Source organism: Comamonas sp. FUJ_7 (genome assembly GCF_057369555.1).
Genome location: NZ_JBXXZI010000006.1, coordinates 110,643 through 163,245 on the forward strand (window position 1 = coordinate 110,643; position 52,603 = coordinate 163,245).

Annotated in this window: 67 protein-coding genes and 1 tRNA gene (2 of these 68 only partly in view); 18 read left to right on the plus strand and 50 right to left on the minus strand. The window is 60.2% G+C overall.

What is annotated here, in order from left to right:
- From AC2I9W_RS10680 to AC2I9W_RS10710, 7 genes are all read right to left on the minus strand, one after another.
- Positions 1-116: the 5' end (the start) of a hypothetical protein gene (locus AC2I9W_RS10680; RefSeq protein WP_486409943.1), read on the minus strand. Its footprint begins 280 nt before the window's first position; the window shows 116 of its 396 coding nt (coding positions 1-116); it begins with the start codon at positions 114-116; its stop codon lies off the left edge, out of view.
- Entirely contained in the window at positions 113-694 is a 582-nt protein-coding gene (locus AC2I9W_RS10685) for a replication endonuclease (RefSeq protein ID WP_486409944.1), read from the minus strand. The genes AC2I9W_RS10680 and AC2I9W_RS10685 overlap by 4 nt, the downstream gene beginning before the upstream one ends.
- Positions 691-1,017 carry a hypothetical protein gene (locus AC2I9W_RS10690; RefSeq protein WP_486409945.1) on the minus strand — a complete coding sequence of 109 codons (327 nt, stop codon included), beginning with the start codon at positions 1,015-1,017 and terminating at the stop codon, positions 691-693. The genes AC2I9W_RS10685 and AC2I9W_RS10690 overlap by 4 nt, the downstream gene beginning before the upstream one ends.
- Positions 1,014-1,415, minus strand: a complete 402-nt coding sequence (locus AC2I9W_RS10695; RefSeq protein WP_486409946.1) for a DUF7673 family protein — start codon at positions 1,413-1,415, stop codon at positions 1,014-1,016. Before AC2I9W_RS10695 ends, AC2I9W_RS10690 begins: the two co-directional genes overlap by 4 nt.
- A gap of 101 nt (positions 1,416-1,516) precedes the next feature.
- A complete protein-coding gene (locus AC2I9W_RS10700; protein ID WP_486409947.1) occupies positions 1,517-1,927 on the minus strand; it encodes an Ogr/Delta-like zinc finger protein in 411 nt (136 codons plus the stop codon).
- Between the two features lie 10 nt (positions 1,928-1,937).
- A complete protein-coding gene (locus tag AC2I9W_RS10705; RefSeq protein WP_486409948.1) occupies positions 1,938-2,249 on the minus strand; it encodes a DNA-binding protein in 312 nt (103 codons plus the stop codon).
- A gap of 98 nt (positions 2,250-2,347) precedes the next feature.
- A complete protein-coding gene (locus tag AC2I9W_RS10710) occupies positions 2,348-2,605 on the minus strand; it encodes a hypothetical protein (protein WP_486409949.1) in 258 nt (85 codons plus the stop codon).
- Between the two features lie 36 nt (positions 2,606-2,641).
- Here AC2I9W_RS10710 and AC2I9W_RS10715 point away from each other — a divergent pair, with 36 nt between their 5' ends.
- The 3 genes from AC2I9W_RS10715 (at position 2,642) to AC2I9W_RS10725 (ending at position 3,386) form a co-directional block, all read left to right on the plus strand.
- Entirely contained in the window at positions 2,642-2,836 is a 195-nt protein-coding gene (locus AC2I9W_RS10715) for a hypothetical protein (RefSeq protein WP_486409950.1), read from the plus strand.
- A gap of 31 nt (positions 2,837-2,867) precedes the next feature.
- Positions 2,868-3,062: a hypothetical protein gene (locus tag AC2I9W_RS10720; protein ID WP_486409951.1), complete on the plus strand. Its 195-nt coding sequence runs from the start codon at positions 2,868-2,870 to the stop codon at positions 3,060-3,062.
- A gap of 90 nt (positions 3,063-3,152) precedes the next feature.
- Complete coding sequence (locus AC2I9W_RS10725) at positions 3,153-3,386, plus strand: hypothetical protein (RefSeq protein WP_486409952.1); 234 nt, start codon at positions 3,153-3,155, stop codon at positions 3,384-3,386.
- Here AC2I9W_RS10725 and AC2I9W_RS10730 read toward each other — a convergent pair.
- Positions 3,370-3,564 (minus strand): hypothetical protein, encoded by a 195-nt coding sequence (locus AC2I9W_RS10730; protein ID WP_486409953.1) that lies wholly within the window; start codon positions 3,562-3,564, stop codon positions 3,370-3,372. The genes AC2I9W_RS10725 and AC2I9W_RS10730 overlap by 17 nt on opposite strands.
- A gap of 73 nt (positions 3,565-3,637) precedes the next feature.
- Here AC2I9W_RS10730 and AC2I9W_RS10735 point away from each other — a divergent pair, with 73 nt between their 5' ends.
- Genes AC2I9W_RS10735 through AC2I9W_RS10760 form a run of 6 tightly spaced genes read left to right on the plus strand, consistent with a single transcriptional unit; the run spans position 3,638 to position 6,968 of the window.
- Positions 3,638-4,363, plus strand: coding sequence for an XRE family transcriptional regulator (locus tag AC2I9W_RS10735; RefSeq protein ID WP_486409954.1), 726 nt, complete (start codon positions 3,638-3,640; stop codon positions 4,361-4,363).
- On the plus strand, positions 4,360-4,632 hold the full coding sequence (locus AC2I9W_RS10740) for a hypothetical protein (RefSeq protein WP_486409955.1): 273 nt from the start codon (positions 4,360-4,362) through the stop codon (positions 4,630-4,632). The genes AC2I9W_RS10735 and AC2I9W_RS10740 overlap by 4 nt, the downstream gene beginning before the upstream one ends.
- A gap of 14 nt (positions 4,633-4,646) precedes the next feature.
- Complete coding sequence (locus AC2I9W_RS10745; RefSeq protein WP_486409956.1) at positions 4,647-4,910, plus strand: hypothetical protein; 264 nt, start codon at positions 4,647-4,649, stop codon at positions 4,908-4,910.
- Between the two features lie 51 nt (positions 4,911-4,961).
- Positions 4,962-5,267, plus strand: a complete 306-nt coding sequence (locus tag AC2I9W_RS10750; protein ID WP_486409957.1) for a YdcA family protein — start codon at positions 4,962-4,964, stop codon at positions 5,265-5,267.
- Positions 5,268-5,287: 20 nt separating this feature from the next.
- Positions 5,288-6,253: a HipA domain-containing protein gene (locus AC2I9W_RS10755; protein ID WP_486409958.1), complete on the plus strand. Its 966-nt coding sequence runs from the start codon at positions 5,288-5,290 to the stop codon at positions 6,251-6,253.
- Positions 6,240-6,968: an HIRAN domain-containing protein gene (locus AC2I9W_RS10760; RefSeq protein WP_486409959.1), complete on the plus strand. Its 729-nt coding sequence runs from the start codon at positions 6,240-6,242 to the stop codon at positions 6,966-6,968. Before AC2I9W_RS10755 ends, AC2I9W_RS10760 begins: the two co-directional genes overlap by 14 nt.
- Positions 6,969-7,175: 207 nt before the next feature.
- On the opposite strand, the gene AC2I9W_RS10765 is transcribed toward AC2I9W_RS10760, so the two are convergent.
- From AC2I9W_RS10765 to AC2I9W_RS10895, 27 genes are all read right to left on the minus strand, one after another.
- Positions 7,176-8,465 carry a Y-family DNA polymerase gene (locus AC2I9W_RS10765; protein ID WP_486409960.1) on the minus strand — a complete coding sequence of 430 codons (1,290 nt, stop codon included), beginning with the start codon at positions 8,463-8,465 and terminating at the stop codon, positions 7,176-7,178.
- 4 nt (positions 8,466-8,469) lie between these two features.
- On the minus strand, positions 8,470-8,910 hold the full coding sequence (locus AC2I9W_RS10770; RefSeq protein WP_158390559.1) for a translesion error-prone DNA polymerase V autoproteolytic subunit: 441 nt from the start codon (positions 8,908-8,910) through the stop codon (positions 8,470-8,472).
- Positions 8,911-8,960: 50 nt separating this feature from the next.
- Positions 8,961-9,233 (minus strand): hypothetical protein, encoded by a 273-nt coding sequence (locus AC2I9W_RS10775; RefSeq protein WP_486409961.1) that lies wholly within the window; start codon positions 9,231-9,233, stop codon positions 8,961-8,963.
- 101 nt (positions 9,234-9,334) lie between these two features.
- A complete protein-coding gene (locus AC2I9W_RS10780) occupies positions 9,335-10,429 on the minus strand; it encodes a contractile injection system protein, VgrG/Pvc8 family (protein ID WP_486409962.1) in 1,095 nt (364 codons plus the stop codon).
- 5 nt (positions 10,430-10,434) lie between these two features.
- On the minus strand, positions 10,435-10,893 hold the full coding sequence (locus tag AC2I9W_RS10785; RefSeq protein WP_486409963.1) for a phage tail protein: 459 nt from the start codon (positions 10,891-10,893) through the stop codon (positions 10,435-10,437).
- Positions 10,894-10,907: 14 nt separating this feature from the next.
- Positions 10,908-13,550, minus strand: a complete 2,643-nt coding sequence (locus tag AC2I9W_RS10790) for a phage tail tape measure protein (protein ID WP_486409964.1) — start codon at positions 13,548-13,550, stop codon at positions 10,908-10,910.
- A gap of 2 nt (positions 13,551-13,552) precedes the next feature.
- Complete coding sequence (locus AC2I9W_RS10795; RefSeq protein WP_486409965.1) at positions 13,553-13,681, minus strand: GpE family phage tail protein; 129 nt, start codon at positions 13,679-13,681, stop codon at positions 13,553-13,555.
- Positions 13,682-13,689: 8 nt separating this feature from the next.
- The gene (locus AC2I9W_RS10800) at positions 13,690-13,998 is read right to left on the minus strand and encodes a phage tail assembly protein (RefSeq protein WP_486409966.1); all 309 of its coding nucleotides are present in this window, start codon (positions 13,996-13,998) and stop codon (positions 13,690-13,692) included.
- A 77-nt stretch (positions 13,999-14,075) separates the two neighbouring features.
- Positions 14,076-14,585, minus strand: a complete 510-nt coding sequence (locus AC2I9W_RS10805; RefSeq protein ID WP_486409967.1) for a phage major tail tube protein — start codon at positions 14,583-14,585, stop codon at positions 14,076-14,078.
- A 41-nt stretch (positions 14,586-14,626) separates the two neighbouring features.
- Entirely contained in the window at positions 14,627-15,820 is a 1,194-nt protein-coding gene (locus AC2I9W_RS10810; protein WP_486409968.1) for a phage tail sheath protein, read from the minus strand.
- A gap of 100 nt (positions 15,821-15,920) precedes the next feature.
- Entirely contained in the window at positions 15,921-16,484 is a 564-nt protein-coding gene (locus AC2I9W_RS10815; protein WP_486409969.1) for a DUF4376 domain-containing protein, read from the minus strand.
- A gap of 7 nt (positions 16,485-16,491) precedes the next feature.
- On the minus strand, positions 16,492-17,766 hold the full coding sequence (locus tag AC2I9W_RS10820) for a phage tail protein (RefSeq protein ID WP_486409970.1): 1,275 nt from the start codon (positions 17,764-17,766) through the stop codon (positions 16,492-16,494).
- Positions 17,763-18,410 carry a phage tail protein I gene (locus AC2I9W_RS10825; RefSeq protein WP_486409971.1) on the minus strand — a complete coding sequence of 216 codons (648 nt, stop codon included), beginning with the start codon at positions 18,408-18,410 and terminating at the stop codon, positions 17,763-17,765. Before AC2I9W_RS10825 ends, AC2I9W_RS10820 begins: the two co-directional genes overlap by 4 nt.
- Positions 18,403-19,263 carry a baseplate assembly protein gene (locus tag AC2I9W_RS10830; RefSeq protein WP_486409972.1) on the minus strand — a complete coding sequence of 287 codons (861 nt, stop codon included), beginning with the start codon at positions 19,261-19,263 and terminating at the stop codon, positions 18,403-18,405. Before AC2I9W_RS10830 ends, AC2I9W_RS10825 begins: the two co-directional genes overlap by 8 nt.
- Positions 19,260-19,598, minus strand: a complete 339-nt coding sequence (locus AC2I9W_RS10835; RefSeq protein WP_486409973.1) for a GPW/gp25 family protein — start codon at positions 19,596-19,598, stop codon at positions 19,260-19,262. The genes AC2I9W_RS10830 and AC2I9W_RS10835 overlap by 4 nt, the downstream gene beginning before the upstream one ends.
- Positions 19,598-20,290 (minus strand): phage baseplate assembly protein V, encoded by a 693-nt coding sequence (locus AC2I9W_RS10840; protein ID WP_486409974.1) that lies wholly within the window; start codon positions 20,288-20,290, stop codon positions 19,598-19,600. Before AC2I9W_RS10840 ends, AC2I9W_RS10835 begins: the two co-directional genes overlap by 1 nt.
- Before the next feature lie 188 nt (positions 20,291-20,478).
- Positions 20,479-20,841, minus strand: a complete 363-nt coding sequence (locus AC2I9W_RS10845; protein ID WP_484616736.1) for a hypothetical protein — start codon at positions 20,839-20,841, stop codon at positions 20,479-20,481.
- 905 nt (positions 20,842-21,746) lie between these two features.
- The gene (locus AC2I9W_RS10850; RefSeq protein ID WP_486409975.1) at positions 21,747-22,199 is read right to left on the minus strand and encodes a phage virion morphogenesis protein; all 453 of its coding nucleotides are present in this window, start codon (positions 22,197-22,199) and stop codon (positions 21,747-21,749) included.
- Positions 22,200-22,202: 3 nt separating this feature from the next.
- On the minus strand, positions 22,203-22,703 hold the full coding sequence (locus AC2I9W_RS10855; protein ID WP_486409976.1) for a phage tail protein: 501 nt from the start codon (positions 22,701-22,703) through the stop codon (positions 22,203-22,205).
- On the minus strand, positions 22,687-23,247 hold the full coding sequence (locus AC2I9W_RS10860) for a hypothetical protein (RefSeq protein ID WP_486409977.1): 561 nt from the start codon (positions 23,245-23,247) through the stop codon (positions 22,687-22,689). Before AC2I9W_RS10860 ends, AC2I9W_RS10855 begins: the two co-directional genes overlap by 17 nt.
- The gene (locus tag AC2I9W_RS10865) at positions 23,244-23,792 is read right to left on the minus strand and encodes a lysozyme (protein WP_486409978.1); all 549 of its coding nucleotides are present in this window, start codon (positions 23,790-23,792) and stop codon (positions 23,244-23,246) included. The genes AC2I9W_RS10860 and AC2I9W_RS10865 overlap by 4 nt, the downstream gene beginning before the upstream one ends.
- A complete protein-coding gene (locus AC2I9W_RS10870; protein ID WP_486409979.1) occupies positions 23,789-23,995 on the minus strand; it encodes a hypothetical protein in 207 nt (68 codons plus the stop codon). Before AC2I9W_RS10870 ends, AC2I9W_RS10865 begins: the two co-directional genes overlap by 4 nt.
- A 2-nt stretch (positions 23,996-23,997) precedes the next feature.
- Positions 23,998-24,207 carry a tail protein X gene (locus AC2I9W_RS10875; protein ID WP_486409980.1) on the minus strand — a complete coding sequence of 70 codons (210 nt, stop codon included), beginning with the start codon at positions 24,205-24,207 and terminating at the stop codon, positions 23,998-24,000.
- A gap of 4 nt (positions 24,208-24,211) precedes the next feature.
- The gene (locus tag AC2I9W_RS10880; protein ID WP_486409981.1) at positions 24,212-24,700 is read right to left on the minus strand and encodes a head completion/stabilization protein; all 489 of its coding nucleotides are present in this window, start codon (positions 24,698-24,700) and stop codon (positions 24,212-24,214) included.
- A 125-nt stretch (positions 24,701-24,825) separates the two neighbouring features.
- The gene (gpM, locus tag AC2I9W_RS10885; RefSeq protein WP_486409982.1) at positions 24,826-25,554 is read right to left on the minus strand and encodes a phage terminase small subunit; all 729 of its coding nucleotides are present in this window, start codon (positions 25,552-25,554) and stop codon (positions 24,826-24,828) included.
- 85 nt (positions 25,555-25,639) lie between these two features.
- Entirely contained in the window at positions 25,640-26,647 is a 1,008-nt protein-coding gene (locus AC2I9W_RS10890) for a phage major capsid protein, P2 family (protein ID WP_486409983.1), read from the minus strand.
- A gap of 39 nt (positions 26,648-26,686) precedes the next feature.
- Complete coding sequence (locus AC2I9W_RS10895; protein WP_486409984.1) at positions 26,687-27,535, minus strand: GPO family capsid scaffolding protein; 849 nt, start codon at positions 27,533-27,535, stop codon at positions 26,687-26,689.
- Positions 27,536-27,687: 152 nt separating this feature from the next.
- Here AC2I9W_RS10895 and AC2I9W_RS10900 point away from each other — a divergent pair, with 152 nt between their 5' ends.
- Both AC2I9W_RS10900 and AC2I9W_RS10905 read left to right on the plus strand, forming a co-directional pair.
- Positions 27,688-29,571: a terminase large subunit domain-containing protein gene (locus AC2I9W_RS10900; RefSeq protein ID WP_486409985.1), complete on the plus strand. Its 1,884-nt coding sequence runs from the start codon at positions 27,688-27,690 to the stop codon at positions 29,569-29,571.
- Positions 29,572-30,609, plus strand: a complete 1,038-nt coding sequence (locus tag AC2I9W_RS10905) for a phage portal protein (RefSeq protein ID WP_486409986.1) — start codon at positions 29,572-29,574, stop codon at positions 30,607-30,609. It abuts the gene before it with no gap.
- A 467-nt stretch (positions 30,610-31,076) separates the two neighbouring features.
- Here the strand turns inward: AC2I9W_RS10905 and AC2I9W_RS10910 are convergent.
- Positions 31,077-31,161 (minus strand) — tRNA-Leu (locus AC2I9W_RS10910).
- 40 nt (positions 31,162-31,201) lie between these two features.
- On the opposite strand from AC2I9W_RS10910, the gene cysM reads away from it, so the two are divergent.
- From cysM to AC2I9W_RS10925, 3 genes are all read left to right on the plus strand, one after another.
- Positions 31,202-32,107, plus strand: a complete 906-nt coding sequence (cysM, locus tag AC2I9W_RS10915; RefSeq protein WP_486409987.1) for a cysteine synthase CysM — start codon at positions 31,202-31,204, stop codon at positions 32,105-32,107.
- A 131-nt stretch (positions 32,108-32,238) separates the two neighbouring features.
- Positions 32,239-32,862, plus strand: coding sequence for an NUDIX domain-containing protein (locus tag AC2I9W_RS10920; protein ID WP_486409988.1), 624 nt, complete (start codon positions 32,239-32,241; stop codon positions 32,860-32,862).
- A gap of 64 nt (positions 32,863-32,926) precedes the next feature.
- Positions 32,927-33,154, plus strand: coding sequence for a sulfurtransferase TusA family protein (locus tag AC2I9W_RS10925; protein ID WP_158392771.1), 228 nt, complete (start codon positions 32,927-32,929; stop codon positions 33,152-33,154).
- A gap of 90 nt (positions 33,155-33,244) precedes the next feature.
- Here AC2I9W_RS10925 and galU read toward each other — a convergent pair whose 3' ends face one another.
- From galU to hemC, 10 genes are all read right to left on the minus strand, one after another.
- Complete coding sequence (galU, locus tag AC2I9W_RS10930) at positions 33,245-34,132, minus strand: UTP--glucose-1-phosphate uridylyltransferase GalU (RefSeq protein ID WP_486409989.1); 888 nt, start codon at positions 34,130-34,132, stop codon at positions 33,245-33,247.
- 80 nt (positions 34,133-34,212) lie between these two features.
- Positions 34,213-37,140, minus strand: coding sequence for a valine--tRNA ligase (locus AC2I9W_RS10935; protein WP_486409990.1), 2,928 nt, complete (start codon positions 37,138-37,140; stop codon positions 34,213-34,215).
- A 289-nt stretch (positions 37,141-37,429) separates the two neighbouring features.
- Positions 37,430-38,080: a VOC family protein gene (locus tag AC2I9W_RS10940; protein ID WP_486409991.1), complete on the minus strand. Its 651-nt coding sequence runs from the start codon at positions 38,078-38,080 to the stop codon at positions 37,430-37,432.
- A 189-nt stretch (positions 38,081-38,269) separates the two neighbouring features.
- A complete protein-coding gene (locus AC2I9W_RS10945) occupies positions 38,270-38,845 on the minus strand; it encodes a YceI family protein (protein WP_486409992.1) in 576 nt (191 codons plus the stop codon).
- An 82-nt stretch (positions 38,846-38,927) separates the two neighbouring features.
- Positions 38,928-39,491, minus strand: a complete 564-nt coding sequence (locus tag AC2I9W_RS10950) for a YceI family protein (protein WP_486409993.1) — start codon at positions 39,489-39,491, stop codon at positions 38,928-38,930.
- Between the two features lie 137 nt (positions 39,492-39,628).
- A complete protein-coding gene (locus AC2I9W_RS10955) occupies positions 39,629-40,177 on the minus strand; it encodes a cytochrome b (protein WP_486409994.1) in 549 nt (182 codons plus the stop codon).
- A 204-nt stretch (positions 40,178-40,381) separates the two neighbouring features.
- On the minus strand, positions 40,382-41,692 hold the full coding sequence (locus AC2I9W_RS10960) for a heme biosynthesis HemY N-terminal domain-containing protein (RefSeq protein ID WP_486409995.1): 1,311 nt from the start codon (positions 41,690-41,692) through the stop codon (positions 40,382-40,384).
- A 19-nt stretch (positions 41,693-41,711) separates the two neighbouring features.
- Positions 41,712-42,827: a uroporphyrinogen-III C-methyltransferase gene (locus AC2I9W_RS10965; protein WP_486409996.1), complete on the minus strand. Its 1,116-nt coding sequence runs from the start codon at positions 42,825-42,827 to the stop codon at positions 41,712-41,714.
- A complete protein-coding gene (locus AC2I9W_RS10970; protein ID WP_486409997.1) occupies positions 42,824-43,669 on the minus strand; it encodes a uroporphyrinogen-III synthase in 846 nt (281 codons plus the stop codon). Before AC2I9W_RS10970 ends, AC2I9W_RS10965 begins: the two co-directional genes overlap by 4 nt.
- Positions 43,670-43,681: 12 nt before the next feature.
- The gene (gene hemC / locus AC2I9W_RS10975; protein ID WP_486409998.1) at positions 43,682-44,626 is read right to left on the minus strand and encodes a hydroxymethylbilane synthase; all 945 of its coding nucleotides are present in this window, start codon (positions 44,624-44,626) and stop codon (positions 43,682-43,684) included.
- 79 nt (positions 44,627-44,705) lie between these two features.
- Between hemC and ppc the strand changes: the two genes are divergently transcribed.
- Positions 44,706-47,555, plus strand: a complete 2,850-nt coding sequence (gene ppc, locus AC2I9W_RS10980; protein ID WP_486409999.1) for a phosphoenolpyruvate carboxylase — start codon at positions 44,706-44,708, stop codon at positions 47,553-47,555.
- Positions 47,556-47,795: 240 nt separating this feature from the next.
- On the opposite strand, the gene flhC is transcribed toward ppc, so the two are convergent.
- Positions 47,796-48,347: a flagellar transcriptional regulator FlhC gene (gene flhC, locus AC2I9W_RS10985; RefSeq protein ID WP_486410000.1), complete on the minus strand. Its 552-nt coding sequence runs from the start codon at positions 48,345-48,347 to the stop codon at positions 47,796-47,798.
- Positions 48,348-48,385: 38 nt separating this feature from the next.
- Positions 48,386-48,712 carry a flagellar transcriptional regulator FlhD gene (flhD, locus tag AC2I9W_RS10990; RefSeq protein ID WP_158392745.1) on the minus strand — a complete coding sequence of 109 codons (327 nt, stop codon included), beginning with the start codon at positions 48,710-48,712 and terminating at the stop codon, positions 48,386-48,388.
- 82 nt (positions 48,713-48,794) lie between these two features.
- On the opposite strand from flhD, the gene AC2I9W_RS10995 reads away from it, so the two are divergent.
- The gene (locus AC2I9W_RS10995) at positions 48,795-48,968 is read left to right on the plus strand and encodes a hypothetical protein (RefSeq protein ID WP_486410001.1); all 174 of its coding nucleotides are present in this window, start codon (positions 48,795-48,797) and stop codon (positions 48,966-48,968) included.
- Between the two features lie 142 nt (positions 48,969-49,110).
- Positions 49,111-50,358 (plus strand): GGDEF domain-containing protein, encoded by a 1,248-nt coding sequence (locus AC2I9W_RS11000; RefSeq protein ID WP_486410002.1) that lies wholly within the window; start codon positions 49,111-49,113, stop codon positions 50,356-50,358.
- On the opposite strand, the gene AC2I9W_RS11005 is transcribed toward AC2I9W_RS11000, so the two are convergent.
- Positions 50,288-51,187: a sulfurtransferase gene (locus AC2I9W_RS11005; RefSeq protein ID WP_486410003.1), complete on the minus strand. Its 900-nt coding sequence runs from the start codon at positions 51,185-51,187 to the stop codon at positions 50,288-50,290. The genes AC2I9W_RS11000 and AC2I9W_RS11005 overlap by 71 nt on opposite strands.
- Before the next feature lie 97 nt (positions 51,188-51,284).
- Here AC2I9W_RS11005 and AC2I9W_RS11010 point away from each other — a divergent pair, with 97 nt between their 5' ends.
- Positions 51,285-51,866 carry a YqiA/YcfP family alpha/beta fold hydrolase gene (locus AC2I9W_RS11010; protein WP_486410004.1) on the plus strand — a complete coding sequence of 194 codons (582 nt, stop codon included), beginning with the start codon at positions 51,285-51,287 and terminating at the stop codon, positions 51,864-51,866.
- On the opposite strand, the gene AC2I9W_RS11015 is transcribed toward AC2I9W_RS11010, so the two are convergent.
- On the minus strand, positions 51,855-52,603 hold the 3' portion of the coding sequence (locus AC2I9W_RS11015) for a DMT family transporter (protein WP_486410005.1). The gene runs 166 nt beyond the window's last position; only the last 749 of its 915 coding nucleotides appear in the window; the start codon falls outside the window, past its right edge; the stop codon is at positions 51,855-51,857. The two genes, AC2I9W_RS11010 and AC2I9W_RS11015, sit on opposite strands and share 12 nt — an antisense overlap.

Sequence of the window (52,603 nt, forward strand, 5' to 3'; positions counted from 1 at the left end):
CTGGGGCTTGCCGTTTCAGTGTTGTCGCTGGTGCTGTGGCTGGTCACGTTGCTGTGCAGTTGGCATATCGCCGTGCTGGAAGAGCGAGCGTCTTCAAAGCGTGAATAGCGGCTCATGCGGCACCGCCTTCCGCGCGCACGGATGCTGCTGCACCGATGACTTGAAAGCGACGGATACCCCAGGTAGAGGCCCACACCATGTCATGCTGCTCACTTTTGGCCAGCGCTTTGACGCAGTAGTAAGCTGCTCCAGCAGACAGTTCACGAGTGCTGGCCACCCCTTTATATGCAGGCCCCCAACTTGAATCAGGGTCTCTGAAGTACCTGTGAATGGCGGCTTCCAGCACTGAAACTTGCTCAGGCTTTTCAAACCAAGCCATCACATGCCAATGAGGTGTTCCATCACGCAGTGGCTCCACCATACGTAGCCCGTACAGAGCAACGTTATTGCGCTTGAGCTGCACACGCACTCTCTTCCAGCGCTCACACAGCCATTGATTACCGTCAAGCGGCGTCAACCCTTTTTCATACTCAGAGTTCGCAATTGACGCGCCGCCATATTGAACTCGTGTTGGGTGGAACCGGCTGGGAAGGGTGAGCGTCAAAAAAACGCCAGAGTGCTCTTTTGTCGCTGCATTAGCCATGCAGGCTTGAACAATGGCGCCATAGCGCTGGATTGAACGGCTCAAATTCATACAGCACCGCCTTCCTTGCGGGCAGAAATTGCCGCAGCGTTCTCCGCAGCTTGGTATGCGGCCCACTCTTCGGCGCTCATATCGCCCGCCACCTCGGCCATATATGCCCCGGCGCGCAGCAGCTTCTCCAGTTGCTGGATCAGCCCTGACGGCAGCTCTACGCTGGTAAAGCCATGAGCGGTTTGCACATCCATGCACACACGGCGCTCTTTGCCTTGGGGATCGGTGCAGGCCCAGACGGCCAGACAGCTTTGAGGCCCAAGCTCTATGCCGCCCACTCTGGCCAGACGGCGGGCGGCTGGTCTTGTTTGTGCAACGCTCATGCCGCACCGCCTTGCTGCACAAAAGTCAGCTCTTCAATGGCGTGCACGGGGAACAAGAACGCCTTCTTGCACTTGCCCTTCATGCGCCACTTGTGGGCCAGGTGTTCAAAGCGCTCGCCAAAGTCACGCTGGCCGTACAAAGCATTCAGCCAGGCATGCACCTCCATTTGCGGGCGGCTGTCAAAGCGCATCAAAGCCAGAGCGTCATCCAGCATCTGGGCATCCAGCAGGCGCAGATCGGTCAGATCGAACGGAAAGCGCGTGCCGTTGTAAAGGCCCAGCAGCAGACCAGCGGCCACCTTGGCACCGCTGTGGCTGTGCCCCCAGGCCAGAAAGAAGAAGCGCGAAAGAATGGCCAGCTCTCGCTGACTTACCGTGTTTTGGGCTGTTGCAGACATGGTGTTCCTCCAGTTTTTGGGCGTAAAAAGGGCCGCAGCGCCTGCAAACAGGCTCTGTCGGTGCTATCGAAATGGGTGGTTGGGCGCTAGGCGCCAGTGGGTCAGCCCGGTGCTGGGCTACCCATGAAAAGGTCACCCGTCACAGGCTGCGTGTAGCGCGGCTGGTGCGGGGCGGTGTCGGCGTGATCCAGCACGGCGCGCACCACATCGCGTCGCACATGGCTGGACACGGGGATGTTGATCGACGGGTCCGGCGTGGCCCCCACGTTCAGCATCCGGTCAATCTGGCTGTTCACCACAAACGAGCAGGCGCACTCCGGGTTCGAGCAGATATAGGTCGTCTCGCGCATGGTGCGGGTCAGCATGCCGCTGGTGCGAATCGTGCAAAGGTGGTCGCAATGCGGGCAGGGCCAGCGCGTCCCCTCTCTGTGCACCTCCTTGCCCTTGCGGCGCTTGAAGGTCAGCACTTGGTAGCCGCCTTCGGGTGGGGTGACTCTCTCGTCTGCGTACATCGGCAGCCCCTTACTCGCCGCAGCTGGCACGGTTGGCCGGGCCGCACTCGCCGCCGCCAGAGCGGGCGCAGTGGCAATACGCCCCCACACGGCTCAGCACGCCAATGGCGTCCAGATATTCACGGCTGACAAGCACATAGCCCGCTGCGCCCACAATGGCGTCCAGCTTGGCCACCGGCACACCCTGCTGGCCGCTGAGCACCCGGCTGACATTGCTGGCATCCCAGCCTGCAGCCTCGGCCACAGCGCTGCGAGGCTGGCTCAGGTTCTGGCGCAGCACCCGCTCAATGGTCCCGGCTGAAATAGGGGGGCGCATGTTCATGATGGTTTCCTTCCGTGGATGCTCAGCGCGCAACGCCACGCAAAACAAGTTGCGTGTGATTGCGTGAGGTATTGCGCAAGATGCAGTGCATGAACTTCTCAGCCCCGTGCATTGACTGCCGCCGAAGCACCGCCGCCCTTGTGGGCCGCGATGATGGCCTGCTCGGACTCAAGGTCTGCCAGACCCCGCGAGATCAGCTCGCGGATCACACCGGCAATGCTGCTGCTGCCGCCACGGGCGGCCACGATCTCGCGCACCTTGCGGTGGTTCTCTGCGCCTTGTTTGCCAAAACGGAAATAGACCAGGTCGTCCGGCTTGGGAGCGGCCTGCTGTGTTACTGCATCTGGCTTGGTCATAATGCGTCGTTAAGAGTTGTGAACGGAGTACAAAGAATGAGCATTGACAAAGAGCTGTTTCAGCTGGCTGCCGAAATGGTTTTGAAAGACGGCATCCCTGACTTTTCGTCGTCTGTTTATGTGAAGCGCTGCAAAAAAAGCATCACTCAGACCTATCAACTGCTGCAGGAGACTGCGGCAGAAATTGAGGCTGGGCGGATTCACGACGAGCAGCCTCGCACTGGTTCGTAGTTCGTTTTTCGACACCACGAAACAAAACACCTTGCAGGCCCAGCACATCAGTGATGCGCAGGTGGGTTGTGGCGCCCGGCGCAACAGCCTCAACGATCTGTGCTGTTTGGCTGACGATGGCGGCAAGCACTTCTTCAAGCGCTTGCGTGCTGTCGATCTGTTCGCTCTTGAACCGGATGTGGATTGCTACATCACCCGCACCGACTTCATCGTGATAGAGCACTGACAGGGGCTTTTTAGAGGTCTGCTTAGTCGTTGTCATGGCGGTGGTTTGTTAAGTTAAGAATTAATTGACTATGTTTAAGAAGGGAAGGCAATGAGTTACTCGGCGGATCAACTGCTTTTGGCGGCAAAGGTTTTTGAAATGGCGAATGAACGTTGGCGCAAGGCTTGCCACGTTGACGCACAAAAAGCGCAAAAAGCAGGCCTTCTTCCAGAAGAAGTTCCGGCGTGGATGGACACCTGGGAGGAAGCAAATCCAAAGCATGAGTTTGTTGAAAGCGTTCTTGTCGATTTGCGCGAGGTGGCAGACCTCATTGACCGTCATTGAGCCTAGAGCCTCTCCTTAAGCGCTCACGCCGCTCCAGCTCATCGGCCACCGCCTGCGCCATGCGCTGCCTTTGGTCGGCTTTCGGTGCGCCACAGTGACAGCAGTGCGCAGCCGTGGATGGTTGGGCGGCATCTGCTTCAGGGTGACCCGCTGCGGGGCTGGGGTTGGTAGTGTTCATGGCGGTGGTTTGTTAAGAAGTGATGCGATCTTATCCGAAATTTCGGATTGGTCAATAAAAAATGGGATTTGTTATGAATAAATCCGGTAATTCGGATTTCAAGCAATCTGTTGCCAACCGTTTGAAAGAGGCCTGTGAAGAGCTTGGCTTGACGGGCGTGGGCATCTCCAAAGATGGCGGCTTTGCCACAAGCACAGTCAACAACTGGCTGAACGGTGTCTCTGCACCCAGCGCCGAATTTCTGGCATATGCCCAGAATTTGGGAATTGACGTTGGCTTCATCCTGACTGGCACTGGAGCGCAATTCAGTCAGGCACTTGCCTCATCGAAGCGGAGTTTTTCCGGCTCCGCACCCGCCCCCGCCACCAATGAAGACACGATCTATGTCCCACTGCTGAGTGCCACCGGCAGCATGGGGCCGGGCAATGAGCTGCTGAGCGAAGACGTCATCCTCAACGACGTACCGTTTTCACGCCGCTGGCTGGCCACCCACCTGCCGCGATGCAGGCCTGCGGCCATCAAGCTGATTCACGCCTATGGCGACAGCATGCACGGCACGCTGGAAAGCGGTGACTTCTGCCTGGTCGATACCGATGTGATTGAAGTGCTGGTGGACGGCGTGTATGTGCTCGAAGCGCACAGCCGCCTCTTTATCAAGCGCGTGCGCCAGCGGCTCGATGGCCGCTATGAGGTCAGCAGCGATAACGAGGCCATCAAGACCTCCGACATCCTCGACGGCTCCGAGCAAATCTGCATCAAGGGCCGCGTGGTGTATGGGTGGAATGGGAGAAGGTTTTGACAATCAATATGCAAGATCAAGCAAGCAATGACGTTGATGTACTTGCCCAGGCCACCACGGCAGTGACTGTGGTAGTTGGGCTGTTGCTCAAGCATCTGGTGGCATCTGGCAATCTGGATGCAAAGGCTATGTTGTCCACGATTGACATGTATCGCCAGGATGTGGAGCAGGGCAGCATGTCCGAGAGTGAGAAAAGTGCGACCCGTTCGGTGCTGAAGCTCATTGATGGTTGTCTTGTCGATGAAAAAGCAGATGGGGCAAGCGAATGAGCAATGTGTATGACATGGCCACGCGCCTCAAAAGCGAGTTGCAGGGATCAGGTGAACCACCCGACAATGGCGATATGGAACCACGTATTGCAAAGCTGGAAGCCCTCACTGAAAAAACGGATGCGCGTCTGTATTCCATCGAGAAGGAATTGGCCGTTATTCGTGCAGAGATGAAGGCCAACATCGCCGAGGCCAAGAACAGCATCATCATGTGGGTGGTCAGCGCTATTTTGCTGGCGCAACTTCTGCCCGCGCTTCTCAAAAAACTGGGACTGTGATACGGCCCGCTAATGCTATTCAAAACAATAGCTGCTTGCGCTTTCCTGCTCTTGGTTTTATCCAGTTTTGAGGCTTATTCCGCCAACTACCCCTGCTCCGGCAAAAAGGGCGGGGTGTCGCATTGCGCGGGTGAGAAGTTTGTCTGCAATGACGGCTCGATCAGCGGCTCCAAGCGCAGCTGCAGCGCAGCGACGGGCGGCGGTGCCAGCCGTGCGCTGGGCCTGACGTCACAGCCCAAACCGGCCAGGTCTGCTGGCGGCGACTGCAGCTGCCGCAGCGGCAATATCTGCACCGGGCCGCGTGGTGGGCGGTATTGCTATTCGGATTCGGGGCGCAAGAGTTATGTGCGGCGGTGAAGCGCTGTATGCGAGAAGGCATGTCATATCTAGTTCAGAGTGAAATCATTGATGTCAGCTCATGGGAGATTGACCAGAATTTCGGCGTTTTCCCAGCGGGAGCTCGGGCCAAAGATGCTGTGATTGCGCCTCAGGATTGCGATAGGGATTTGTTGATTCCTGGGCGTCGGTATTTGCTGAAGCGTTCCCAGAAAAGGTATCCAGACCAGTTCTTGGGCGAAATTGTTGCTTATCGCATCGGCAAGATACTCGGCTTTGACACTCCTCCAACCTTCATAGGGATTGATCGCCGAAACGGTGTTGTGGGGGCACTTGTACAGTGGTTCTACGAGGACACCTCAGAGCACTTTGTGCCTGCCGGAGACTTTCTACAGGTCATCAATCCTGCATTTGATCGCAGGCTTGGAGAGGCTCATAACGTAGTGGACAACGCTCTATTGATGCGGGCGTTGTCTTTGTTGAAGCAGGATCAATTCCGGGGCGTAGATTGGCGCAATTGGTGGATGGATGCATTGGCCTTTGATGCGTTGATCGGAAACACAGACCGCCATCAGGAAAATTGGGGATTCATTTATAGTCCCAGCCTCGAAAAGCTGCGTTTTGCTCCACTGTTCGACAACGGTACGAGCCTAGGCCAAGACCGCTTCCCTCATCTAGTTGATACCTGGTCTGAGGATCAACTGAACCAATATATTGATCGCGGCCGATCGCACATGACTTGGTCGCTGCATAGTGGCCGTGAGTGCCTGTTTGTAGTACTTCGAAAGTACCTTGAGCATTTTCGAGAGCATCTGGGCATCAAGGAATTGCAGTCGCGACTGGAGGTTTCGCCTGATCAAATCAGATGTTGCCTTGATGATCTCTTGCCGTTGATGACTCCACCGCCACCGTTTCGTCACCTTGCAACTGATCGTGTAGAGTGGATTGAGCGCAATTTGCTGCGCCGTTTGGAAATTTTGAAAGAGTTGCTCAATGAGTTCAATTAGCCATCTTTGCGAGCCGACAAAGCTTTTGCTGACATGGCAAGGGCTAGAGTCGGCTGTTGAGCCAAAAGCCCGTCATCGATATGTCGTTGGTGAGTTGATACCATCGACAGACCACACCACTGCAAAGTTGCGCTATCTGCGTGAATCCGAAGACTTTTACAATGCTTCGCTTTATGGATTTCAGGGGCATCCTGCTTTTCCGCTGACATCGAAAGAGACGGAGATCAGTGATGTGTTGCCGACGTTTTTGCGTCGACTGCCTCCACGCAAGCGTGAAGATTTCCCTGCTTTTCTGCAGCGCCATATGCTGCCGAGTCCATTTGAGCTTTCCGACTTTGCCTTGCTGGGCTACACAGGCGCTCGCTTGCCAAGTGACGGCTTTACGCTTTCCCCTGTATTTGATTGCGCTGACTTGCCGTGCGAGCTTGTAACTGATTTGGCCGGTACTCGTCACCATGCGACACAAGCGGCAGTAAATGCAGTCAATATTGGCGATGCAGCTACTCTGATTTTGGAGCCAGACAATGAGCATGACTCTCAAGCTATCAGAGTTGAAATTAGAGGGCAGAAGTTTGGCTATATCAATCGCGTTATCAAAAGCAATATTCATGCATGGATGAGTTGCGCAGATGTCACCGCAACGGTGTGCAAAAAAAATGGAACGCCAGAGAGGCCTTTGATTTATGTCAGGGTTTCTGCGACCCCACGAGGTTGAACTAAAAAAGGACGCACGATCGTCCTTTTTTTATGCCTTTTTTTGCTCTTCAGCATCTCGCTTTCTTGAGCATCTGCGACTTGGTGATCTAAGTGCCGCTTCCACTGAGACAGTTCTTCTTTGAGCACTTAGTCTTGCACATCAATCTTATCCTTCCAGTCTGTGGCCCGATGGGTGATTGCGTCGGATAGCCCTAAGATGCCGCCCTTAACTCACGGTCGGCATGTTGTTCACGCTGGCAATGTAGTTGGGAGTCTTCCGCTGCTGCCGCATGCCCCAGCCCGCTGACTGCAGGGCGCTGGCCACACCCACAGTGCCCTTGCCCCAGCGGGCATTGATCTGGTCCATGGTCTCCATCAGTGCGCTGCGGTCGCGCACGGGCGGCGGGGCATCCTGAAGCAGCGATGCTTGCTCTACCGTGCAGGATGACAAGTCCATCAAGATCACACCGGCCTTGGCCAGCCGGTAGCCGGGTTCAAAGAACTCACGCACGCCGCGCATGGCGGCGTCCACCAGCACGGCGGTGTCTGCGCTGGGCGGGTGCAGTTGCAGGGTGGCGCTGCCGCTAAAGGGTTCGTCGCGCTCGCGGAATGGGCTGGTGCGGGCAAACACATGCAGCATGCCTGCACGGTGCTGCTGGGCGCGCAGCTTTTCAGCGGCGCGCTGGGCAAAGTGGCTGACAGCCTCCAGCAGCGGCTGCAGCTCGGTCACCGGCTGGCCGAATGAGCGAGTGCAGGCGATCTGCTGTTTGGGCGGTGCCTGCAGCTCCAGTGCTATGCAGGGGGTGCCTTGCAGCTCGCGCACGGTGCGCTCCAGCACCACGCCGAAGTGGCTGCGAACGGTGGCAATGGGCATGTTGCGCAGCTGCCATGCGGTGCCGATACCCAGTGCGGCCAGGTGCTTGCTGGTCTGCTTGCCCACACCCCAGACCTCGCCCACAGGGGTGCTTTGCAGAATGGTTTGCAGCTGCGCGGCCGACAGCTCGGCAAAGTTGCAGACGCGCATCAGCTCGGGCGCGTAGCTGCCGGGCTTGCGCTCAGCGTCTTTGGCCACATGGTTGGCCAGCTTGGCCAAGGTCTTGGTGGGAGCGATGCCGATGCATGTGGGTATGCCAATGCCGCGCAGGATGCGATCACGAATCACCCAGGCGCGGCGGGTAACTTCGGGTACGCCTTTCAGGTCGATGAAGCATTCATCGATGCTGTATTCCTCCAGCTGCGGGCCCAGGGCCGAGGCAAGGCTCATCATGCGCTCGCTCATGTCGCCATACAGAGGGAAGTTGGCACTGAGGGCGACCAGCCCGGCTTCGTCGTGCAAATGCCTGATCTTGAAATATGGCTCGCCCATCTTGATGCCCAGCGCCTTGGCTTCTTCGCTGCGGGCCACGGCGCAGCCATCATTATTTGATAGCACGACCACGGGCACGCGCTTGAGGCTGGGCCTGAAAACGCGCTCGCAGCTTACATAGAAGTTGTTGCCGTCGAGCAGGGCATACATGGCGTCACCATTTACGAAAGCGTCGCACGCTGGAGGTGACCACGCCCCACAGCTCGATGGTCTGACCTTCGCGCGGGCGAATGTCGGGGTAGGTGGGGTTTTCCGGGCGCAGCATGAAGACGCCGTTGCGCTGATAGAGGCGCTTGCAGGTGAATTCTCCGTCCACCTCGGCAATGACGATGTCGTCATGCACGGCGCGCAGCACCTTGTCCACGACCAGCCAGTCGCCGTCATAGAGGCCTGCGCCAATCATGCTGTCGCCACGCAGCGGCATGACAAAGGTGGTGGCCGGGTGCTGGATCAGGCTCTTGGCCAAGTCAAAACGGGTGGTGCCAAAGTCTTCAGCCGGGCTGGGAAAGCCTGCCCGCACGCAGCCCACAACCATGGGCAGCTCCAGCGGGGTGCTGGCCACGGGCACAGGAATGCATGTGTTGATACTGTTCATGCATACAGTATATCCGCCGGCTATTTTCCGAGTTTGTGATGCTGCCCCCGTTACCGACTCTGGTTTTTGTACTCTTCAGCATCCTCGATGTACTTGCCGCGCAGGGCATCCATCATGAATTGATAGGCGCCCCAGATACCCAGCAAGACCCCCGCGCCATAGATCACCATTGCGGCAAAGGAAATGGTTGATGCATCGACCGGCGTGGACTCAAGGTTCAGCAAGATGTTGACCACACGCGAGATCATGACCGCGATGATGCAGATACCAACACCGTGCGCCACGATGACGGGCCCGCGCCATTTTCCAAATCTCTTGGCCATGCGGCCAGTGTCAAAAAGCCAAAGCATGATTTTCCCCTCCTCTTGCAACTGCATTCTGCCCAGAAGCTGGCAGGTGTACAGGGTTTGAAGAGATTTGGCTGTTAGTCCTTTGCCTCAACCGGACCACCACGTTCCATCTGAGCCTTGGTCGTCCAGCCACTGCCTTCATTGAGGGTGTGGCTGACTTCTTTGACCAGCCAGTCTTCGCCGTCAATATCGTCCTTCCAGCCCGAGACCTTGATGGGGGACTGCGCTGTGATCTCGGGGCTGCCCACGGCCAGCGATAGCTCAAAGGTGGCGGTGCCGCGTGCCAGGCGCTGCATTTCGGAGCGGGCCGCATCGAGCGCGTCTTTCTCGCTGGCATAGGTTTCCTTGAGGCTTTTGACGTTGCCCGTCTTTTTACCCGCCACGGCTGTTTTGCGTTTGCCGTTGACGCGGTCTGACCAGTAGGCCTTGACGCCATCAAACGCATCGCGGGCGCTGCTGGACCAGCGGTGCTGGTCGCCGTCCTGGCGGGTGATGTGCACGGTGGGCAGCTTCTCGCCCTTGCTGTTTTTGCTGCCGTTGATGGGCATGAAGAGCAGGTGCTTTTTCTTGACTGTGGCCACGGCGTCGTACTTGCGGGCCAGGCGGGTCAGAAAGTGCATATCGCTTTCATTGGTCTGGGTGAGGTGGGGGATGGCGACCTTGGCCAGCGTGCTATCGACCTTGTGGGTGAGCTGGCTGTTTTTGGCCAGGTCGGCAATGACGGTACCCAGCGTGGTGTTCTTCCAGCTTTTTTCCTTGCGGGTGCGTATCTCTCCGCCCATGTCGGCGGCTCGGGCGCGGATGGTGATGCGGTCGGGGGTGCCGCTGTGCTCGACCTCATCGACCACAAAGCTGCCTTTGTCCACCAGTTGCTGGCCCCGCCAGCCGATGTGCAGCTCGATCTCGGCTTCTTTGCGGGGAATTTCCAGCAGGCCGTCGTGGTCGTCCAGCTCCAGGTCCAGCTGGTCGGCGGTGTTTTCACGGCCTTCGGTCAGGCTCAGGCTTATCAGGCGCGGGGCCAGCTTGGGGGTGATGTCTTTGCCCGCCACCTTGAGCTCATAGGTGGGGGTGAGGTGCTCGCGGCGGGGCCGGGGCTTTTCTGGCTCTTGCGCCGGGGCTGTGTTGGTGGTGTTGCCGGTGGTGTTGCCGGTGGTGGTGGTTTCAGCCATGGTGCTTATTCTTCGCCGGGGGCCACGTACTGGTACTGGCCTTGTTCGTTGACGTTGACTTCTGCACCGCCGGCGTTGTCGTCCACACGGGCCAGTTGCAGGTCAAAGCTGACTTTGCTGGGGTGGCCGTAGCGGTCGTGCAGGGTGCCGGTTTCGCTCAGGTTCTCCAGCACAAACTGGCCAAAGACTTCCCCTTCGCCGCTGACCATGGCAAAGGCCTGACCGCTGTCACCCATGGCGCGCAGCTCGTCCAGGCTGCGGTAGTCGCCCAGCTGGCCGGGGGCAATCCAGCCGCTGATGGCAAAGCTTTCATCACCCACGCCCACAAACTGGCGGGCGGGGCGGGCACCCACACGGCTATTGCTGGGGTGGCGCCAGCTGTTGCTGCGTTTGAGCTCCTGAAAGGCCAGCGTGTCCAGCGAGAAAACAAATTGGCCAAAGGCCATGAGCATGGAGCCGTGCATGGTGTGGCTGTCCTTTAACTAATGTCGTGCATGGCGCTGCGGCCCTTGCTGGCCTTCTGGCGCTCGCGTTTGTCCAGCTCGGCGGCCACGGCGCGGGCAATGGCGTTGGCATCCATGCCGGGCGCTGCGTGGATAGTGATGCTGTAGCTGCTGGGCGTTGCCGGGGCGCTGGCGGCTACACGGGGTGCCATGGCCGGGCCGCTGTTAATGGCTGAGCCTGCATCCATGGCACCCACCGGGGCTGCCGCCGCCCCGGCCATGGCCAGCGCTGCGGCACGCACACCGGCCTGGCCAGCGGCAATGCCGTTGGCTGCGCCCTCGCTGATCCAGCCGCCAAATTGGGTGAAGACCTTGGAGGGGCTGGCAATGCCCAGCTTTTCTTTAAACCACTGCGCGGCAGACGTGGCGGCACCGACCACGGAATCCTTGAGCGCTGCCAGCTTGCCGGTGATGCCGCCAATCAAGCCGTCCATGATGAAGCCGCCAAAGCTGCGGAATTGCTCAGGCACCTGAATGCCCAGCATGGACAGAGCGGAGGTGAACGCCGTCCACAGCAGCCCGAAGGGCGAGAAGTTCAGCAGGATCTGCACCCACTGGCTGACACCCATATTCATGAGGCTGGAGACGGTGGCCACAATGCTGGACCAGATGCTGCTGGCCACGCCCTCGATGCCTTCCCACAGGCTGGCCAGCCAGTTGGTAAAGCCAGACCAGAGCCCTTGCATCCAGGCTGAGAAGTCCGCCCATAGCAGCTTGCCGCCCGCTGCGATGTTCTCCCAGTTGCTGTAAAGCGCCCAGCCTGAAGTGATCAGCAAGCCAATAGGGCCCATAAAGCGCAGCAGCAGCAAGGCGCCGCGTGCCAGCAGAGGTAGCAGGCGGCCCGCACCCGTGGCCATGCTGCCAAAGGCACCACCCCCAGCAGCTACACCTGCCAGCTTGGCCAGCATCAGGCGTACCAGCATTCCCTTGGCCACTAGCAAGCCAAGCGGGATGAGCAGGGCTCCAATGATGGCCGTGAGGGCAGAGAACACCACAATCAAGCGCACCAGCCACTGGGAAGCGATGGGGTTGGCCTTGAACCAGTCGCCCACGCTGCGAATTCCGGAGGTGATGGTTTGTGCCCAGGCACGAATCTCACCCTGGTTGGCATCAAACAGGCTGATGCGCACATCCTCCCAGGTGCTGGACATTTCATCGAGGTCGCCGCTGAGGTTGTCGGCCATGATGCCGGCCGTCTTGCCCGCCGCGCCTGCGCTGTCGCGCACCTTGTTGAGGTATTCCAGAATGCCGCCTGAGCCTGCCTGCGTCAGCAGCTCGGTCATGGCGGCTGCAGGCTCTTCGCCAAAGATGGTTTTGAGCACTTCCAGCTTCTGAGCGCTTCCCATCTTCTCGGTTTGCTTGGCCAGCTTGGCCAGCACTTCCATGACGTTGAGGACGTTGCCCTTGGCGTCTCGGGTTTTGACGCCCAGCTTAGCCAGCATCTTGGAGGCACCGCCCGTGGGGGCGGACAGGCGCAGCAGCATGGCGCGCATGGCCGTGCCGCCTTTTTCACCCTGAATGCCGACATTACCCAGCAGACCAGCCATGGCAGCGGTGGTTTCCAAGTCCACGCCTGCAGCGCGGGCCACAGGGCCGACGTAACTCATGGTGTTGCCCAGCATCTCCAAGTTGACGTTGGAGGTGGTGAAAACCTTGGTGAGGGTGTCGGCTACGCTCCCCATCTTGCTGGGGTCAATGCCGTAGGCGCTCAAGATATTGGAGCTGATGTCAGCCGTGCGGCCCAAGTCGAGATCACCAGCCTTGGCCATGCTCAGCAAGCCGGGCATGGCACCTTGAATCGCTTTGGGGTCAAAGCCCGCCATGGCCAAAAATGCCTGCCCTTCGGCCGCTTGTGTGGCACTGAACATGGTGTTTGCGCCCAGCTCCAGAGCCTGAGCGCGCAGCATGGCGTAGTCGGCGCTGGACTTTTCCAGCCGAGAGAGGGCCTGTACCTTGGACATTTGTGCATCAAAGTCCACACCCGCATTCATCAGGCCCGCTGTGCCGCGCAGGGCACGCTGACCGGCATACATGCCCACAGCCCCCGCGCCAGCCATGCCCGCACCTACGGCCGCACCTTTGGCAGCCTGCTGCTGCAGCTTGGCCAGTCTGCGCTGTTCATCCCCTTGCCGCTTGAGGGCAGCCGTCTGGGTGTTGATGTGAGCGGTGGTGCTTGCAATGCTTGCTCGCAACTGTTTGTCGCTTGATGCGAGGTCTCGTGTCTTGATGCCCGCTGCATTGAGCTTGTCACGCAGTTGTTGCACCTTCGTCTGCTGCTCTTGGAACTTGATTCCTAACTGCGCCGCCTCATTGCGGGCTGCCTTCATGGCAGCAGTCATTTGCTTCGTTGGTGGGCCAGCCTGTGTATGGCTCGCGGCCAGCTGCCTCACTTGATCGCGTGCTGTCTTTAACTTGGCTTCCGTTTCACTCAAGCTGGTACGCATGGTACGAAACGAGTTCACATCTTTTTGGGTGGCCTGTAATTGCTTGAGCTGGTCCCGCGCAGCCTTGAGGGTCTGCGCAGTTTCCTGGCTGCCCTGGCTGATGCGCTTGAGCGGTGCCAGCGCCTTGTCCGCCAAATCCAGCACAACGCGCAAGCGCAGGTTTTTCTCAGCCATGGTTACTTCTCGGTTTGGTGCAGTTGGTTGTGTATGCCGACGGCACGTTCACGCCAGTCCATCAGCTCTTCGGGGGGCATGGCGTCCATGTCGGCGAGTGGCCAGTGAAAGAAAAAGGCCACCTGCGCCATGGCGTCTTCTATGCGGCCTGGAAGTCGGCCTTCTCCGACTTTGGGACAAGAAAGCCCACCACGGCTGTGCCCAGCTGCACCAGGTCGGCGGGGTCGAGCTTTTCCACGTCTTGTTTGACCAGCATGGGCTGGGTGATACGAGGCAGGATGGTGTGCAGGGCGTTGGCATCCATGCGCAGCAAGTCGGTCAGGGCCAGGCCGCGCAGGGCACCCGAGCTGGGCTTGCGCACGGTGACGGCCTTGATCTCTTGGTTGCCTGCACTTTGCAGAGGAAAGTCCAGGGTGACGGTGGTTTCGGTTTTGTCAGCGGTGCTCATGTTTGGGAGGTGTGAAGGGTGAAAGGGACAGGGCAGCGCATTGCGCTGCGTGAAAGCGTGGAAGGGCATGCCTGGGCTTAGATGCCCAGGATGTCGCGCACCACCTGTGTCAGGTCGGTGCCGCCGACCTTTTCCACCAGGCCGGTGGTGTCGATTTCGATGAGGACTTCGCCGTCCCATTCCAGGCGGTAGTAGCTCAGTGCGGCCTTGCCTTTGAATTCGGTGTCGTCACCGGCCTTGGCTGAGCCCATGTCGATTTCTTCCCAACGGCCCCGCATGAAGACTTCGACCTTGCTGTATTCGCCGCTGTCGTCACGCTGCACGGCACCGGCAAAGCGCTGGGGCACCGCCCCAATGCCTTTGGCGCCCCATTGCTTGAGGATGTCTTTCATCCAGCCGCCGCAGGTGATCTCCAGCTCCAGCGCTTCGGTGCCCAGATCGACCTTGACGGGGGTGCGCATACCGCCTGCGCGGAATTCCTCCAGCTTGCGGGTGAGCTTGGGCAGGACGACTTCGGTGACTTCGCCAGCGTAGCTAGCGCCGTCGGCAAAGTAGGAAAAGTTTTTGAGTTTGTTGGGCATGCCCATGGCGTTGGCTCCTGATAGTCAATGAGTGGCGTGAGCAGGGCTTAGGAGCCGGTCTGCACGCGTGCCGCGAAGTCGGTGAAGTAGCGGTCGGTGATGCGCTGCTGGAAGGTGAGGTCTTCCAGCGGCGGCACGGGGGTGTAGTCGTAGTCAATGACCAGGCGGCCTTCCTTGAGGCCTTCTTTGAGGTTGGCCTCGGGGTTGAACCACGCGCTGCCGTCCAGGATGTAGCCGCCGTTTTTGAGCTCACGGAACTTGGCGTTCACGCCTTCCAGAATGTCTTTGACCAGGCTGGGGTGCAGGGGCTTGTCGTTGGCCCACATGTGGGCCTCAGCAATGCTGTCGGCGAGCACATGGGCGGTGCGCACGGAAGACTCAAAGGCAAACAGGGGTTCGTCGCTGCAGGTGCGGCTGCCCCAGAAGCGGTAGCCTTCGCTGTTGATGAGGCAGGTGACGTCGGCACCGTTGAGCAGGCCGGCGTCGGTGGCCGGGTTTTGCAGATCCCAGTAGATGTCTTTGGTCAGGCCGGTGACGCCGCCCACGGACACGTTGGAGAGGGTCTTGTGCCAGCCTTGCTCCAGATCAATCTTGGCGCGCAGGCCCAGCGCCACACCGGTGGCGTAGGCGGTAGCAGTCGCATTGACCGTGGTGTCCCAGCGCTGAAAGTCGCCATGGATGAGCATCAGCTCGCGCTTGCCAAATTCGCCGCGGTACAGGATGGCGTCGGCTACGGTGTCTTTGTGCGTGCTGCAGTAGGCCATGGCGCGCAATTGCTCTGCAATGGTGGCCAGAGCCGTGGCCACGGGCTGGGTGTCCAGGCCCGGCACGCCCAGAATGCGGGGCTTGACGCCCAGGCGGGTCTTGGCGGCCAGCAGGGCTTTCATGCCGGTATAGCTGCCATCTTCCAGCGTGTTGCCGATGAGGTTGCTGGTGAGGCTGGCGGCCTTGTCTTCTTCGGTTTCGCCCTCGCCATCAGCGACACGAACGACGACGGTGATGGGGCGGCACTGGTCGGCAATGCCTTGCAGGGTGGCCGCCAGCGTGCCCTTGGTGCCCGCCTTGCCAATGGCGCTTTGCACATTGGTGATGAGCACGGGGGTGTTGAGCGGGAAGGTGGCCGCATCTGCATCAGTGGCAGTGGCCACAAAGCCGACGATGGCCGTGGAGACGGTGCGAATGGGGCGGGTGCCCTCGGTGATTTCGAGGACGCGCACACCGTGGTGGTATTCGGTAGACATGGGCGCTGAATGGGGTGGAGTTGGCGACCCCTCAAGGGTGCCAACTGCCCCACATATACGCCAGCGCGGGCGCGTGTAGCGGCGGGGGCTACAGCAAAAGCTAGGCGGGCTGTGGCTCGCGCAGGTCGGTGGTGGGCCAGCCTTGGGTGGTGTCGTAGGCAGCCAGCGCAGCCTGCAGACCTTCTGGATCAGCTTCGTGCTGCGCGGCAATGGCATCGATTGCTTCATGGTGCATGCGCTCCGCCGTAAAGCACTGCTGCACATGCAGCGCAATGGCGGCGGCCACGGCCTTCAAGTCCGCTACTGAGATGCTGACCCAGCCGCTGGCGGCTTTGAAGTCAACCGACGACACGCCCGCCAGCTCGGCGTTCGCAATCACAGACGTGATGCGGTTTTGGTCATCAATGCCGGTTGCTACATGTACGCCGCTGGGCAGCATCAAACCGCCGGTTTCTATTTGCCAGCGTTTTTGTGTGATGGCGTCTTTGACTTGCTCAGGCGTCACCGCAGCACTGGCTGGTGGTGCAAAAACGCCATCTGAGTATGTCCATCCTTGTCGAACATCCTCGGGGCATTTAACCCAGATCAGGCTCGGGTGGTAACGCCCTTCGGGGTCAATGGCGGTAAGCTCATTGACCGTGTTGCTTTCAATTCTTGCCCACATACTCACCTCACCATTTGATAATAATCACGCCACCAGCACCAGCACCAACAACATTTACTGTGCCGAATGTCGCGCCGCCCCCAGCGCCGTAGCACCAGCCGTTTGAATTTGACATCCCTCCAGGGCCAAAAATAGTGCCGCCACCTTGTCCACCATGGCGCGTTTCTTCCATTGACAGATAACTCATCTGGCCGCTTGCCCCCTTGTGAGTCACGGCCCCCTCTATGCTGGATACTCCAGTGCCGCCAGGTACGCCAGAACCAGGAGTAGTAATACCCCCCATCCCTCCAGTCGCGCTGGCGTAGCTTCCAAAACTTGTGGTTCCACCCTGTACCCCTGAAGCAGTCGCGCTACCGCCAGAAAAGACGCCGCCATTACCGACTGTGCATGTCACACTTGTCACGCCACTTAAATCAACAACAATCTCAAAAGCGCCACCACCTCCACCGCCATACGCGATCCCTCCGGTTGATACAGCATTTCTACAGCCGCTACCGCCGCCGCCAACACCGACCACATGCGCTTTTCTAGCGCCGCTTTTCAAAACATCTGGGACTTGCCATGTATATACGCCTGGTGTGTCGAATACCACCATGCCTGTAGCAGCCGAAAACTCAAGCAGCCGCTCAGGCGTCACGGCAGCATCGTCGCACTCTGCATCAAGCATGTCAGCGCTGGATGCAATCCGCAGTGTGCCGCGCAACACTTCCGTTGCTTGAGCTGCACTTGCACGAAGTAATTGCAGCACGCGCAAGGGGCTCGTCCAGCGACCAAGAATGGAGCCTTGTTTAGCCTGTTCTTCCGTTGCTTCCTGTTTTTGCACCCAGTCACGTGAAGCAATCACAATGGCCGGATCAATCTTGAGCGTTACCGTAGCCGTGTACGCAACTTCCACCACCACGCGAATGATCAATTCGCTGCCAGCGCCTTCAGACAGCAGTGGCTTAGTGGCAGATGGATAGTTGCCCACGGCAATACAGCTGTTGCCGTCAGCGCCGCCCATCAGCGCTGTTTCGCGCACAACATAGCCACCCCGGTCTGCGGGGATGACTGCCTCCACAACGATCCAGTTGGGGTTGTCAGGATCTGGTGCAATGCTGGAGATGGCCAAGCGGTCCACTTCATGGATCACGCCGGTTTGTGCGGGGTTGGGCACAGGCTCTACGCCGTTGCCATCGCCCAGCACCAGGTGGGTCCAGGGCACAGTGGTTTGCTGCAGCTGCGCATTGGCATGCAGCGCAGCGCCGATATGGGTAAGGGTGGTGAAGTATTTCTGACTCATGGTGCTACTGCTTCCATTGGGTAAACCGTAGTTGTCTGGGCGCTGTGCACGCCAAAGGCCAGGTGCATAGCAATGGGGGCTGGTGTGATGTTTTCCACCCGTGCTGGATAGACCGTGGTGATGGCGCCGCTGACCATGTGCATGGCGAAGTACATGCCGCCACGGCTTTGCATGGAGGTGCGCAAGGTGCGCAGCACGCTGCGCTGGGCCTTGTTCTCTTCAATCAGGGCATGGGCGCGCTGGATGGCTCCTTGGGTCAGGGGCCGGTCCACCACGGCAATGTCCACATCAAAGTGCGACCAGTGCTCGGCGTCCGCGGGCTTTTCAACCACACGCACACTCTCAAGGCCGGAGCGCAGCAGGGCCTCACGCACAGCCCAGACCGTGCCTTTTTTCTTGTGCATCCGGATGGATGCGCCCACCATGGCGCGTTGCTGGCCTTCAGTCCACGCAGGGTTCCACTCGTCCACGCTCCAGGCCCATGCCAGCCAGGACAGCAGGTGCAGCGGGCAGGTGCGGTGGTTCCACAACTTGCGGATTTCTTCCGGGCTGTGCGGCATGGCGCTTGCCTTTGCCAAGGTGCGCTCCAGCGGCGTGGCGTTGGGGGGCAGCAGTGTGGCGGCGTGTGTGGATGGGCTAGACATAGCTGCCCTCTGCCAATGTGACGTTGATGGCCGTGCAATGGGCTACCTGGTGCGGCTGCACCTCGATGTCTTGCATGCTGGGGTCAAACAGCACGCTTTGTACGCCCTGCACATGCAAGGCAGCGGCCAGGCCAGAGACGGAAATGTCATACCCCAGCTTGCGGCAGCTGGCCAAGTAGGCATTCAGGCTGGCCAAGGCACGCTCGAGCACGCTGGCCTGTGTGGGGCCGGGGTAGGCGCGCAGCTGGGCGATCACTTCAAAGGGGATGACTTCGGCAGAGACCACTTCCACCGTGTCGCTCATGGGGCGCACGTCATCAGCACTGAGCTTGGTGGCCACGATGTCCAGCAGTTCCTGGGCAGCGCTGCCGTCACCTTCGGCGCTGAGCACCACCACGCGCACCGTGCCGCCGGTGGGCGTGATGGGCATGGCATCCTGCACCCGGGCATCTGCACTCAGTGCGTGAAAGATGTAGCTGCCTTTGCTGCCAGCCACCGTGAGGCCTTCAAACGCCATCTGGGCGCGGCGGCGTAGCTGCGCGTCGGTCTCGCCAGGCAACTTCTCCACATCATTGTTGGCGGCAAACACTTCCAGGTCTTCACCTTGTGCATAGGCCAGCATGCAGGCGTGGGCGCTGTCGTTGATGCGGGCCTGCATGGCCATGTTTTCATAGGCAATGCGTTGCACAACTTTGAGCAGTGGCTCGGACTCCAGCTCCAGAAGGCTGCCAATGTCTGGCTCTACAGCCGCCATCTCTTCGCGCACGATGGCTTTGAGTCGCTGCAGCTCGGCCTCAAAGTTCAGGGGCTTGACCACATTGGGCGGCGGCAGCTGTGATAGATCTACGCTCATGCTGCACCTCGCAGCTGAAGGGCGGCGGACAGGTTGATGGCCTGGCCCAGGTATTCACCTTCGAGATCCACGATGGCCTGGCCGGGCTGCTGGCCCGAGCTGATGCCCACCCGCGTGACGCGCAGGCGTGGCTCCCATTTCATCAAGGCGCTGGCAATGGCTGCATAGCAGCGCAGCCGGGTTCTGGCGTTGTCGGGCTGATCGATCAGGCTGGGCAGCAGGCTGCCGTAGGTGCGGCGCTCCAGCCGCGTGCCCAAAGGCGTGGTCAGGATGTCGGCCACAGATTGTTGGAGGTGGGCGATGCCGGTGATGCGACGGCCCGTGGTGCGGTTCATCAGTGGGGCACTCCTGCACCGTTGTTGGTGTGGGTGTGGTTACCGCCTACGTTTTTGCCGTTGTGCGTGAGGCTGCCGCCATCAATCGCCAGGCCGCCCTGGACAGAGTTGGAGCCACCGGCTCCAGATTTGCCAGCAATGCCCCCATTGAAGGTGAGCAGCTTTTGCACGATGACGGCCCCGGTGAATTCGGTAGTCGGGCTGTCAACCTTGTAGACGGGCGTTGTGAGCGTGGTACCGTCAGGCGTGAGGCGCAGCACCGAGCTGCCCACCTTCAGCTCAATGGCTGAGGCAATTTCAAAGCGCAGCGTGCCATTGGGGCGGTGGTGCTCCCAGAAGTCGGTGCTGCTGAAGTCGTGGCGCTCCACGTCTTCGCTGTTGGCCCCCTGGGGCATGTCGGTGCTGTAGATACCGGGCAGGGCCACAGCCTGGGCCAGGTCACCTTCGGGTGCCAGCAGCAGGCAGGGCTCGCCACGGGCAGGGGTGCGCCAGTGGCGGGTTCGGCTGTCACCGCCAGCGGCCAGCGCAAACCAGGGCAGGTAGTCGGTGCTTAGCTCATCGCTCAGGCGCACGGTGCAGCGTGCCGGGCTGGAGCTACTGCCAGCGCGCACGTCTTCGACACGACCCAGGCGGATCATGTTGGCCAACAGGCGGTATAGCTCTACGGGGCTGAGTTCGGGAGGGGCAGACATGGCGTCATGGTGCCCAGCCCCTTGCGTGCGCGCCAGCGCGGGCGCGTGTAGCGGGAGGTGCTACAGAAAATGGTGCTTAGAAGCGTGGAGCACCGAGTGAATGGCGGCTACGCGTCAAAGGGATGTGAAGGGCTGAAATCGGCCATGAGCAGCCTTTCAACACAGCTCCTCGAGTGACCGCTGTCCAATCACACCTTAAGCGAGCGCTCAATATCCGTGAGCTTGTAGCGCGCCAGTGCTAAGTTTCCCTTGTTGCGATCGAGCACCAGATAGAGGAAAAGTCCTTCGGCATTCGGTACAAGTCGAATCAAATGGTACTGGTCGGCCAAAGTAATCAGGATGTCCTCGATGCCACGGCGGATGCCAAGAGATTCCATGGTCTGGAGTTTGGCTCGCACGACCTGCGTGTTGCCAGCTGCGGCCAGCTCCAGGTTCATTCCGCCGCCGGCCTGGGCGAGACACATACCACTGCGGTAGTCGACCAAGGCAGCAGCTAATGCACCGTCGATAGTCATAGCTGAGTCCATCGATGACTTCAAATTCGTGCTCATCTCGCTCTCATTTCTTTCTTCGTTGAAATATTCGTTAAATTTCTTCAGCTTGCTCAGCTGCTCCATGAGCACAAACCACAAAGTCTGCGGATCACTCGTTGGCAATTGATATTTTTGTGTCCCTGCATGTGGGTGTCCGGCCAAGAATTTGGAGATTTCGATGTCTTCCATCAGTGCGTTAGGCAGCATCAGAAACCACACAACTGAAGCTGTGCGTATCGTGCTGTGGGTGAGAACCGCTGGCAACATGGAAAAGCTGCCAGGCCCAACAAGAATCGCAACAGCATCGGGGTTGCTTGGAAGGGTTGCCAAGTCTGCTGTTTTGAGAGGGCGGTACCAACTTAAATGCGGCGCGCCGGATACGCCACCGAGTGGCATGTTTTCCCAGGCACCATGACCTTCTGCTCCTGATACGCCCAACTGCGCCAGCGCATATGCACCCATGCGAGAAGTCAGGTCCAGAACTGCAACACTTGGGGCTTGCATCAATGAGTGGCTCGATTTTTCTGTGAAGTTAACTGCGGTGCACAGTTCTGGCACTGATCGCGAACAACGGAGCTTTTTATCCACCCCCGTTGGGCATCTTGCATGTTCAAGCTGGCGGACTGCAACACCGATCATGGGTCCGACAAGGGCTGCATGAGCGGCATACGCATCCGTGCTGCTAGAGTTAGCAGAGAAAAGACTTGGTGCTCTAGAAAATTAGGGTTTACGATTATTTGTATCTAATTGTATTAGATTGCCTTAGAAAAATCTTGAGCGTTGAATCAATTTAACAATTGATAAGCGTGCTCCGTTGCAATAGCGGACATCGATCGAGCTGCAAGCAAAGTCAACAAAGGGTCGTTACCTGCCGCTCCAGTCGTTTCAACGATGACGCTGGGAAGGTCAACCACAGCGGCTTACTAGAAACTGCTGAGGTGATCCAGTATCAAGTCAGTGATAGCTCCCATCTGCTCATCACTGAGGCCCAGCAATTCACGGGCCGGATATTGGTACTGGGCACCGCCCTCGCTCACGCGGTCGCGCAGGCCGTAGTGGTGTACGCGGGCGATGCGAGCGGCCCGGCCCACAAACTCCACCAATGACTCGTGCCTGAGTGCATGGGTGCGCAGATGGCGGGCCAGGCGCAGTTTGTTGAACATGGGTCCTTGGCGCAAGTTGCCCCGGGCATCACGGCTGCGGTGCTTGCGCGGTTTCCAGCTCTGGCCGTCTGGACTTTGTTGGGCCGCCATGTTTTTCTGGGTGATGGTGCGGGCGCGTTTGGCGACTTCCCGTGCCAGCAGGCGGCGCTCGCCTTCATTGAGCTTGGTCAGCAGCGGGGCTAGCCAGTCTTGCAGGCGGGTGAGGTCGTCCATGGCTTATTGGCCCACCACATCCAGCGGCGGCCATGCGGCGAGCTGCTCACCGTTGAGATACAGCTCAGTCACGGCGTCGTGTGGCTGATCATCAAAGCAGGGCGGCTCCAACCGGTGTAGCAGCTCAAATGCCCCATTGCCATTGGCGGTGGGGCGGGCGTGCACGCTTTCGCTCAGTTGTACATCCAGCACCAGATCCATGGCCTGGGTGTTCAAGTATTCGGCGCTCACTTTGAGGGCTTGCTTTTGTTTCTCGGGGTGGTTGAGCAAGTCGGGCTGATGGGCGCGCAGCCAGATCAGGGTGGGGCCGATGACGGCATCGGGGTGGCCGGTGAAGTCGCACAGCACGATGCGCAGGCTGTATTCCCACTGCCAGCCCAGCGCCTTGGTACCGGTGGCCGAGACATGGCCGCCCATGACAAACATCAGCAGGTTTTCAGGACTTTGCCGGTACTGGGGAAGGGCCGCAGTGAGGTGGGCGCGCAGGCTAGGGGGTTTGCGCATGGCCTGTCTCCAGCTGGGTGAGGGTGAGCCGCCAGGCGTCTTGCTCGGCTTTTACTGCGTTGTACTGGGCGATGCAGGCGTTGAGCTCACGGATGGCGGCGTCGCCTTCGTGGGGAATGGCGGCAAGATTTGCTGCTGCCTCTGGGTCAAGTTGGGCGTGCGTGGCTTGAGCTGCAACGCTGGAATGGCCGGTGGCGTGTGCGCTGTCGCTGGTGCAGCTGGAGGGCACAGGGGCGATGGGGACGCGCACGCTGACAGTGCCAGCGCGCAGGCCAGAGACAAGAGTGTGGTGGTTTTCATCGGCTTGGGTCTGGGCTTGGGCCAGTTGGGTGTGGAGGGTGAGGATTTGCTCATTGAGCTGCGCTTCGCTGGCGGTGCGTTCGCCGCGCAGCCAGGCAGCGTTGCGGGCTGCACGGCGCTGAAGGTCTTGCAGCTCGGTTTTGGCGGCCTGCGCCTGGCGTGAGGATTCATAGCTCATGCCAGAGATGGCACCGGCAGCCACCAGCATGGCGTAGAGCAAGGCATTGGCCAGAATTGCTTTCATGTCAGCCCTTTGCTGCAGAAGCTGGTTTCTGCCTGGCGGCGATCGGCCAGCCCTTGGATGAAGGTATAGATCTTGATGCCGGTCTTAGGGTCGGTGCGGCTGGTGAAGCTCCAGACGGGGCGGCCGGCGTCAGACATGCTCAGGCGGCGGCAGCCGGTGGCCCAGTCGCCACGGTTGAAGCTGGCCATGGCCAGGCTGGTGCAGGTGCTGGGGTGGCCAAAGTTCCAGGCATGGCTGCTGGCCGCATCAAACACGTACTGGGGCGGCAGCACTTTGAAGCACTGGCCCAGCGCCATTTGCACGCGCTGCAGGGCGGCTGTTTCTTCACGCTGGCATTTGTCTGCACTCCAGCGCTCGCCCACGATGATGGGGGTTGTGGTGACATGGCGGGTGAGGCCTTTGCAGACGGTGGGCAGGCCGCCGGCCAGCTTGTCGGCATAGACGGTGTATTGCGCAGCGCCTTCCCAGGTGCCCAGAAAAGCCAGAAGCGCGGCGCTGGCCAGCACCAGGCTGCCGCCGAGGTGGGGGAAGTATTTCTTGATCATTCTTTGACCTCACCGGTTTGGGCGGCTTTCCACCACTTCCACAACAGCCACAGGATTTGCAGCAGCAGGTAGATGATGGTCAGCGCCGTGACGATGTCGGCGCTGGACCAGCTTTGTACGTTGGCGGTGGCAGCGACGATGACGGGTGGAGTGCCTTTGGCGGCCTCCATGGCGGAGGATTGCAATAGCTCTTGCTTGCTCATGCTCAGTCCCATAGCGTTACGGTGGTTTTGGGGGGCGGTGCGCTCAAGGGGGGCATGTGCACCAGGAGGCCCTGGGGCAAGATCAGCCCGCGCCTGGCCAGGCCGGGGTTGGCTTGCAGTACGGCCTCGACCGCGCCTTGCGTGCGGCCGTAGTGGCGCCAGCACAGGGCGTCTACCGAATCGTTTTGCTGGGTGCGGATCTGCCTGGCCATGGCTCTACAGCAGCTCTACGGTGCAACGGGCCTGACCCAGCAGGTCTGAGATGGCCCAGCGCTGCTTGCGGCGGTGCTCGCCGAGCTGAATGACCAGCTCTTCCATCACCCTGTCCGCTTTGCCTGCGCCTGCGGGGGTGCTGGAGATGTTGCGGTACATCTCGGCCAGGTCTGCCATGAGGCAGTAGTGCACAGCGCGCTGGTAGTACAAGACTTTGGCGCTTTCGCCGCCGACTTGGGGGGAGGGCACTTCGGCCAGCGTGGCGTAGCCCCAGCGGCTGCGCTGTTCATCTGCCCAGGTTTGCAGCTCGGCGTTGATGCTGAGCATGGCGTCTTTGAGGGCGGGTGCCAGGCGCTCGCTGGTGGCCGTGCCGTCCAGGCGGCAAGCGTCGCGCACCTTGGCGGGGCTCATGTCGGGGAAGAACCCGTCATTGGTGATGATGGGCTCTTGCGCAGCGGCAGGCGGGTTGGCGGTGACGATGAAGGCAGACATGGCGGCAGGCTTTGAGGGCTCGGGTGTGAGGGGACGGTGGTCAGGTGCGTTGGCTGAGTGCAGCGATCACGGTGAGTGATTGCTGACAGGCCGCAGCGCCTGAGCCGTCCGGGTGCGGGGTTCGCTCAGTTGGGGGCGTCTGGCTGCAGCTCTTTCAAGCGGCGCTCCAGTCGCTCCACGTCTTTTTTCACGCCCACCTGGGCGTGCAGTTCTACGGCGCGCTGCAGGTGGGGCAGTGCAATGCGCACTTGATCCAGCTGCAAGGCTTTGACTTGTTCGGTGCTCAGGTCTTTGGTGTGGGTCTTGCCCATGGCAGCCCAGCCAATGGCTTTGTGCAGCTTGGCGCGCGCCTGGTCGTGGGCGTCCAGCTCTTGGGTGAGCAGGTCGACTCTGGCGAGGATGGCCAGGGCATCCGCGCCCACCAGTTGGCCTTTGATGGCGGCGTCGCTGACGTCGTCGAGCAGCAGCGTGGGCACGTTGCGGTTGAAGCGGTCAGGCAGCTGCAGCTTGTGGCGCAGGCAGTACTCGGCCATTTGCAGGGCTTGCTGCCAGTCACCCACATCGAGCATCCAGACCATGAGGGTGGTGATGACGGGGTCTTGCACGCCAGCGTCGGACTCCAGCACGCCATCGATGTATTCGAGGTACTCGGGCAGCAGCTTGCGCTTGGCTTCCACCTTTTTTTCAGTGGCCTTGATGTCTTTGAGCTGGCGCGAATGGGCGTGCAACTGGGCCAGCATGAGTTCGTGCTGGCTGCCGGAGGCAGCGCCAAACGGGTCTGCGGCAGCTGCACGCTCTGCCTCTTGGGCAGCCAGCACGCGGGCAAAGTGCTTTTGGGCAGGGGTGAGTGGCATGGCGGGTGTCAGTCAGAGTGCAGAGAAGAGAGCCGCTGGGCGCAGGGCCGAGTCAGCGGCTCGGGGCTTGGCTGGCGAAGAGCGGTCAAGGCGCCCGGAATTCCGTGATGCCTTCGACCATGGCGACCAGGCCAAAGTCTTCTACGACCCAGGCGTCGTTGGAGGATTCATAGGTCTCGACGCGGTCACGCTCTGGCACGTCTTTGACGTGGCGACGGCGGCCACCCTTCTGGAAGTAGATGGACAGGTTGTCCAGGCGGGTGATGAGCACGGTGCCTGCAGGGAAGTAGGGCACTTGCACGGCAGGCAGGCCACCGATGCGGCGCTGGCTGACGACGATGTCTGCGGCGAGTTTTTCCGTGGGGGCGTCCTGGCCATCGACCAGAGGGAACATCTTGTCGTGCATGAGGTCACGGCCAATGACGGCGACCAGCTCGGGGTCTTCGCGGTGCACAGGCTCCAGCAGCTGGATGGCGTCATAGACCAGGCCGTCCAGGGATTTGTAGGTGCCCTGAGCACCTTTGTCAGTGCCGTAGGTCACGCCGCTCATGACGCGCTGGGCGGCGTTGTCACGGATGTGCTTGAGCCAGCCTTTGGCCACGTCTTGCAGCAAGGGGTTGGCGGTGCGGTCGGTGTTGGCGGCGGCACTGGTGCCGTTGAAGCCAATCATGATGCGGTCCAGCGCACCGCGCTCGACGATGGCGCCGCTGATGCGCAGCTGGAAGTCTTTGTGCTGCGACCAGGCGTCGAGCTTGGCATAGCGCAGGTGGGTGTCGTAGTTGACCTGGACGCATTCGTAGCCTTCTTTACCCAGGGTGGAGGGGTCTACGGTTTTGCGGGTGCCGTCGCCACTGGTGTCGGTGCGGCTGGCGATGGGGCCGGCAATGCCCAGGCCCAGCTTTTCACCCTTGAGATCGTCCACGCCAATGATGTTGATCTTTTTGAGGAAGGCGCTGGATTCCTGCAGCTTGGTTTCGAGCTTTTGCTGCACGGACTGCTCGACCGTGAATTGGGCGACGGCGGAGGCCACGGCGTTGAGCTTGGCCTGGTTGGAGAGGTAGCTGTTGAACAGTACGCGGGTGGTGTTGCGCATGGGGGGTCCTTGTGTTCGTTGCGAAGAGTGGGGCGTGGCTTAGAAGGCTGCTTGTTCGTAGCCGTCGCCGCCAATGGCTGGTGGGCGGTTCTCGTCAGCGCTTTCGGTGCTGAGCTTGGTGACGAGGCCCTGGTGGTCGGCCTGCAGCTGGCTGAACTGTTTTTTCAGGTCGGCCAGGGCTTTGCTGTCGTGGGCTTGTTGGTTGGCAAAAGCGGTGACCACTTCTTGCGTGGCGGCCAGGGCTGCCATGATTTCAGGGGCCTGGATGCTGTGCTGCTGCACGGCGGGGGCTGGTGCCGGTTTATCCGTGCCGATGGCTTTGGCCAGCAGGGCGCTGAATTTGTCCAGGGCCGAGGCCAGTGGGCCGGTGGTGGCTTCGGGCTGGTCTGCCTCCAGCTCCAGCGTGAATTCCTGCGCGGCAGCGTAGAGGGTGGATTTGTCTGCCTTGCGGTCTGCGAAGGGGCTGGCGGCAGCGGTCTGGCTGAATTTGAGTACTTCGGTGCCCAGGCTGGCGGGGCTGTCGGTGACGCCCAGGCCAAATAGGTAGGCGCCGCCGGTGTCACCAAGCTGGGGGTGGATCTCTACGGAGGAGAACAGCTTTTGTTTGGCCTTGTTCATCTCGATGAGCTTGGGCAGGGGCTCGATCTGTGCGAACAGGGCCAGCTTGCCGCCTTCGACCTCACGGGACTCAATGGCGGTGACGTCGCCCAGCGCATCAAAGGAGCCGCCGGGCACCAAGCCACGATAGTGCTCCAGCCAGACGCGGGCGGCGTATTTGGCGGGGTCATACGACTTGGCCATTTGCTCGATGTCGGTGCGGGTGATTTCACGGCCATCGGTGGTGGCACCTTCGGTGGCCACGCGGAAGAATTTGGACTTGGTGGGCATGTGCTTGAGCAGTGAGTTGAGGGAGGCTTTGCAGCGCTAGCCTCTATGGTCTGACCTAGGCCCGGTTGGCGGCAAACGCTTTGGGCTGTAGCGCGGCTTGCTACATAAATGCGCAGGTGCACGCGCGCGAATGCACGCCCAAACTGGCGGGTATGACTGCAAAAGAAGGCCTGAAGGTGCGTTCTCGCTCTGGCCAGAGCAATCCTTTTCCATTCCCCGAGGCAGAGGCTGCAGCCGTTGATACGGCTGAGCTGGATGTGCTGCGGGCGCTGACTGAGAGCAGCCAGGACAAGCGGCGCAAGGCACGGGCGCTGTACTGGATGGGCTGGCGTGTGACGCATATTGCCGAGCACATTGATGTGCCGCGCACGACGGTGCATGAGTGGAAGGCGGCGGATGCGTGGGACAAGGCCAAGCCCGTGGACCGGGTGGAGGGGACGCTGGAGATGCGGCTTTGCACCTTGATCAACAAGGAGAGCAAGACGGGCGGGGACTTCAAGGAGATTGACCTGCTGGGCCGCCAGCTGGAGCGGCTGGCCAGGGTGCACAAGTACAGCGAGACGGGCAAGGAAAGTGACCTGAACCCGAATATCAACGCCCGCAATGCTGCGCCCAAGCGGCAGCCGGAGCGCAGCGGGCTGCTGGCCGGTGAGGAGGGGCTGGAGAAGCTGAAGTCGGCGTTTATCGACAGCTTGTTCAAGTACCAGCTGAGCTGGTGGCAGAGCAGCCAGGAGCGCACGCGGGCAATTTTGAAAAGCCGCCAGATTGGTGCGACCTGGTACTTTGCCCGCGAGGCTTTGATTGATGCGCTGGAGACGGGGCGCAATCAGATTTTCTTGTCAGCGAGCAAGGCGCAGGCGCATATTTTTCGGGGCTACATCATTGCCTTTGTCAAAGAGGTGCTGGGCATTGAGCTCAAGGGCGACCCTATCGTGCTGCCCAATGGGGCGACGCTGTATTTCTTGGGCACCAATGCCCGCACGGCGCAGGGCTATCACGGCAATTTCTACTTTGACGAGTTTTTCTGGACGCAGTCGTTTGACCAGCTCAACAAGGTGGCCAGCGGCATGGCGATGCACAAGAAGTGGCGCAAGACGTACTTCAGCACGCCGTCGAGCCTGCAGCACCAGGCGTATGCCTTCTGGAGTGGCAACCGCATCAACCGCAAGCGCAGCAAGGCTGACCGCATTGAGCTGGACTTGAGCCATGACCGGCTGGCCGGCGGCTTTACGGGGGAGGACAAGATCTGGCGCCAGATTGTGACGGTGCTGGATGCGGCGGCGGGTGGCTGCGATTTGTTTGACCTGGACGAGCTGCGCTTTGAGTACAGCGACGAGGAGTGGGACAACCTGCTGATGTGCGGGTTTGTGGATGAGAGTTTCTCGGTCTTCCCTCTGACGGAGCTGATGCGCTGCCATGTGGATAGCTGGGATGCCTGGGCCGACGACTGGAAGCCTTTTGCGCTGCGGCCGTTTGCCTATAAGCGGGTGTGGATTGGTTATGACCCGAGCCACACGGGAGACGCGGCCGGCCTGGTGGTGCTGGCCCCGCCGGATAAGGCGGGCGGCAAGTTTCGGGTGCTGGAGCGCATGCAGTTCAAGGGCGCGGACTTTGAGGGGCAGGCCGAGGAGATCCGCAAGCTGACGAAGAAGTACCACGTGGAGCACATCACGATTGACACGTCCGGCCTTGGCACGGGGGTGCACCAGATTGTGCAGAAGTTCTTCCCCGGCGCGCGGGCGCTGCAGTACAGCGTGGAGGTGAAGACGCGCTTGGTGCTGAAGGCGCAGAGCGTGATTCGCGCCGGGCGGCTGGAGTTTGATGCGGGTGATGTGGATCTGCAGCGCAGCTTTATGGCGATCAAGCGCGAGATGACGGCCAGTGGGCGCAGCGTGACGTATGCGAGCGGGCGCAGCGAGGAAGCCGGCCACGCCGATCTGGCCTGGGCCTGCATGAATGCTTTGGATAACGAGCCGCTTGAGGCTGCTGCCGTGGGCGGTGGGCTGGGCAGCGGCGTGACTTTGGAGATTTGCTAAATGACGGATGTGGCCATTGTTGATGCTGCGGCATCGCCATCTATTGAGGCTTTTACCTTTGGATCACCCGAGGCGGTGCTGGATCGGCGCGAGATCTTTGATTACTTCGAGTGCAATCTGATCAATAACGAGTGGTATGAGATGCCGGTGAGCGTGGATGGCCTGACGCGCATGCTGCGCGCTGGGGTGCACCACGCGAGCGCGATTGATCTGAAGGCGAAGATTTTGGCCAGCACGTTCAGGCCGCATGCGCGGCTGAGCCGCACGACGGTGCTGAAGGTGGCCAAGGAGTATCTGGTGTTTGGCAATGCCTACTTGGAGGAGCCGCGCAGCAGGCTGGGGGATGGCATGGAGTTCAAGCACAGCCTGGCCAAGTACACGCGCCGCCGGGCGGATTTGGAAACCTTCGGCTTTATGCCGCGCTGGAATGAGGTGCATACGTTTCGCAAGGGGAGCATCTGCCATGTGATGGAGCCGGATGTGGACCAGGAGGTGTATGGGGTGCCGCAGTATCTGGCCAGCCTGCAGGCCAGCTTGCTCAATGAGTCGGCCACGCTATTCCGTCGCCGCTACTACACCAATGGCAGCCATGCGGGCTTCATCCTTTACCTGACGGACCCGACGCCCAATCAGCAGGATGTGGACGGGCTGCGAGCTGCGCTCAAGAGCAGCAAGGGCATTGGCAACTTTCGCAATCTGTTCTTTCACAGCCCGAATGGGCAAAAAGATGGCATCAAGCTATTGCCCATTGGCGAGGCTGCGGCCAAGGATGAGTTCCTCAATATCAAGAACGTCAGCCGCGACGATCAGCTGGCCGCCCACAGGGTGCCGCCGGAGCTGATGGCTGTGGTGCCATCGAGTGGCACAGCCTTTGGCAATGTGGTGAATGCCGCCAGGGTGTTTGCCCGCAATGAGATTCAGCCACTTCAGACGCACCTGGCATCCAGCATCAATGACTTTGCGGGAGTGGAGGTCTGCCGCTTTGATACCTACTGTCTGCCGGGGGTGGATGAGCCGCAGGCTGATCCCCTGAAGTAGCAGTCAGCACTGGATGTGACAAAGCCCCGCATGCGGGGCTTTTTTGTTGCCTGCCAGTCAGGCTGCAGGCAGGAGAGGAAGGGCGAGGGAAAGAAGCACATGAGGTGCCAGCAGCTCAGCCAGCCAAGGCGGTCAAGCCCCTCAGCGCGCGCTCGAGACCCCGCCTCGCCCGCGCGCTAAACGTAGCGATTTCGACGTGACTGCCGAGTCAGTACAAAGCCGCGCCAGTGTTACTCGGTCTTATAGATTCAGGGTGAATAAAAGTGACGGGAAATGACGGAATTTGTGCATATGCGGTGCGCCTCAAGGCGAGAGATTGAGGAGCTCACAGAGCGAGAGGAATCTCTTGCGAAATGGTCTTTGCGCCAAATGCTTTTTTATTTTTGCGCCTAACTGCTCAAGGCATGAGCTTTGAATAAGCATAGAAAAAGCCGTTAAGTCTTTGGAACTTAACGGCTTTTGGTATGTGGTGCCCGGGGCCGGAATCGAACCGGCACGCCTTGCGGCGGGGGATTTTGAGTCCCCTGCGTCTACCAATTTCACCACCCGGGCTTCGCTTAACGCAGACCCGAATTATGGCACAGTATTGGGCATGAAAAATTATTTGACCATCGAACATGCTATCGGTCACACGCCGCTGGTGGCATTGCAACGCATTGGCGCGGATGCAAACCGTGAACGTGGAAATGTGGTGCTGGGCAAGCTCGAAGGCAACAACCCGGCTGGTTCCGTCAAGGATCGGCCTGCGCTGTCTATGATCCAGCGCGCTGAAGAGCGCGGCGAGATCAAACCGGGCGACGCACTGATTGAGGCGACATCGGGCAACACCGGTATTGCCTTGGCCATGGCTGCTGCCATCAAGGGCTATCGCATGATTTTGATCATGCCCGAGGACTTGTCTATTGAGCGTGCCCAGACCATGAAGGCTTATGGTGCCGAGCTGATTCTGACGCCCAAGAGTGGCGGCATGGAATATGCCCGCGATCTGGCCGACCAGATGGTGACGCAGGGCAAAGGCGTGCTGCTGGATCAGTTTGCCAATCCCGACAATCCTCGTGCTCACTATGAAACGACTGGGCCTGAACTGTGGGAGCAGACGGGTGGAGAGATCACTCACTTTGTCAGCGCCATGGGGACGACCGGCACGATTACTGGCGTGGCCAAGTTCCTTAAGGAAAAGAACCCCAATATCAAGATCATCGGTGCTCAGCCTTCCGAAGGCTCGCGCATTCCCGGCATTCGCAAGTGGCCCGAGGAATACCTGCCCAAGATCTATGACGCATCGCTGGTCGATGAACTGGTCTATGTGACGCAGGATGATGCCGAAGACATGGCCCGACGCATGGCGCGTGAAGAAGGCATCTTCGCGGGTATTTCTGCTGCCGGAGCGCTTTGGGCTGCACAGGAAATTGCTAAGCGTGAACAGAACGCGACCATTGTGTTTGTCGTTTGCGACCGCGGCGATCGCTATCTCTCCACGGGCGTCTTCCCCGCTTAATTGACTTGGCCCCTGAGCCGCTGCGCGGCTTCCCCCTAAATTGGGCTACATCATTGTTGCGAATCGGCCCTTGCTTGATGTTTCTGGCAAGGGATCGCGCATTTGATAGCAAGAAGCTCTGGAGAAACTTGATGGCTTATGAAGTGCGCTTTTGCTCCAACTGCGCAACCGAGTTGCAGTGGATTGCCGCTCAGGAGGACAGTGGGGAGGTGCAGCGTCTGCGTTGCCCGAGCTGCGGTTTTACGCATTGGGGAAACCCGACGCCTGTGCTGGCTGCAGTGGTTGAGGGCGATGACGGCAGGGTGCTGCTTGCCCGCAATGTCCTGTGGCAAGAAGGTGTGTTTGGCCTGATTACCGGCTTTATGGAGGCGGGTGAGTCGCCCGAAGCCGGTATTTGCCGCGAGGTGATGGAGGAAACCGGGCTGAGGGTGAAAGCCTTGCGGCTGTTGTGTTGCTCGGAGTTTTTGCGCATGAATCAGGTGCTGATCGCCTACCACGTGCGCGTGGAAGGCAAGTCAGAGGATGTTCGGCTGTCCCCCGAGCTGCTGGAATACCGTTGGCAGACGGCGGAAGAGTCGCTGTGCTGGCCTTCTGGCACGGGTTATGCCTTGGCGGAGTGGGTCAGGCAAAAGGGCTTTGAGCCGCGTTTTGGCGCTTTTCGTCCCGGGCAGAATCCGGAGCCGGATCCCGCCAAATGGCCTGTGCGTTATTGGAGTGAAGATCCGCGCTTCACGGTGGCGCCCAGACTCGATTGAGCAAAGACCGCGCTGCCACTGACAAAGCCGGGCTTTCCTACAATCCCTGCAAAAGAGGATTCCCATGCAAGTAGATCAAGAAGTCGATACCCGCGGCCTGAACTGTCCGTTGCCTATTCTCAAGGCCAAGAAGGCCCTGGCTGCCATGCAAAGCGGTCAGCTGCTCAAGGTGGTGGCCACCGATACCGGCTCCATCCGCGACTTTCAGGCCTTTGCCAAGCAGACGGGTAATGAGTTGGTCGAGCAGCAAACGGTGGGTGAGGAGTTCATCCATATCCTCAAACGTCGCTGAGACTGAAATGCTCTTGAATTGAGAGCTGATAGCGTATAAAAGGCCTGCAATTGCAGGCCTTTTATCTTTGAAATCAAGCACTGGCTTGCGTCAGATGCTCAGAGTTTTGAGGTAATCGCGAAAGCTCTCGCCCACATCGGGGTGCTGCAGTGCCAGCTCCACCGTGGCTTGCAAGAAGCCTTCCTTGCTGCCGCAGTCATAGCGTTTGCCAGCGTACTGGAAGGCGTAAACGGCTTCATGTGCCATCAGGCGTTCGATGGCATCGGTCAGCTGAATCTCACCGCCCACGCCCTTGGGCTGGTTGCGAATCTCGTCAAAAATCGCTGGTGTCAGCACATAGCGGCCGGCCACGCCCATGCGCGAAGGAGCAACTTCAGGGGCGGGCTTTTCCACGATCTCGTCAATGCGCATCAGAGGGCCGCCTGCGGCTTCGCCCTTGACGATACCGTAGCGCTTGGTGTGCTCCAGAGGCACTTCCTGCACGGCCAGCAGAGAGCGGCCTTGCTTCTGGAAGGCGGCAGTCATCTGAGCCATAACACCGGGCCCACCTGCTTCACCGGTCATCAGATCATCAGCCAGAATCACGGCGAATGGCTCATTGCCGACCAGAGGCTCGGCGCACAGCACGGCATGGCCCAGGCCCAGAGAGCGGGGCTGGCGTACGAACAGGCAGTTCATATCTACCGGGCTGACGCTGCGTACCAAGTCCAGCATGGCGTGTTTGCCGGCGTTCTCCAGCTCGTTTTCCAGCTCGTAAGAGGTATCGAAATGGTCTTCGATGGCGCGCTTGCTGCGGCCGGTTACGAAAACCATGTCACGGATGCCTGCCTCGTAGGCCTCTTCCACGGCGTACTGGATCAAAGGCTTGTCCACCACGGGCAGCATCTCCTTGGGGGACGCCTTGGTCGCGGGCAAAAAGCGGGTGCCCAAGCCTGCAACGGGGAAAACGGCTTTGCGGACGCGGGTTTGATTGCTCATGTGTTGATCGTGCTTATCGTTTCTGGATGGAAAAAAGGCGCAGTTGCCTGCGCCTTATGTTCGCCAAAGTTTACTAGGGATTAGCCAAGGCGAGCCAGTTGCTCGTTGATACGAGTCAATGTGGCGCCAAAGTCGGCCAGGCGCTTGCGCTCCTGCTCCAGCACGGCTGCGGGGGCCTTGGCGCAAAAGGCTTCGTTGCTTAGCTTGCCATTGGCCTTGTTGATTTCGCCTTCCAGACGCTTGGCTTCCTTGGACAGGCGTGCCTTTTCAGCAGCCACGTCGATTTCCACGAACAGGGCCATACGGGCATCGCCCACCACGGAGACGGGCGAGTGCTGTGCTTCGGCGGCCCAGGCTGCTTCGTCGTCAAACACCTTGACTTCGCTGAGCTTGGCCAGGTTCTTCAGCACAGCCGCATTGGCGCGCAGGAACTCACCACCTTCGGCGGAGCCGGCAATGGCCAGCAGCGGCAGGCGCTGGGCGGGAGAGACGCCCATCTCGCCACGCAGGGCGCGGCAGGCATCGACCATCTGCTTGATGCGGCCCACATACTCGATGGAGGCTTCATCAATCTTGGCGGGCTGGGCTTCGGGGTAGCGGGCCACGGCGATGGAGTCGCCCTTGAGGCCAGCCACCGGCGCCACTTGCTGCCACAGCTCTTCCGTCACAAACGGAATGATGGGGTGGGCCAGACGCAGGATGGCTTCCAGCGTGCGGATCAGCGTGCGGCGTGTGGCGCGCTGCTGCGCTTCATTACCAGCCTGTGTTGCGGTCTGGATCTGCACCTTGGCGATTTCCAGGTACCAGTCGCAGAACTCGTTCCAGACGAAGTCGTAGATGGCATTGGCCACGTTGTCGAGGCGGAACTCGGCAAAGCCCTTGGCCACTTCGGCTTCGACTTTCTGCAGCTGCGAGGTGATCCAGCGGTCGGGTTGGCTGAAGTGCATATAGCCTTCAAACTCGCCACCCGGCTGGCACTGTTCCTTGGTGTGTTCCTTCAGGCCGCAGTCATGGCCTTCGCAGTTCATCAGCACAAAGCGGCTGGCGTTCCAGAGCTTGTTGCAGAAGTTGCGGTAGCCCTCGCAGCGCTTGCTGTCGAAGTTGATGCTGCGACCCAGCGAGGCCAGTGCGGCAAAGGTGAAGCGCAGTGCGTCCGCGCCGTAGGCGGGAATGCCTTCAGGAAATTCCTTTTGCGTGTTCTTCTTCACCTGGGGTGCTGTCTCGGGCTTGCGCAGGCCGGTGGTGCGCTTTTCGAGCAGGGGCTCCAGCGAGATGCCGTCGATCAGGTCGACCGGGTCCAGCACATTGCCTTCGGATTTGGACATCTTCTTGCCTTGTGCATCGCGCACCAGGCCGTGGATGTAGACATGCTTGAACGGCACGCGACCGGTGAAGTGCGTGGTCATCATGATCATGCGTGCCACCCAGAAGAAGATGATGTCGTAGCCTGTGACCAGCACCGAAGAGGGCAGGTAGAGGTTGTAATCATCATCGGCAGCATTGCCTTGCTCAGGCCAGCCCATGGTGGAGAACGGAACCATGGCCGAGGAATACCAGGTGTCCAGCACGTCTTCGTCGCGGCGCAGTGTCTTGCCGGGGGCTTGAGCCTGGGCTTCGGCTTCGTTCTTGGCGACGTAGATATTGCCTTCTTCGTCGTACCAGGCGGGAATCTGGTGGCCCCACCACAGCTGACGCGAGATGCACCAGTCCTGAATGTTGTTCATCCACTGGTTATAGGTGTTGACCCAGTTCTCGGGCACAAAGGTCACGTCGCCATTGGCCACTGCGTCGATGGCCTTCTGGGCGATGGACTTGCCAGTGGGGTCTTGCTCGCTGACCTTGCTCATGGCGATGAACCACTGGTCGGTCAGCATGGGCTCGATCACCTGACCGGTGCGGTCACAGATCGGCACCATCAGCTTGTGCTTCTTGATCTCGACCATCAGGCCCAGCTCTTCCAGGTCGGCCACGATGGCCTTGCGGGCCACAAAGCGGTCCATGCCACGATATTTTTCAGGCGCTTCGTCGTTGATCTTGGCGGTCAGCGTCAGCACCGTGATCATGGGCAGCTTGTGGCGCTGCCCCACCTGGTAGTCGTTCTGGTCGTGGGCAGGCGTGACCTTCACCACGCCAGTGCCGAATTCCTTGTCCACGTACTCGTCGGCAATGATGGGGATCTCGCGGCCCACCAGTGGCAGCTTCACGGTCTGGCCGATCAGGTGCTTGTAACGCTCATCCTCGGGGTGGACCATCACGGCCACGTCGCCCAGCATGGTTTCGGGGCGGGTAGTAGCTACGACCAGATTGCCTTGGCCGCTGGTCAGTGGGTAGGCGATATGCCAGAGCGAACCGTCTTTCTCCTGGTTCTCGACTTCCAGGTCAGACACGGCCGATTGCAGCACGGGGTCCCAGTTCACCAGACGCTTGCCGCGGTAGATCAGGCCTTGCTGGTAGAGCTTCACAAAGGTTTCGGTCACGACCTTGGACAGCTTGTCGTCCATGGTGAAGTACTCGCGGCTCCAGTCCACGGTGTCGCCCATGCGGCGCATTTGCGTGGTGATGGTGTTGCCGGACTTTTCCTTCCACTCCCAGACCTTCTTGGTGAACTCGTCACGGCCCAGGTCATAGCGGCTCACGCCCTGCGTCTGCAATTGGCGCTCCACCACGATCTGGGTGGCGATGCCGGCGTGGTCGGTGCCGGGAATCCAGGCTGTGTTGTAGCCCTTCATGCGGTGGTAGCGCGTCAGCGAGTCCATGATGGTCTGGTTGAACGCGTGGCCCATGTGTAGCGTGCCGGTCACATTGGGGGGAGGCAGCTGGATGGAGAAGTTGTTGCCCGCTGCGGTCGCCTCAGCGCTGGGCACGCCTGTGCCGCGATAGCCGGCATTGCCGTAGCCGCGCTTTTCCCACTCGGGGCCCCAATGGGCTTCGATGGAAGCAGGTTCAAAAGACTTGGAGAGGCTGTCGAGGCCGGGCTGTGAAACCGATGCGGAAGTGGTGTCGCTCATGGCTGCGTGGCAAAGAATTCTTGAAACGAAAACGGCACCCAGTGGTCTGGATGCCGTCTTCATAGACATTAGGACGGATTGCCAATGATTTTAGCGATCCGATCCGCTGATGGGCACGGTAGGCCTTATTTCGCCCTCTTGGGCTTATTTATCAAGAGCTGACAGCTATCAAATTAATAAAGCAGCGTTTGAATAAGCATGACTCAAGCCAGAAACACCGAGCAACGTCCGCTCCCCCAGCGAAGGCGTCGTCCCCTCCCAGAGGGAGAGGGGGAAGCGGCGAAGCCGCTCAGGGGGTGGGGATAAATTCCGGCCGGTCATTGCTCTGAGGCTTGAGCGTCGCATTGGTCTTGCCCTCGGCGCGCTCCTTGCGCCACTGCTCTTTGCGTGCCGTCCACTCGTTCAGGCGGGCATGTGCGGTGGTGCTGTCTTTTTCCATTTGCACGGCATCGGCCAGTTGTGCACTCAGCTCCAGGCGGATGCCATTGGGGTCAAAGAAGTAAATGCTCTTGAAGATGTGGTGATCGGTCACGCCCAGCACTTCCACGCCGCAGGCTTGCAGGCGGGCCTTGGTGTTCTCCAGCTCCTGCACGGAGTCCACGCGAAAGGCGATGTGGTTGATCCAGAGCGGTGTGTTGGGCGAGGGCAGGGCAGCCTCGTCATCGCCAATGTCAAAAAAAGCGATGAAAGAGCCGTCTTTGAGGCGAAAGAAAAAGTGGGTGTAAGGGCAGTACTCACCCGTGGAGGGCACGTAGTCGCTCTGAATGATGTGATAGAGCGGCAGACCCAGGATGTCTTCGTAGAAGTGGCGGGTCTCTTCCGCATCCTTGGCCTTGTAGGCGTAGTGGTGCAACTGTTGAACGGCCGCAGGCGCGGGCAGCTGGCTCATGTCCACGCGTCGAGGCTGGGAGTAAACCGGGGTGGGGGCGGCTTGGTTCATGCAATGTCTCCTTGAATTTTGAGAATGAATTGATTCTACTATTCGTAATTAATTAACCTAAAGTGAATTTTAGGACTGAAGGGGAATTGACTCAAGGCTGGAAACTGATGCTAAAAAGCCCAGGCCGTTTGCACGGACTGGGCCAAAGAGTGAGTCCCGCAGGACTCTGCTCGAGAGTCGTTAAGTTAATTACTGCTTCACAGCTTCGATGGACATCACCAGACGCACTTCCTTGGGGAAGCCGTAGGGGATGCCATAGTTCACGCCCCACTGGGTGCGGTCGATGGTGGCTTCGAAGTCGCCGCCGCAGACTTCACGCTTTTGCAGCATGGGGCTTTCATAGCAGGTGAATTTGTGGGCCTTGATGGTCATGGGGGCGGTCTTGCCCATCATGGTCAGCTGGCCGGTGACTTCCTTGAGCTTGTCGCCATCAAACACAAACTTGTCGGAGACAAACTTGGCTTCGGGGAATTTCTCCACGTTGAAGATGTCGGCGCTTTGCAGGTGCTTGTTGAAGGATGGTGTGCCGGAGTTCACCGAAGTCATGTCCAGAGTCACTTCCACCTTGCCCGTCTTGGCGGCCTTGTCAAATTCGACGGTGCCGCTTTTCTTGTCAAAGCGCACGCGGTTGGTCGAAGCGCCAAAGTGGTCGATCTCGAACGTTGCAAACGTGTGCGTGGGATCGAGGGCGTAAGTGGCTGGGGCTGCCTGAGCAGCAGTGGCAAACAGGGAAGCCGCGGTCAGGGCGAACAAAGTGGAACGCATGGTGAAAACTCCTTCAGGGGTTGAAACTATCAAAATATGAGCTACCAGTGCTTATGTATAAAGCGCTGTAGCCGGAAAAGACTTAAATTTTTCCCACGCCGGTCAACGCCAGCTTGAATTGCACGGTGACTTCATCGGCCACCATGGAAGTGTCCTTCCAGTCGCCATCGCCGATCTTGAAGGTCAGGCGCTTCAGGGGCAGGGTGCCACTAGCGGTGGTGGTGGCGCCGGACTGAGTCAGCGTCACCGGCAGGCTCACTTTCTGTGCATTGCCCTTGATGGTCAGCGTGCCGTCCACCTGGTACTTGCCGCCGCCCAGTGCCTTGACAGCGCTGGAGGCAAACGTGGCCTGGGGAAACTTGGCGACATTGAACCAGTCAGCCTTAGGCAGCTCGGCATCGGTTTCCTTGGCGCCCATGGTGGCGCTGCCGGTGTCGATGGTGAAGTGGATCTTGCTGGTTTCGGGCTTGGCGGCGTCAAAGGCAATCTGGGCGTCAAACTTCTTGAAGTGGCCCTTGAGAGGAACGCCCATCTGCTTGGCTTCGAAGTTGACGGCGCTCTGGGCGGGCACCAGAGCCTGAGCAGCTTGAGCGGCCGTGCCCATGAAGGCGGTAACAATCAGGGCGGTAGTGAAAAACGCTTTCATACAAAACATCCTGTGAACGTAGGGAGAGAAATTCAAAAACTGGCGAACTCTGAGGTGAGAGGCAGCAAGCAAGGGCCGCCTCGCGGCGAAGGCGTTGTTCCCCTCCGGGGGAAGGCGCAAAGCGCCTCAGGGGGGCGTTATTTCCTCGGCATCATGCGCGACAGCAGACCGTCGCGATCAATGAGCTGGTGCTTGATGACAGCGGCAATATGCATCACCACCAGCGCGGCCAGCGCATAGGCCAGATAGCCATGCCAGGGCTTAAGGGCTTCGGCCAGCTCAGGGCTCTTGCTCACCAGGTCGGGCAGGGGCAGCTGTCCAAACAGCACGATGGGAAAGCCCGCTGCCGAGCTGTACATCCAGCCCACCAGAGGAATGGCAAAGAACAGCGCATACATCAGGTGATGCACGCCATGGTGCGCCACGCGCTGCCAGCCAGGCATGCTGCGGGTAACCGCTTCGGGCAGCTCTGGTGGGCGGTGGGTAATACGCCAGACCAGACGCAGCACCGACAGAATCAGAATCGTCATGCCGGCCCATTTGTGCCAGTTGAAATATTTCAGACGTGCAGGCGAGAAAGGCAGGCCTGTCATGTAAAGGCCAAAGGCAAAGATGCCTATCAGCGCGGCGGCCAGTACCCAGTGCAGGGCGATGGCAGGGCCGGTATAGCGCGAGTTGGGCTTCATGGAAACGGCAATCAGAAAATATGGGGCGAGCTGGGTTCGCTGAAACTGATATGCAGTGTATGAAGCGGTGAATGCAAAAAGGTTCAGCGGGATTGAGGTCTCAATTCAAAAAAGCTGAATGGATAAACGGCGGCGGCGCAAAAAAGCCCCGGCCTCTCAGTGGAGGGCGGGGCTAAATACCGCGTATTCAAGCGAGTGCAGCTGCTATTCCTCACGTGCCGGGTTGTCAGGCAATACCACCAGGGATTGGGCAGCCAGCTTCCAGGCAATAGCCGATGCTTCCATGTCGCCACGGTGCTCTGCCATCAGCGCCAGGCGCTGCCAGGCGCGGGTGCGCAGTTGCGGGTCTTGCAGCAAGGGGGCGGCGCGGGTCAGCAATTGCTGTGCCTTGCCCCACAGCTCGCGCTGCACGCAAGCCATGCCAGCCAGGTACTGCAGGCGTGGCTCGCGTGGGTTGGCGTTGGCAGCAGCCTCCATACGGGCCAGCCAGGCAGCATCGAGCTTGCCCAGGCAGGACTGCAGGACCTGCACCAGCTTGGGTAAATGGATTTCGGTGCGGGGACTGGGCTGCGCCAGCAAGTGCTCCCAGACCGGCAGCAGCCATGCACGGGCCTGACCGGCATCGCCGCCCAGCTCGATGAGGCGCTCTGTTGCCGGGATGGCGACTTCTGGCATGGCTCGCTCTTCCCCTTCCAGGGACAGCCAGAATTGCTGCAGCGAAGAAGTGTCGCGGGCGTCGCGAATGCTGGCCAAGAGCAAGCCGCGCACCACGCTGGCCGAGGCGGCGGGAGAAAAAGCGCGGTGCTTGGCGAGTAGCCGCGCGGTGTCGAGTGCAACCTGCGTCTCTCCGGCCAGACGGGCCGCCTTGAGCTTGATGCGCAAGGCAATGGTGCGGCGAGCCGCGCCCTGAGGCAGCTCGCCCAGGCGGCGAATGGATTCTGCGGCATCACGGTCATCCAGTGCCCAGCGGGCGGCACGCATTTGCGCGCCTTCGCGGATCTCGGCATCCTGCGTGCTGCCTGGCTCAGGCAATGCATCCAGTGCCTTTTGCCAATGCTTGTCGCGCAGGGCGGTGTCCTGCAGTGCGTGAGAGGCATCTGCGGCAATGAGGTGGGCCGTGGCGCTCAGACGTTCACCGTAAGGCAGGCCCGCCTTGGCTTCGCGCAGGGCCTGCTCGGAGGAGAGCGCCGTGAGCGCAGCCTTGCGGGCACGCAGAAAGCGACCTGCCTGCAGATGAGAGAGCGATTCGAGCAAGCACTGGTTCATGCTGCGCTCGCGCTGCTGAATGCGCCACCGGCGTGCCTGGTGCGGCATCTGCAGCAGCGCACTGAGCGCGCGCAGCGCGAAATAAATAAGGGCAAACAGCAAGAAGAGTAGAACCAGCGCCAGGTTGAGCGACATGTCCACCCGGTAAGGGGACCAAAACCAGGTCACGGTGCTTTGGTTGTTGCCTGCAAACAAAGCCAAGGCCACCGCCACGGCAAACAAGCCAATGAGCCACAGGGCTGCACGCATTTGATGTGTCCTCCCCGATTCAGCGGCCAGCCGCCGCAGTACTCAGCGCGTTCAAGGTGTCATCCAGTTGCACGCGCTCACCTGAGTGCAGGTTGGCCTGAATCTGCTGCAGCTGGGCTAGTGCAATCTGGGTGCGGCGGGATCGCGTGTCAAAGTACTTGTTAAGCAGTGCCCCGGCAGCGCTGAGGTCGGCTCGCGCAGAACTCCATTGGCGCGATAGCAAGGCAAGGCGGGCGTTGAGCAGCTGCAGCTTGAGGTTTTCACGCAGGAAATAGCCTTGCTCGGGCGCCAACAGCGCCACTTCGGGGTGATCTATGCGGCGCACGCGCACCAGATCGGATGCGCCGTCCTTGAAGGCTTCCCAGGCACGCAGGCCCTGGCCTTGCCACCAGGCCCATTGCGCTGGCGAGGACTCTGCCGGCGCGTCGGCAGAAGAGGGAGGGGCCGTCTTGAGCGACTGTATATCCCGTGAGCGCGGCCTGCCCACTTCATTGATAAGTGCCAGATCATCGACTTGACGAATCAAGTCTTCGATGCGGCTGAGAACCCCTTTGGTGTCGGTCACGCTCATGCGGGAGAGCCGATCCAGATCCATTTCAATGGCTCGGATCACTGGAGCCAGACGTGGCTGGGCCGTGCTCTCCACCCGTTTCTGGGCGGACTTGAGTGTGGCGACCAGAGGCTGCAGGCTGCCCGAGAATTCGGCTTGCTGCTGAGCCATGCGCACCGCGGACTCGATATCGGCGACCAGGTTTTCATCGCGCGAGCGGGACATGCTCTGCATCAGCTCTTCGAGCTGATTACGCTGCAGGTTCAGCTCGCTGACACGCGCCTCCATCACGGAAACCCGGGCAGCGCTGTCGCGGGCCAGATCCTGTGCATCCTTGGCCAAGGTGCGAGCCTCTACGGCCTGAGCACCGGACTGGGCTGACTGGCGCGCCAGCTGCTCTTGCATATTGCCCACACGCTGCCACAGCATGCCGCAGGCCACGAGGGCGGCAATAGCCACGGCACCCAGCGTCAGAACCAGCGCTGCCGGTGCTCCCTTGCTGGGGCGTGCTGCGGTGGATTGCTCCGGGCTGGGAGGTGTGGCGGCGGAAGGGATTTCTGCGTGGGGAATGGCATCAGAGCTCATAGCGCTGATTCTATAGACGCCACCACGTCTTTCAGACTTGGGCGACTGTGAAGAATCCGACCAAACCCGGCAGAACGTGCTTTGTTTGCAATGCGTTCATGGGTAGTGAGCGCAAACCCTTGTGTCCATTGCTGCCGGGGCAGAAGCTGTTGCAGGTTGGCAACAGCTTCCGAGCTGCTGAACAGCCAGAGACTGCCGTCGCTGGCCGCCTGCCGTGCCAGATCGTGCTGGTGCGGCGTCCAGGCAGGAAGCTGGCGCTCATACACCGCCAGCAGCTCTACTTCGGCGCCGGCTTCGCGCAGCTTGGCGGCCAACCAGTCGCGCCCCGCGCCCTGAAGGGCGGCGGTGGTGCTGGCGCTGCTGGAGTAAGCGGGGCTACCAGCAGGGCTGGCTCCACGAACGATGAGTACACGGTCGCCGGCTCGAACTTGGTCATGCACGTTCTGCCACAGAGATTCGGACTCGAACTGCGAAGCATCGGGCGAGGGACCGTCGATTTGCGCTGATGGCAGGCCCGCTTGCAGCAAGGCGCTCTCCGTGCCAGGGCCGGGAGTCCATGCTCTGATATCAGTAGCTAGAAGCGCTTTGCTATCAATTGTTTTAGGGTTATTTGATGCAAAAAAATGCTGCACGGCATTGCCGCTGACAAACATCACGGCCCGATAGTGGCCGGGTTGCAGTGCGCGCTGGCGAGCGCTTGCCAGCGCTGCTTGTGCCGCTGCATCAGTGCAAGGGCCTATGGCCATGAGCGGCAAAGCCTCGGCCTGCAGGCCATGGGCGCGAAAAGCCTCTACCCACGTCTTTGCATCATGCAAAGGGCGTGTGACCAGAATGCGGCGCATGGCAGAACAGGCTCAGGCTTGTTTAAGGGCGGCGGGTACGGCGCCGGCGGCTTGCAGCTGGGCTGCCAGCATCTCGCCCAGCGCATTGGCGCTGGCAAAGTCGGTGACGGTGGCGCTGGCCTGTACTCGCACAAGACCCTTGTCGCCTTCCAGATCGCCCCAGGCTGCATCCATGTGCAGGGTGTCACCTTCGAAACGGCCGAATGCTGCCAGCGGCATGGAGCAACTGCCACCCATGCAGCGGCTGACGGCGCGCTCGGCCGTGACGATCAGCCAAGTAGGCATGTGGGCCAGCGGTGCCAGGGCATCAATGATGTCCTGGCGGTCGGCTCGCACCTCTATGCCTAGAGCGCCCTGACCTGCGGCGGGCAGCATCTTGGCTGGATCAAACTTGGCGCGGATGCGGTCGCTCATCTCCAAGCGCATCAATCCGGCCGCTGCCAGCACGATGGCGTCGTACTGGCCTTCATCGAGCTTGCGCAAGCGGGTGTTGACGTTGCCGCGCAGTGCTTCAATCTTGAGATCGGGGCGCAGGGCATGAAGCAGGGCCTGACGGCGCAGGCTGGAGGTGCCTACCACGGCCCCCTGAGGCAGCTCGTCCAGACTTGCATACTTATTAGAGACAAAGGCGTCGCGCGGATCTTCGCGGGTCATCACGCAGGCCAGCACAAAGCCTTCGGGCAGCTCCATGGGAACGTCCTTCAGGGAGTGCACGGCCAGGTCTGCACGGCCTTCTTCCAGGGCGACTTCCAGCTCCTTGACGAACAGGCCCTTGCCGCCGACCTTGGACAGGGCACGGTCCAGAATCTGGTCACCCTTGGTGGTCATGCCCAGCAGTTGCACCGCATGACCACGGCTGCGCAGAATGGCCTGCACATGCTCGGCCTGCCACATGGCCAATTGGCTTTCGCGTGTGGCAATGGTGATGGAGGCGGGTGTGGACGATGGGGAATTCATGGCTGGCGCTGTATCTGACGGGTAACGGGGAATGCTAGCATGGCAAGTTGCCTTACACAGTGCCCAAGGAGAATAGTCGATGCCTTCCGCCAGCCCCAAGAGTGCCGCACATGCAGACAAGAATGCGGAGAAGTCGGTACGCAAGATCGACAAGGATCTGCCGCTGATCGAGGATATACGGCTGCTGGGGCGCATTCTGGGGGATGTGATTCGCGAGCAGGAGGGTGCGCAGGCCTATGAGCTGGTGGAGCAGGTGCGCCAGCTCTCGGTCGCTTTTCGCCGCGACGCCGACGAGGCGGCGGACAAGGCCCTCAAGAAGCTGCTCAAGGGACTGTCCAGCGACCAGACGGTCAGCGTGATCCGCGCCTTCACCTATTTCTCGCATCTGGCCAATCTGGCCGAAGACCGTCACCACATCCGCCGCCGCGCCGTGCACGAACGTGCCGGCAATACGCAGGAAGGCAGCATCGAGGTGGCACTGGCGCGCTTGCGCTGGGCCGGTATTTCGTCGGCCACCGTGGCCAAGACCTTGGCCAACAGCTTCATCTCGCCCGTGCTCACGGCGCACCCGACCGAGGTGCAGCGCCAGAGCATTCTGACGGCCGAGCGCCGCATTGCGCAGCTGCTGGCCGAGCGCGACGACATTTTGATGCGGGCCCAGCTCTACAACAGCGCCAAGGATGCGCTGACACCGCGTGAGCTGGCGCGGGTGGAAGCACAGCTGCGTGCCTGCGTGGCCCAGCTGTGGCAGACCCGGCTGCTGCGCCACTCCAAGCTGACGGTGGCCGACGAGATCGAAAACTCCCTGTCTTATTACGAGGCCACATTCCTGCATGAGATTCCCAAGATCTACGAGCAGCTTGAGCAGGAGCTGGGTGAGAAGCTGCCCGAGCAGAGCTTTTTGCGCATGGGCCAATGGATTGGCGGCGACCGCGACGGCAACCCCTTTGTGACCGCCGAAAGCCTGGAGCTGGCCCTTTCGCGTCAGGCCGACATGGCGCTGCGCCACTATCTGCGCGAGGTGCACTATCTGGGGGGCGAGCTGTCGCTGTCCGCCAATCTGGTGAATATCACGCCCGAGATGCAGGCGCTGGCCGATGCATCCCCAGACCACAATGTGCACCGTAGCGACGAGCCTTATCGGCGCGCCCTGACCGGTATCTATGCCCGGCTGGCAGCCACGCTCAAGCAGTTGACGGGCGGTGAGGCCGCGCGCCATGCGGTGGTGCCGCAAAATGCCTACGCTTCAGCCCAGGAGTTTCTGGCCGACCTGCAAATCATTGACGACTCGCTCTCGCGCTACCACGGTGATGCGCTGGCGCCCCAGCGCCTGCGGCCTTTGATCCGGGCGGTGCAGGTGTTCGGCTTTTATCTGGCCACCGTGGATTTGCGCCAGAGTTCGGAGAAATACGAAGAGGTGGTGCGTGAGTTGATGGCCGCCGCCAAGGTGGAGCTCAATTACAGCGACCTGGAGGAAGACGCCAAATGTGCCTTGCTGGTGCGCTTGCTTGAAGATGCCCGTCCCTTGCGGGTGATGGGGGCGGACTACAGCGAGCACACACGCAGTGAGCTGGCGATTTTCGAGACTGCCAAGCGCCTGCGTGAGCGCCAGGGCGCAGAAGCCATACGCCACTGCATCATCAGCCACACCGAGACCGTCAGCGACTTGCTGGAAGTGCTGCTGCTGCAAAAAGAGGTGGGCCTGATGCGTGGCACGCTGCAAGATGGCGCGCAGTGCGATCTGATCGTGGTGCCGCTGTTCGAGACCATTGAGGATCTGCGCAACGCCGAGCCCATCATGCGCCGCTACTACCAGTTGCCCGGCATTACCGAGCTGGTCAAGAAAAGCGGTGGTGAGCAGGACATCATGCTGGGCTATAGCGACAGCAACAAGGACGGCGGCATCTTCACCAGCAACTGGGAACTGTATCGTGCGGAAATCGCGCTGGTCGAACTGTTTGATGATCTGGCCGATCACTTCGGCATTCGCCTGCGCATGTTCCATGGCCGCGGCGGCACCGTGGGGCGTGGCGGTGGCCCTAGCTACCAGGCCATTCTGGCCCAGCCCCCAGGTACGGTGCGCGGCCAGATTCGTCTGACCGAGCAGGGCGAGGTCATTGCCTCCAAATACGCCAACCCAGAAATTGGTCGCCGTAACTTGGAAACCCTGGTCGCTGCCACGCTGGAAGCCACGCTGCTGCAGCCCACCAAGCCAGCGACCAAGGCCTATCTGGAGGCTGCAGCCTTTTTGTCCGAAGCCAGCATGAAGGCTTATCGCGCGTTGGTCTATGAGACGCCGGGCTTTACCAATTACTTTTTCAGCAGCACGCCGATTCGCGAAATCGCCGAGCTGAACATTGGCTCGCGCCCCGCATCGCGCAAGGCCACGCAGGCCATCGAAGATTTGCGCGCCATTCCCTGGGGCTTCAGCTGGGGGCAATGCCGCCTGACGCTGCCGGGCTGGTATGGCTTTGGCTCGGCGATCCAGGCCTTCATCCACCGCCCGGGCAAGGATGCTAAGGCGCAGCTGGCGCTGCTGCAGAAGATGTACCGCCAGTGGCCGTTCTTCCGGACGCTGCTGTCGAACATGGACATGGTGCTGGCCAAGAGCGATTTGAATCTGGCCTCGCGCTATAGCGAGCTGGTGACGGACACGCGCATGCGTCGCCGCATCTTTGGTGCGATTGAGGCCGAGTGGCAGAAGACGGTGGAGGCGCTGAACCAGATCACGGGTGATCAGGAACGGCTGGCACACAACTCCGCGCTGGCCCGCTCCATCCGCCACCGCTTTCCGTATATCGACCCGCTGCACCACCTGCAGGTCGAGCTGGTGCGCCGCTGGCGTGCCGGCCAGACCGACGACAAGGTCAAGAACGGCATCCACCTGTCCATCAACGGCATTGCCGCAGGCGTGCGCAATACGGGTTGAGGCAAAGAGAATGTTTAAAAACAGTAGCTGCTTACGCTAACGAATAAAGGGTTTCAGACATAAAAATATCTGAAACCCTTTTATATATGGCGCTACCAGCTATGAAATTAGGTATCGATCTTCAAAGCTGACACTGGCCCAAACCAGAGATGCCGAGCAAGAGCCGCCTCGCGGCGAAGGCATCGTCTCCCTCCGCAAAGCAGAGAGGGGGAAGCGGCAAAGCCGCTCAGGGGGTGCACGTTAGTGCAGCATCAAGGACCCAGCCGCCTTGCTCTTGCCAGCGCGCGCCGGAGGATTGCACAGGCCGCACTGGTAGTGGCGTGCGTTTTCATAAGGCTCGGTCACAAACTGGCCCTTGCAGGTCGAGCATTGTGTGCGCGTCAGCATCTGCGCATCGACAAACTTCACCAGGCGCCAGGCGCGGGTAAAGGACAGCAGCACATCCAGCTCGGCGGCCTGAATCTGTTCGGTATAGAGGCGGTAGGCCTTGGTCAGCTGCTCGGCCGTGTCCAGCTCCACGCCCTTGGACAGGTATTCGTAGATATTCAGGAACAGCGAGCTGTGAATGTTTTCCTGCCAGGTCAGAAACCAGTCCGTGGAAAACGGCAGCTGGCCCTTGGACGGAGACTTGCCCGAAATTTCCTTGTACAGCCGGATCAGGCGTTCATAGGACAGCGACGTTTCGGACTCCAGCACCTGCATGCGGGCGCCCATCTCGATGAGCATGGCGGCGCGCTCGATTTGCTTGGATTCGTTCAGAACGCTTTTGGTGGCTGTCTTGGCGGCGGGCATCGGTCTCTCCTTCAAACCAGGTCGTTGCTAGCGGGTGCTCAGAGCACTTCGGAGACACGGCTGGCCATCAGGATGTTGGCGTGCAGCGTATTGGTGGCGGCGTTGGCGATCTTGTTGCCGCTGTGGTTGGTCAGCAGGCCCCAGACCATCTCGTCATCGGCGCGGAAGCTGGCCAGCAGGGTATTGCGCGATGCCAGCTTGAGCACCTGGGCCGAAGACAGCGAGCCCAGCAGATCGCAGGACTCTTCATTCAGACCCAGTCGGAACACGGCCTCGGCCTTGTCCTGGCGGATCAGGGTCTGGGCCAGCATCAGATAAGTGAGGTTGGCTTCGCGGATCTCGGCAAGCAGTTGTTCGTTCGTCATGGGGTCAGTCCTTTCAATCGCTACAGACCGCAACGGCTTACACATCAGGCTTCAGAAGTGTTTCGATCTGTTGAAATGAATTGTGTTTCAAGCCCAAATCGAACTGAAGTCGGGGCAGGACGGTGCCGCAAGTCTGGTTGCGCAAGGGGGTATGTCGGATTTCCCTTACCCGGAAGACGGCGTGGAAGCAGAAGGTGGCCGCCGGAGTGTGGCTGCCATTGACGCGGATCATGGACTGCTGGCCTGGGTATTGTGAGACTGTCTGAAAAACGACAAACGGAGAAATAAACGGCTTTTGCGCGCCATCTGGACGTATCTGACATACAGCGGTGGGCCGGTGCTGGTGATAGTTGCGTGAATCAGATCGAAGCATGGCATCAAGGTTTTCAGGAGCGTGTATGAGTCGCAAGTTCTTCAGTCCTCCAGACGCCAGGCGCAGCCGCTGGCGGGATGTGCTGCTGACGACCGATCCCCGGCTGCGCATGTCCTTGACCACCACCGGCTTTGCCTGTTTGCTCATGGCGTTTTGCATTCTGGTCATGGAGTGGCTGGGGCGCGAGGGAGTGGCAAATCCTCAATGGGTGCGCTGGTGGTCCTTGGCCAGTGGTGCGGGCGTGGTGCTGAGCTTTGCCTTGATTCGCAGTGGCATGACGCGGCACTGGGAGGACCCGGCCTTCACCACAGTGCAAATGCTTTTGGCCATCACCAGCAATGCGGTGGCCTATGTCATCGCCGGTCCTGCACGCGGCGTTCCGCCGCTGGTGCTGAGCATCATCATGATGTTTGCGGTGTTCGGGCTGCGGCCTGCCAGGCTCATGGCGGTGACGCTATATGGCTTTGTGGCCTATGCCATTGCGGGCGCCGTGGTGCACTGGGGGCTTCCCAATGACGCCATGCAGGGTTTTCTGGCGGCGATTTACCTGGCAGTGGTGAGCATCGTTTTGATCATGACGGCGGCCTTGAGCCTGCATGCCAATTCCATGCGAGAGCGGCTTCAGGTTCAAAAGCAGGAGTTGGCAGAGGCGGTGGCACAGATTCATGAGGTCGCCACCAGAGATGAGCTGACCGGCCTTCCCAATCGGCGCTACATGCAGGACATGCTGAGGCTGGAGGAGTTGCGTGCCAGACGCAGCGGACAGCCTTTGCTGGTGGCGCAGCTGGATCTGGATTTTTTCAAGAAGATCAATGACAGCTATGGCCACGCGGCAGGCGATCAGGTGTTGCAGGACTTTGCCCGCAAAGTGCAAAGCTGCATTCGTGCCACGGATATCTGGGCCCGCTGGGGCGGTGAGGAGTTTGTGCTGCTGATGAGCAACACCAGCCGGGCAGATGGCGCCAAGCGACTGGAGCATGTCAGAGCCAGGGTGGCTGAGCACCCTGCGGTATTGTCATCAGGCCTTCAGGTCGCCTACACCGTCTCCATTGGGGCGGCTTTGCTGCAGAGCGCAGAGAGTACCGAGGCCTTGCTGGAGCGAACCGACGCTGCTTTGTACCGGGCCAAGAGTGAAGGACGCAACCGTGTGGTTTGGGCAGAGGGCAGGCTGCCTCCGTCTCTGGCTCCAGCTCGCGGCAGGGTCAGCCCCGCTCCACCGGCCGAGAGGGCTGACTGCACCACTCGCTCCAGCTACCTGCAAACAGAGCTGTAGGAGCAAAGCCCGCAATGCGCATGGCCAGCACATTGGGGGTGGCGCTGACGCCGCTGCCGCATTGATGAACCACGGTGGCAGGATCGCGCCCGGCCAGCAACTCCTCAAACTCGGCCTTGAGCAGGGCGGCAGGTTTGAACCGGCCATCGGCTGCAATATTGCTGCTGAACGGGCGGTTCAGGGCACCAGGGATATGGCCCGCCACGGGGTCCATGGGTTCCACCTCGCCGCGGTAGCGAGCGGGGGCGCGGGCATCGATCAAGGTCTGGGTGGGTTGCCCCAGTTCGGCCTCGACTTGAGCAACGGTTTTGAGCACCTCCAGCGGAGCGTTCAGCATGAAGTTGGACTGGAAATGGCGGGGCTCTTCGCCGCTGCTGATGCTGTGTCCGGCAGCCTGCCAAGCTTGCAAGCCACCATCGAGCACGGCCACGGCATCGTGCCCGGCCCAGCGCAGCATCCACCACAGGCGGCCGCAATAGTTGGCATTGTTGCGGTCGTAGATAACGGCCTGCATGTCATTGGCAAAGCCGATGGAAGAAAGCCAAGTGGCAAAGCGCTCGCGTGTGGGCAGAGGGTGGCGGCCACCGGAAGCTGACTGCACACTGGTTGCGACCTGACCATCTTCACCGGGCATGCCGTGCGGGGCACTGAGGTTTTTGTCTAGATCCGCAAACACGGCTCCTGGAATATGGGCCTGCAGATATTGTGCGTGCCCGGCTGGCGGATTCATGAGGTCAAAGCTGCAGTCAAACACCATCAGGGGTTTGCCGCTGGCTTTGAGGTGGGCTAGATCTTCGGCGGAGATCAGCGTGTTCAATGAGCTGGTCATGGAGGCTCCTTTGGCTGCGATTATGCGACGGTGTCACGCCCTGACAGTGCTGCGTGGCAGCATGAGAGCCCTGGTGAAATGAAAAGAAAGAAAAGCAATGGAACAGAAAAAATCCAATGGGCTGCTGGTCGTTTTTTCCCATGGCAAGGAGTCTGGGCCTTGGGGCAGCAAGATTCATGCGCTGGCAGACATCGCCAAAGAGGTGGGTGCGCAGGTGATCTCCATCAACTACCGCCAGGGAGCAGAAGGTCAGCTGCTGGATCATGATGCCGCAGGGGAGCCGGAACGGCGCGTGCAGCAGTTGCTGGGTAGCGAGTTACCTGCACATGAGACGCTGGTGCTGGTGGGCTCCAGCATGGGGGGCTATGTGTCAGCCGTGGCCAGTGAGCAGCTGTGGCCCGCAGGACTTTTCTTGTTGGCTCCGGCTTTTTATCTGCCGGGCTATGCCCAGCAGCACCCCGTTCCCTGTGCAGCGCGCACCTTGCTGGTGCATGGTTGGCGTGATGAGGTTGTGCCGGCAGCGCACAGTGTGGCGTTTGCCTGTCAGCACAGGGCCGCGCTGCACCTGCTGGATGGCGACCATCGCTTGAATAGTGCGCTGCCTGCGATTGAGCCCTTGTTTCGCCAGTTTTTGGTCGATGTTCTGGCTGATAAAGGGCTGTCTGAATCAGTTGCGTGAGCGCAAGGCAGTGGCTGCCGCACCACTGATCACGATGAGCGCAATGCCCGCCCAGCCAATGAGGGGAATGCTTTCCCCGAACAACACCAGGCTGAACAGAGCGGCAAACACAATGCCTGAATACTGAAGATTGGCGACGACCAAGGTGTTGCGCTTGCTGCCCGCCGAGGCATAGGCCTTGGTCATGCAGACTTGGGCAATGGCGGCCAGCACCCCCACGGGCAGCAGCCACAGGGCGCTCCAGCCGGGAAAGGGGGAGAGGCCGGTCATCAGCATGGTGATGCCGCCTGCCACGGCCGAGCCCAGTGAGAAGTAGAAAACCACCCGGGTTTCCGGCTCGCCCAGGCGCGACAGAGTCGTCACTTGCATATAGGCCATGGCGGCAAACATGCCGCCAAACAAACCGCCGAGCGCCGCCACCCATTCGCTGGCTGGAGCACTGCTGGGGCGCAGCACCAGCAGCACACCGATGAAGCCCATGACGACCGTGGCGACCAAAGCCCAGGGAAAGGGGGGGATGGCCTTGCGTGTTTCCGGTGCAGCGGCATAGGACTGGCGCAGGCTGTGGCGCATCCACAGGCCTTGGGCGATCAGCAAAACCGCCATCCAGATGCTGCTCATGGAGTTGAGTGTGGTGGCGGTGGCCAGTGGCAGATGGCCAATGGCATAAAACCAGGCGCCCATGGAGATGACGCCCACCAAGCTGCGCCAGGCGTGTTCACGCGGATAGCGGGTGG

Bases quoted from the DNA above. Each gene is read 5' to 3' on its own strand.
- AC2I9W_RS11005 (WP_486410003.1), bottom strand. From the start codon at position 51,187: ATGACCAGCTCATTGAACACGCTGATCTCCGCCGAAGATCTAGCCCAC.
- AC2I9W_RS10860 (WP_486409977.1), bottom strand. From the start codon at position 23,247: ATGAAAGCAATTCTGGCCAATGCCTTGCTCTACGCCATGCTGGTGGCT.
- AC2I9W_RS10730 (WP_486409953.1), bottom strand. From the start codon at position 3,564: ATGAACACTACCAACCCCAGCCCCGCAGCGGGTCACCCTGAAGCAGAT.
- AC2I9W_RS10900 (WP_486409985.1), top strand. From the start codon at position 27,688: ATGACTGCAAAAGAAGGCCTGAAGGTGCGTTCTCGCTCTGGCCAGAGC.
- gpM (WP_486409982.1), bottom strand. From the start codon at position 25,554: ATGCCACTCACCCCTGCCCAAAAGCACTTTGCCCGCGTGCTGGCTGCC.
- AC2I9W_RS10700 (WP_486409947.1), bottom strand. From the start codon at position 1,927: ATGTACGCAGACGAGAGAGTCACCCCACCCGAAGGCGGCTACCAAGTG.
- AC2I9W_RS10940 (WP_486409991.1), bottom strand. From the start codon at position 38,080: ATGAACCAAGCCGCCCCCACCCCGGTTTACTCCCAGCCTCGACGCGTG.
- AC2I9W_RS10920 (WP_486409988.1), top strand. From the start codon at position 32,239: ATGGCTTATGAAGTGCGCTTTTGCTCCAACTGCGCAACCGAGTTGCAG.
- AC2I9W_RS10810 (WP_486409968.1), bottom strand. From the start codon at position 15,820: ATGTCTACCGAATACCACCACGGTGTGCGCGTCCTCGAAATCACCGAG.
- AC2I9W_RS10770 (WP_158390559.1), bottom strand. From the start codon at position 8,910: ATGAACAGTATCAACACATGCATTCCTGTGCCCGTGGCCAGCACCCCG.
- AC2I9W_RS11010 (WP_486410004.1), top strand. From the start codon at position 51,285: ATGGAACAGAAAAAATCCAATGGGCTGCTGGTCGTTTTTTCCCATGGC.
- AC2I9W_RS10870 (WP_486409979.1), bottom strand. From the start codon at position 23,995: ATGAGCAAGCAAGAGCTATTGCAATCCTCCGCCATGGAGGCCGCCAAA.
- AC2I9W_RS10960 (WP_486409995.1), bottom strand. From the start codon at position 41,692: ATGCGTGCAGCCCTGTGGCTCATTGGCTTGTTTGCCGTGGCGGTGGCC.
- AC2I9W_RS10790 (WP_486409964.1), bottom strand. From the start codon at position 13,550: ATGGCTGAGAAAAACCTGCGCTTGCGCGTTGTGCTGGATTTGGCGGAC.
- AC2I9W_RS10785 (WP_486409963.1), bottom strand. From the start codon at position 10,893: ATGCACGGCTCCATGCTCATGGCCTTTGGCCAATTTGTTTTCTCGCTG.
- AC2I9W_RS10880 (WP_486409981.1), bottom strand. From the start codon at position 24,700: ATGTCTGCCTTCATCGTCACCGCCAACCCGCCTGCCGCTGCGCAAGAG.
- hemC (WP_486409998.1), bottom strand. From the start codon at position 44,626: ATGAATTCCCCATCGTCCACACCCGCCTCCATCACCATTGCCACACGC.
- AC2I9W_RS10905 (WP_486409986.1), top strand. From the start codon at position 29,572: ATGACGGATGTGGCCATTGTTGATGCTGCGGCATCGCCATCTATTGAG.
- AC2I9W_RS10925 (WP_158392771.1), top strand. From the start codon at position 32,927: ATGCAAGTAGATCAAGAAGTCGATACCCGCGGCCTGAACTGTCCGTTG.
- AC2I9W_RS10855 (WP_486409976.1), bottom strand. From the start codon at position 22,703: ATGCGCAAACCCCCTAGCCTGCGCGCCCACCTCACTGCGGCCCTTCCC.
- AC2I9W_RS10765 (WP_486409960.1), bottom strand. From the start codon at position 8,465: ATGTATGCCCTGCTCGACGGCAACAACTTCTATGTAAGCTGCGAGCGC.
- AC2I9W_RS10755 (WP_486409958.1), top strand. From the start codon at position 5,288: ATGTCATATCTAGTTCAGAGTGAAATCATTGATGTCAGCTCATGGGAG.
- AC2I9W_RS11000 (WP_486410002.1), top strand. From the start codon at position 49,111: ATGAGTCGCAAGTTCTTCAGTCCTCCAGACGCCAGGCGCAGCCGCTGG.
- AC2I9W_RS10685 (WP_486409944.1), bottom strand. From the start codon at position 694: ATGAATTTGAGCCGTTCAATCCAGCGCTATGGCGCCATTGTTCAAGCC.
- flhD (WP_158392745.1), bottom strand. From the start codon at position 48,712: ATGACGAACGAACAACTGCTTGCCGAGATCCGCGAAGCCAACCTCACT.
- AC2I9W_RS10815 (WP_486409969.1), bottom strand. From the start codon at position 16,484: ATGTGGGCAAGAATTGAAAGCAACACGGTCAATGAGCTTACCGCCATT.
- AC2I9W_RS10760 (WP_486409959.1), top strand. From the start codon at position 6,240: ATGAGTTCAATTAGCCATCTTTGCGAGCCGACAAAGCTTTTGCTGACA.
- galU (WP_486409989.1), bottom strand. From the start codon at position 34,132: ATGAGCAATCAAACCCGCGTCCGCAAAGCCGTTTTCCCCGTTGCAGGC.
- AC2I9W_RS10830 (WP_486409972.1), bottom strand. From the start codon at position 19,263: ATGAGCGTAGATCTATCACAGCTGCCGCCGCCCAATGTGGTCAAGCCC.
- AC2I9W_RS10895 (WP_486409984.1), bottom strand. From the start codon at position 27,535: ATGCCCACCAAGTCCAAATTCTTCCGCGTGGCCACCGAAGGTGCCACC.
- cysM (WP_486409987.1), top strand. From the start codon at position 31,202: ATGAAAAATTATTTGACCATCGAACATGCTATCGGTCACACGCCGCTG.
- AC2I9W_RS10950 (WP_486409993.1), bottom strand. From the start codon at position 39,491: ATGAAAGCGTTTTTCACTACCGCCCTGATTGTTACCGCCTTCATGGGC.
- AC2I9W_RS10850 (WP_486409975.1), bottom strand. From the start codon at position 22,199: ATGGACGACCTCACCCGCCTGCAAGACTGGCTAGCCCCGCTGCTGACC.
- AC2I9W_RS10775 (WP_486409961.1), bottom strand. From the start codon at position 9,233: ATGGCCAAGAGATTTGGAAAATGGCGCGGGCCCGTCATCGTGGCGCAC.
- AC2I9W_RS10945 (WP_486409992.1), bottom strand. From the start codon at position 38,845: ATGCGTTCCACTTTGTTCGCCCTGACCGCGGCTTCCCTGTTTGCCACT.
- AC2I9W_RS10795 (WP_486409965.1), bottom strand. From the start codon at position 13,681: ATGGCGCAGGTGGCCTTTTTCTTTCACTGGCCACTCGCCGACATGGAC.
- AC2I9W_RS10780 (WP_486409962.1), bottom strand. From the start codon at position 10,429: ATGGCTGAAACCACCACCACCGGCAACACCACCGGCAACACCACCAAC.
- AC2I9W_RS10710 (WP_486409949.1), bottom strand. From the start codon at position 2,605: ATGACCAAGCCAGATGCAGTAACACAGCAGGCCGCTCCCAAGCCGGAC.
- ppc (WP_486409999.1), top strand. From the start codon at position 44,706: ATGCCTTCCGCCAGCCCCAAGAGTGCCGCACATGCAGACAAGAATGCG.
- AC2I9W_RS10735 (WP_486409954.1), top strand. From the start codon at position 3,638: ATGAATAAATCCGGTAATTCGGATTTCAAGCAATCTGTTGCCAACCGT.
- AC2I9W_RS10955 (WP_486409994.1), bottom strand. From the start codon at position 40,177: ATGAAGCCCAACTCGCGCTATACCGGCCCTGCCATCGCCCTGCACTGG.
- AC2I9W_RS10695 (WP_486409946.1), bottom strand. From the start codon at position 1,415: ATGTCTGCAACAGCCCAAAACACGGTAAGTCAGCGAGAGCTGGCCATT.
- AC2I9W_RS10935 (WP_486409990.1), bottom strand. From the start codon at position 37,140: ATGAGCGACACCACTTCCGCATCGGTTTCACAGCCCGGCCTCGACAGC.
- AC2I9W_RS10965 (WP_486409996.1), bottom strand. From the start codon at position 42,827: ATGAGCTCTGATGCCATTCCCCACGCAGAAATCCCTTCCGCCGCCACA.
- AC2I9W_RS10805 (WP_486409967.1), bottom strand. From the start codon at position 14,585: ATGGGCATGCCCAACAAACTCAAAAACTTTTCCTACTTTGCCGACGGC.
- AC2I9W_RS10970 (WP_486409997.1), bottom strand. From the start codon at position 43,669: ATGCGCCGCATTCTGGTCACACGCCCTTTGCATGATGCAAAGACGTGG.
- AC2I9W_RS10690 (WP_486409945.1), bottom strand. From the start codon at position 1,017: ATGAGCGTTGCACAAACAAGACCAGCCGCCCGCCGTCTGGCCAGAGTG.
- AC2I9W_RS10835 (WP_486409973.1), bottom strand. From the start codon at position 19,598: ATGAACCGCACCACGGGCCGTCGCATCACCGGCATCGCCCACCTCCAA.
- AC2I9W_RS10820 (WP_486409970.1), bottom strand. From the start codon at position 17,766: ATGAGTCAGAAATACTTCACCACCCTTACCCATATCGGCGCTGCGCTG.
- AC2I9W_RS10800 (WP_486409966.1), bottom strand. From the start codon at position 13,998: ATGAGCACCGCTGACAAAACCGAAACCACCGTCACCCTGGACTTTCCT.
- AC2I9W_RS10845 (WP_484616736.1), bottom strand. From the start codon at position 20,841: ATGAGCACGAATTTGAAGTCATCGATGGACTCAGCTATGACTATCGAC.
- AC2I9W_RS10705 (WP_486409948.1), bottom strand. From the start codon at position 2,249: ATGAACATGCGCCCCCCTATTTCAGCCGGGACCATTGAGCGGGTGCTG.
- AC2I9W_RS10865 (WP_486409978.1), bottom strand. From the start codon at position 23,792: ATGATCAAGAAATACTTCCCCCACCTCGGCGGCAGCCTGGTGCTGGCC.
- AC2I9W_RS10715 (WP_486409950.1), top strand. From the start codon at position 2,642: ATGAGCATTGACAAAGAGCTGTTTCAGCTGGCTGCCGAAATGGTTTTG.
- AC2I9W_RS10725 (WP_486409952.1), top strand. From the start codon at position 3,153: ATGAGTTACTCGGCGGATCAACTGCTTTTGGCGGCAAAGGTTTTTGAA.
- AC2I9W_RS10825 (WP_486409971.1), bottom strand. From the start codon at position 18,410: ATGTCTAGCCCATCCACACACGCCGCCACACTGCTGCCCCCCAACGCC.
- flhC (WP_486410000.1), bottom strand. From the start codon at position 48,347: ATGCCCGCCGCCAAGACAGCCACCAAAAGCGTTCTGAACGAATCCAAG.
- AC2I9W_RS10840 (WP_486409974.1), bottom strand. From the start codon at position 20,290: ATGTCTGCCCCTCCCGAACTCAGCCCCGTAGAGCTATACCGCCTGTTG.
- AC2I9W_RS10745 (WP_486409956.1), top strand. From the start codon at position 4,647: ATGGCCACGCGCCTCAAAAGCGAGTTGCAGGGATCAGGTGAACCACCC.
- AC2I9W_RS10875 (WP_486409980.1), bottom strand. From the start codon at position 24,207: ATGGCCAGGCAGATCCGCACCCAGCAAAACGATTCGGTAGACGCCCTG.
- AC2I9W_RS10890 (WP_486409983.1), bottom strand. From the start codon at position 26,647: ATGCGCAACACCACCCGCGTACTGTTCAACAGCTACCTCTCCAACCAG.